This is a genomic window from Allopontixanthobacter sp., from assembly GCF_034376665.1.
Taxonomy (GTDB): Bacteria; Pseudomonadota; Alphaproteobacteria; order Sphingomonadales; family Sphingomonadaceae; genus Allopontixanthobacter.
On record NZ_JAXMJI010000060.1, the window covers coordinates 1 to 49,047 of the forward strand.

At 62.4% G+C, this 49,047-nt stretch carries 45 protein-coding genes; 15 read left to right on the forward strand and 30 right to left on the reverse strand.

Features of this window, described 5'->3' with window-relative positions; all coding sequences use genetic code 11:
• Nucleotides 1–106 precede the first annotated feature (106 nt).
• The gene (locus U0988_RS06160) at nucleotides 107–907 is read left to right on the forward strand and encodes a class I SAM-dependent methyltransferase (protein WP_322291747.1); all 801 of its coding nucleotides are present in this window, start codon (nucleotides 107–109) and stop codon (nucleotides 905–907) included.
• A gap of 16 nt (nucleotides 908–923) precedes the next feature.
• On the opposite strand, the gene U0988_RS06165 is transcribed toward U0988_RS06160, so the two are convergent.
• Nucleotides 924–2,369, reverse strand: coding sequence for an oligosaccharide flippase family protein (locus U0988_RS06165; protein WP_322291748.1), 1,446 nt, complete (start codon nucleotides 2,367–2,369; stop codon nucleotides 924–926).
• Between the two features lie 286 nt (nucleotides 2,370–2,655).
• On the opposite strand from U0988_RS06165, the gene rfbC reads away from it, so the two are divergent.
• From rfbC to U0988_RS06190, 5 genes are all read left to right on the forward strand, one after another.
• Nucleotides 2,656–3,222, forward strand: a complete 567-nt coding sequence (gene rfbC, locus U0988_RS06170; protein ID WP_322291787.1) for a dTDP-4-dehydrorhamnose 3,5-epimerase — start codon at nucleotides 2,656–2,658, stop codon at nucleotides 3,220–3,222.
• Nucleotides 3,219–4,124 (forward strand): dTDP-4-dehydrorhamnose reductase, encoded by a 906-nt coding sequence (gene rfbD / locus U0988_RS06175; protein WP_322291749.1) that lies wholly within the window; start codon nucleotides 3,219–3,221, stop codon nucleotides 4,122–4,124. The genes rfbC and rfbD overlap by 4 nt, the downstream gene beginning before the upstream one ends.
• Before the next feature lie 49 nt (nucleotides 4,125–4,173).
• Nucleotides 4,174–5,247 carry a dTDP-glucose 4,6-dehydratase gene (gene rfbB, locus U0988_RS06180; protein WP_322291750.1) on the forward strand — a complete coding sequence of 358 codons (1,074 nt, stop codon included), beginning with the start codon at nucleotides 4,174–4,176 and terminating at the stop codon, nucleotides 5,245–5,247.
• Nucleotides 5,248–5,302: 55 nt separating this feature from the next.
• Complete coding sequence (gene rfbA / locus U0988_RS06185) at nucleotides 5,303–6,187, forward strand: glucose-1-phosphate thymidylyltransferase RfbA (protein WP_322291751.1); 885 nt, start codon at nucleotides 5,303–5,305, stop codon at nucleotides 6,185–6,187.
• Between the two features lie 67 nt (nucleotides 6,188–6,254).
• Entirely contained in the window at nucleotides 6,255–8,195 is a 1,941-nt protein-coding gene (locus tag U0988_RS06190) for a nucleoside-diphosphate sugar epimerase/dehydratase (protein WP_322291752.1), read from the forward strand.
• Here the strand turns inward: U0988_RS06190 and asnB are convergent.
• Nucleotides 8,164–10,098, reverse strand: coding sequence for an asparagine synthase (glutamine-hydrolyzing) (gene asnB, locus U0988_RS06195; RefSeq protein WP_322291753.1), 1,935 nt, complete (start codon nucleotides 10,096–10,098; stop codon nucleotides 8,164–8,166). The two genes, U0988_RS06190 and asnB, sit on opposite strands and share 32 nt — an antisense overlap.
• Nucleotides 10,099–10,229: 131 nt before the next feature.
• Here asnB and U0988_RS06200 point away from each other — a divergent pair, with 131 nt between their 5' ends.
• Nucleotides 10,230–11,810: a right-handed parallel beta-helix repeat-containing protein gene (locus U0988_RS06200; RefSeq protein WP_322291754.1), complete on the forward strand. Its 1,581-nt coding sequence runs from the start codon at nucleotides 10,230–10,232 to the stop codon at nucleotides 11,808–11,810.
• A 28-nt stretch (nucleotides 11,811–11,838) separates the two neighbouring features.
• On the opposite strand, the gene U0988_RS06205 is transcribed toward U0988_RS06200, so the two are convergent.
• The 4 genes from U0988_RS06205 to U0988_RS06220 all read right to left on the reverse strand — a co-directional run bounded on the left by U0988_RS06205 (nucleotide 11,839) and on the right by U0988_RS06220 (nucleotide 16,414).
• Entirely contained in the window at nucleotides 11,839–12,936 is a 1,098-nt protein-coding gene (locus tag U0988_RS06205; protein WP_322291755.1) for a glycosyltransferase family 4 protein, read from the reverse strand.
• Nucleotides 12,933–14,243: a hypothetical protein gene (locus U0988_RS06210; protein WP_322291756.1), complete on the reverse strand. Its 1,311-nt coding sequence runs from the start codon at nucleotides 14,241–14,243 to the stop codon at nucleotides 12,933–12,935. Before U0988_RS06210 ends, U0988_RS06205 begins: the two co-directional genes overlap by 4 nt.
• The gene (locus U0988_RS06215) at nucleotides 14,240–15,163 is read right to left on the reverse strand and encodes a glycosyltransferase family 2 protein (protein WP_322291757.1); all 924 of its coding nucleotides are present in this window, start codon (nucleotides 15,161–15,163) and stop codon (nucleotides 14,240–14,242) included. The genes U0988_RS06210 and U0988_RS06215 overlap by 4 nt, the downstream gene beginning before the upstream one ends.
• A gap of 138 nt (nucleotides 15,164–15,301) precedes the next feature.
• Nucleotides 15,302–16,414, reverse strand: coding sequence for a glycosyltransferase family 4 protein (locus tag U0988_RS06220; protein ID WP_322291758.1), 1,113 nt, complete (start codon nucleotides 16,412–16,414; stop codon nucleotides 15,302–15,304).
• A gap of 100 nt (nucleotides 16,415–16,514) precedes the next feature.
• Here U0988_RS06220 and U0988_RS06225 point away from each other — a divergent pair, with 100 nt between their 5' ends.
• Nucleotides 16,515–17,693 carry a DegT/DnrJ/EryC1/StrS aminotransferase family protein gene (locus U0988_RS06225; RefSeq protein WP_322291759.1) on the forward strand — a complete coding sequence of 393 codons (1,179 nt, stop codon included), beginning with the start codon at nucleotides 16,515–16,517 and terminating at the stop codon, nucleotides 17,691–17,693.
• 18 nt (nucleotides 17,694–17,711) lie between these two features.
• Here U0988_RS06225 and U0988_RS06230 read toward each other — a convergent pair whose 3' ends face one another.
• The 6 genes from U0988_RS06230 to U0988_RS06255 are packed head-to-tail and all read right to left on the reverse strand — an operon-like array spanning nucleotide 17,712 to nucleotide 24,623.
• Complete coding sequence (locus U0988_RS06230; RefSeq protein ID WP_322291760.1) at nucleotides 17,712–18,362, reverse strand: acetyltransferase; 651 nt, start codon at nucleotides 18,360–18,362, stop codon at nucleotides 17,712–17,714.
• On the reverse strand, nucleotides 18,359–19,009 hold the full coding sequence (locus tag U0988_RS06235) for a sugar transferase (RefSeq protein ID WP_322291761.1): 651 nt from the start codon (nucleotides 19,007–19,009) through the stop codon (nucleotides 18,359–18,361). Before U0988_RS06235 ends, U0988_RS06230 begins: the two co-directional genes overlap by 4 nt.
• Nucleotide 19,010: 1 nt before the next feature.
• Nucleotides 19,011–20,252: a hypothetical protein gene (locus U0988_RS06240; RefSeq protein ID WP_322291762.1), complete on the reverse strand. Its 1,242-nt coding sequence runs from the start codon at nucleotides 20,250–20,252 to the stop codon at nucleotides 19,011–19,013.
• A 6-nt stretch (nucleotides 20,253–20,258) separates the two neighbouring features.
• Nucleotides 20,259–22,457, reverse strand: coding sequence for a GumC family protein (locus tag U0988_RS06245; protein ID WP_322291763.1), 2,199 nt, complete (start codon nucleotides 22,455–22,457; stop codon nucleotides 20,259–20,261).
• Between the two features lie 31 nt (nucleotides 22,458–22,488).
• A complete protein-coding gene (locus U0988_RS06250) occupies nucleotides 22,489–23,190 on the reverse strand; it encodes a polysaccharide biosynthesis/export family protein (protein WP_322291764.1) in 702 nt (233 codons plus the stop codon).
• Nucleotides 23,191–23,243: 53 nt separating this feature from the next.
• Complete coding sequence (locus tag U0988_RS06255; protein WP_322291765.1) at nucleotides 23,244–24,623, reverse strand: O-antigen ligase family protein; 1,380 nt, start codon at nucleotides 24,621–24,623, stop codon at nucleotides 23,244–23,246.
• A gap of 216 nt (nucleotides 24,624–24,839) precedes the next feature.
• Here U0988_RS06255 and U0988_RS06260 point away from each other — a divergent pair, with 216 nt between their 5' ends.
• The gene (locus tag U0988_RS06260) at nucleotides 24,840–26,084 is read left to right on the forward strand and encodes a nucleotide sugar dehydrogenase (RefSeq protein ID WP_322291766.1); all 1,245 of its coding nucleotides are present in this window, start codon (nucleotides 24,840–24,842) and stop codon (nucleotides 26,082–26,084) included.
• Nucleotides 26,085–26,092: 8 nt separating this feature from the next.
• A complete protein-coding gene (locus U0988_RS06265) occupies nucleotides 26,093–27,106 on the forward strand; it encodes an NAD-dependent epimerase/dehydratase family protein (RefSeq protein WP_322291767.1) in 1,014 nt (337 codons plus the stop codon).
• A gap of 21 nt (nucleotides 27,107–27,127) precedes the next feature.
• On the opposite strand, the gene wecC is transcribed toward U0988_RS06265, so the two are convergent.
• Nucleotides 27,128–28,429 carry a UDP-N-acetyl-D-mannosamine dehydrogenase gene (gene wecC / locus U0988_RS06270; protein ID WP_322291768.1) on the reverse strand — a complete coding sequence of 434 codons (1,302 nt, stop codon included), beginning with the start codon at nucleotides 28,427–28,429 and terminating at the stop codon, nucleotides 27,128–27,130.
• A gap of 178 nt (nucleotides 28,430–28,607) precedes the next feature.
• On the opposite strand from wecC, the gene U0988_RS06275 reads away from it, so the two are divergent.
• Nucleotides 28,608–29,918 (forward strand): UDP-glucose/GDP-mannose dehydrogenase family protein, encoded by a 1,311-nt coding sequence (locus tag U0988_RS06275; protein WP_322291769.1) that lies wholly within the window; start codon nucleotides 28,608–28,610, stop codon nucleotides 29,916–29,918.
• Here U0988_RS06275 and wecB read toward each other — a convergent pair.
• The 11 genes from wecB to U0988_RS06330 all read right to left on the reverse strand — a co-directional run bounded on the left by wecB (nucleotide 29,915) and on the right by U0988_RS06330 (nucleotide 39,671).
• Nucleotides 29,915–31,039, reverse strand: a complete 1,125-nt coding sequence (gene wecB / locus U0988_RS06280; RefSeq protein ID WP_322291770.1) for a non-hydrolyzing UDP-N-acetylglucosamine 2-epimerase — start codon at nucleotides 31,037–31,039, stop codon at nucleotides 29,915–29,917. The two genes, U0988_RS06275 and wecB, sit on opposite strands and share 4 nt — an antisense overlap.
• 58 nt (nucleotides 31,040–31,097) lie before the next feature.
• Nucleotides 31,098–31,685 (reverse strand): hypothetical protein, encoded by a 588-nt coding sequence (locus U0988_RS06285; RefSeq protein WP_322291771.1) that lies wholly within the window; start codon nucleotides 31,683–31,685, stop codon nucleotides 31,098–31,100.
• 138 nt (nucleotides 31,686–31,823) lie between these two features.
• On the reverse strand, nucleotides 31,824–32,354 hold the full coding sequence (locus U0988_RS06290; RefSeq protein WP_322291772.1) for a demethoxyubiquinone hydroxylase family protein: 531 nt from the start codon (nucleotides 32,352–32,354) through the stop codon (nucleotides 31,824–31,826).
• On the reverse strand, nucleotides 32,351–32,842 hold the full coding sequence (locus tag U0988_RS06295) for a disulfide bond formation protein B (RefSeq protein WP_322291773.1): 492 nt from the start codon (nucleotides 32,840–32,842) through the stop codon (nucleotides 32,351–32,353). The genes U0988_RS06290 and U0988_RS06295 overlap by 4 nt, the downstream gene beginning before the upstream one ends.
• A gap of 37 nt (nucleotides 32,843–32,879) precedes the next feature.
• Nucleotides 32,880–34,226: a S41 family peptidase gene (locus tag U0988_RS06300; RefSeq protein WP_322291774.1), complete on the reverse strand. Its 1,347-nt coding sequence runs from the start codon at nucleotides 34,224–34,226 to the stop codon at nucleotides 32,880–32,882.
• Nucleotides 34,227–34,328: 102 nt separating this feature from the next.
• Nucleotides 34,329–35,576, reverse strand: coding sequence for a murein hydrolase activator EnvC family protein (locus tag U0988_RS06305; protein ID WP_322291775.1), 1,248 nt, complete (start codon nucleotides 35,574–35,576; stop codon nucleotides 34,329–34,331).
• A 23-nt stretch (nucleotides 35,577–35,599) separates the two neighbouring features.
• Complete coding sequence (locus U0988_RS06310; protein ID WP_322291776.1) at nucleotides 35,600–36,019, reverse strand: 23S rRNA (pseudouridine(1915)-N(3))-methyltransferase RlmH; 420 nt, start codon at nucleotides 36,017–36,019, stop codon at nucleotides 35,600–35,602.
• Between the two features lie 29 nt (nucleotides 36,020–36,048).
• The gene (gene rsfS / locus U0988_RS06315) at nucleotides 36,049–36,450 is read right to left on the reverse strand and encodes a ribosome silencing factor (protein ID WP_322291777.1); all 402 of its coding nucleotides are present in this window, start codon (nucleotides 36,448–36,450) and stop codon (nucleotides 36,049–36,051) included.
• A gap of 133 nt (nucleotides 36,451–36,583) precedes the next feature.
• Nucleotides 36,584–37,249, reverse strand: coding sequence for a nicotinate-nucleotide adenylyltransferase (locus tag U0988_RS06320; protein ID WP_322291788.1), 666 nt, complete (start codon nucleotides 37,247–37,249; stop codon nucleotides 36,584–36,586).
• A 34-nt stretch (nucleotides 37,250–37,283) separates the two neighbouring features.
• Nucleotides 37,284–38,327 carry an aldo/keto reductase gene (locus U0988_RS06325; protein ID WP_322291778.1) on the reverse strand — a complete coding sequence of 348 codons (1,044 nt, stop codon included), beginning with the start codon at nucleotides 38,325–38,327 and terminating at the stop codon, nucleotides 37,284–37,286.
• Nucleotides 38,328–38,366: 39 nt separating this feature from the next.
• Nucleotides 38,367–39,671, reverse strand: coding sequence for a glutamate-5-semialdehyde dehydrogenase (locus U0988_RS06330; protein ID WP_322291779.1), 1,305 nt, complete (start codon nucleotides 39,669–39,671; stop codon nucleotides 38,367–38,369).
• Nucleotides 39,672–39,985: 314 nt separating this feature from the next.
• On the opposite strand from U0988_RS06330, the gene U0988_RS06335 reads away from it, so the two are divergent.
• Together U0988_RS06335 and U0988_RS06340 are read left to right on the forward strand one after the other, a co-directional pair.
• Nucleotides 39,986–41,065: a M23 family metallopeptidase gene (locus U0988_RS06335; protein ID WP_322291789.1), complete on the forward strand. Its 1,080-nt coding sequence runs from the start codon at nucleotides 39,986–39,988 to the stop codon at nucleotides 41,063–41,065.
• Between the two features lie 52 nt (nucleotides 41,066–41,117).
• Nucleotides 41,118–41,528 (forward strand): polymer-forming cytoskeletal protein, encoded by a 411-nt coding sequence (locus tag U0988_RS06340; protein WP_322291780.1) that lies wholly within the window; start codon nucleotides 41,118–41,120, stop codon nucleotides 41,526–41,528.
• A 32-nt stretch (nucleotides 41,529–41,560) separates the two neighbouring features.
• On the opposite strand, the gene U0988_RS06345 is transcribed toward U0988_RS06340, so the two are convergent.
• The 6 genes from U0988_RS06345 to U0988_RS06370 all read right to left on the reverse strand — a co-directional run bounded on the left by U0988_RS06345 (nucleotide 41,561) and on the right by U0988_RS06370 (nucleotide 48,164).
• Nucleotides 41,561–43,240: a long-chain fatty acid--CoA ligase gene (locus U0988_RS06345; protein ID WP_322291781.1), complete on the reverse strand. Its 1,680-nt coding sequence runs from the start codon at nucleotides 43,238–43,240 to the stop codon at nucleotides 41,561–41,563.
• Between the two features lie 47 nt (nucleotides 43,241–43,287).
• A complete protein-coding gene (locus tag U0988_RS06350) occupies nucleotides 43,288–44,028 on the reverse strand; it encodes a DUF1013 domain-containing protein (protein ID WP_322291782.1) in 741 nt (246 codons plus the stop codon).
• Nucleotides 44,029–44,180: 152 nt separating this feature from the next.
• Complete coding sequence (locus U0988_RS06355; protein WP_322291783.1) at nucleotides 44,181–45,260, reverse strand: glycosyltransferase family 1 protein; 1,080 nt, start codon at nucleotides 45,258–45,260, stop codon at nucleotides 44,181–44,183.
• On the reverse strand, nucleotides 45,257–46,156 hold the full coding sequence (locus tag U0988_RS06360) for a UDP-2,3-diacylglucosamine diphosphatase (RefSeq protein WP_322291784.1): 900 nt from the start codon (nucleotides 46,154–46,156) through the stop codon (nucleotides 45,257–45,259). Before U0988_RS06360 ends, U0988_RS06355 begins: the two co-directional genes overlap by 4 nt.
• Nucleotides 46,157–46,258: 102 nt before the next feature.
• Nucleotides 46,259–46,870 (reverse strand): glutathione S-transferase family protein, encoded by a 612-nt coding sequence (locus tag U0988_RS06365; protein WP_416172372.1) that lies wholly within the window; start codon nucleotides 46,868–46,870, stop codon nucleotides 46,259–46,261.
• Between the two features lie 289 nt (nucleotides 46,871–47,159).
• Complete coding sequence (locus tag U0988_RS06370; protein ID WP_322291790.1) at nucleotides 47,160–48,164, reverse strand: NAD(P)H-quinone oxidoreductase; 1,005 nt, start codon at nucleotides 48,162–48,164, stop codon at nucleotides 47,160–47,162.
• A gap of 143 nt (nucleotides 48,165–48,307) precedes the next feature.
• Here U0988_RS06370 and U0988_RS06375 point away from each other — a divergent pair, with 143 nt between their 5' ends.
• Together U0988_RS06375 and U0988_RS06380 are read left to right on the forward strand one after the other, a co-directional pair.
• The gene (locus U0988_RS06375) at nucleotides 48,308–48,508 is read left to right on the forward strand and encodes a DUF1192 domain-containing protein (RefSeq protein WP_322291791.1); all 201 of its coding nucleotides are present in this window, start codon (nucleotides 48,308–48,310) and stop codon (nucleotides 48,506–48,508) included.
• Between the two features lie 166 nt (nucleotides 48,509–48,674).
• The coding region (locus U0988_RS06380) for a Clp protease N-terminal domain-containing protein (protein ID WP_322291786.1) at nucleotides 48,675–49,047 on the forward strand (373 nt) is incomplete at its 3' end.

The following is a 49,047-nucleotide window of genomic DNA, read 5'->3' on the forward strand; positions in this document are numbered from 1 at the left end:
AGCCAAACTCTTCACCCGGCTGCCTTGGCACCACGGAAACAATCGCAAGGTCTGCAATTGCAGGTACGGGCGATTCTTTCTAAGGCGAGGGGATCAAGGAGAATTCATGAATCTATACGATCACCTAGCCCGAGCGCGCAGCTTTCTTCGCTCGAAGCGCGGACTGGAGCCCTCGCCATATTTCTCGATCTCGAAGCACCGGATTGAAGAGGTTGGAGAAGCGCATCGTCGCGCCGAATTAGCCACAAGCGATCTGGCGCGAATGACTTTCGGCCATACGGGGCGAGTTGTCGATAAGTGGACACATTATCTTGATCACTACGACCGCCATTTTTCGCGCTTTCGCGCTACGCCGGTCAAAATGCTCGAAATCGGGGTATTCAAGGGCGGCTCACTCGAAATATGGCGCGAATACTTCGGCCCGGACGCAACCATTTTCGGGGTGGATATCAATCCGGAATGCGCTGATCTGGTAACGGAACCGAACCAGGTTCGCATTGGATCACAGGCCGACCCGGACTTCTTGCGGGAAGTGGTTGAGGAAATGGGCGGGGTGGACATCGTCCTTGATGACGGTTCGCACATTGCGCCACACCAGCGGGCCAGTTTCGAAACGCTTTGGCCCATGCTGGGCGACAAGGGGATTTATGCCGTCGAAGACGTCCACACGGCTTACTGGCCGGGGGGATATGAAGGTGGCTACCGGAGAAGCGGTTCAGCTGTCGAGTTCGGAAAGACCGTAGTCGACGACATGCACGGTTGGTACCACGCCAAAGGCGAGCAACTCGTTCGCAAGGATGACGTGGATGGAGTTCATTTCTACGATTCTATTTTCTTCATCGACAAGAAGAAGAGCGAGCCGCCTATGAGCGTCCGTTTGCCACTTGGCTCGCCGATCACGACGTAAATTACACAGAAGTGCGCTATGCTCCGCGACCGCGAAGTTGTTGCAGTAGCCTGACACCCTCATGCATTATAGGATGCTTGAAAAATACCAGTAAGCATGACCACAAAAGCACTCCGGCTCCGACTGACGTAAACAATGTAGGCAAATTTGCCCCGGCATCCCAACTGTTCGTAATCATAAAGACGAGTGGGGGAGATACGGCGGCCGCCGCAAGGGCGCCGCTTCTGGAATATATTTTCAAAAGGTCTGAAAGCCCAAAATTGGCGAATTTCTGGATCCATTTGCGATAGAGGAGCCATCCCAATATCGCTTCGACTACCCGGCCAGATGCCGCACCGGCGATCCCGAACAGTGCCGAGCCGGCGAGCAATGCCGCAATATTGGCACTCCCCCTAATGAGTTCGATCCGCGCCATTTTACCCATCTCGTCATGGATGACGAACAGTTCCCAATGCATCGCAAAAGCCGCATAAATCGCCAGAACGATCATCAGCAAGGCAAGCGGTTCGGCAGCGCCCAGATACGCGGGTCCGTATAGTAGATTGATGATCGGACCGGATAAAACGGCGAGACCTGCAGCCAGCGGCCAAAAAAGCGCCGTGATGATTTCGAGCGACTGGAGATAGGTCGCCGTCAGAGGTTGCCCTTCCCGGTGTTCTTGCGCCAATTGCGCAAAAAGCACACGTGTCCCGGCGCCGTAGACATTGAAAAACAGGAAATCCAGAAGCTGGCTGGCACGGGTAAAAATCCCGACCGCCGCAAGTCCCAGAAGCTTGCCAATCAGCACCTCCGATATCCGGTAGATGAAAAGCGCTAGACCGCTGACCGATAGTATCTTCCCGGCGTAGGTCGCTAGCGGCGCGACGAATTCAAGACCGAGCCTGAAGTGCATGTGTTCGCGGCCAAGAAAGTTGATCAGTATTGCGTTCGTTATTGACCCGGCCAGCACCCCATACGCCAGACTGAGATAGCTCGCTCCTGCAAAAGCGGTAGCCAGCATCACCGAGACGTTTATTGTCGTCGAAATCACGAGCGCGGTAGAAAGCTGCGAAAAGCGCATCTCCCGTTGCAGCATGGCTCCGGGGAAAAACTCGAAAATCATCAGCAGTGGCCGCAGTGCCAGAAGCCGCATAACTGCACCGACACCATCATTCTCCAAAAACCGGGATGTCGGGCCGCTGAGTCCGAGAAGAAGGACCATCAGACCCAGGTTCAGCATCAGGTTGACGGTGAAAGTGGTAGTGATTTTCGCGGGTGTGAGGTTGGCTTCACGGACCACGTAGGAATTGATCCCCACCGACGCGAATATGTTGAAAACACCCGCAATCGCAAAGCCGATTGCATACACTCCCATTTCCGCGGGAGTAAGGAGCCGGGCGACGATGATGGTGCCCGTGAAAAACAAGAGAGCGGCGAAAAGCTGCCCCGACAGCGACCATATCAAGGAACGTCGAACTGACATATCTGCAGAAGATTTCCTGATCGGGCGTTCCGGTTTGTCAGCCAGTTTTGCGAGCCGCTATCATCTGGCTGGCTGTTGCACCAGTGGTTTATACGTGGTTCCCCTGCGTCAAGCCGCCGGTTGCACGCTTTCCATTCCCTACTTATAGGCGCGGCAGGCCGGGACGGGAGCCGCAGGAAACCGAGAATTTAACTAGGAGTATTGCCTCCTTCCTGAGATCTCCTTCGTCACAAAAACCCTATTGCCGGGGACGGCGCACAGCAAACCTATGGTGGAACAGACTATGGTGCCAAAATTGATCAGGCCCCGCCGGTTCGGCGACGACCGCGGCTGGTTCACCGAAAGTTGGAACCGGAAGCGAGAAGCGGCGGCGGGTATTCCATCGAATTTCTGCCAGGACAATCAGTCCTGCTCGACCGCGAAATTCACCCTCCGCGGCCTGCATTTCCAGACGCCGCCGCATGCGCAGGCAAAGCTGGTCCGATGCCTGCGGGGCCGGATCTGGGACATCGCCGTCGATATCCGAAGCGGCTCGCCCACTTTCGGCAAATGGGTCGCCGCAGTGCTCAGCGCACAAGGCGGTGAGCAATTGTTCGTCCCCAAGGGCTTCGCCCACGGGTTCCTGACACTGGAGGATGATTGCGAAGTCGCCTACAAGGTCGATGACTATTACGCCCCCGAATGCGATGCCGGCATCCTCTGGAACGACCCGCAACTCGCGATCGCCTGGCCGCTGGAGGGTCATTCGCCGGTTCTTTCGCAAAAGGATACCGGACTGCGCTCGCTGGCGCAGGCGGAAGGCATCTTCGAATATGACGGCGAACCGCTCGCAGGTTTGGAAGCCGGGGCATGAGCCTGCCGCAATTGCTGGTCACCGGCGGAGGAGGCCAGATCGGCGGCGCAGTCGCGCGCCTTGCCAGCGAATTCGGTTTCGATGCGGTCGCGCCGTGCCGTGCAGACCTCGATCTGACCGATGCGGGCGCGCTGCGGCGTATGGTTGACAGCGCGCCCTGGGCCGCGGTGGTCAATTGCGCCGCTTTCACTGCGGTCGATCTGGCGGAAACCGAACAGGATCTGGCCGAAGCGGTGAACGCGCGCGCACCCGCGGTGCTGGCGAAGGCAACGGCGAACAGGGCAATTCCGCTGGTCCAGCTGTCGACCGACTATGTATTCGACGGTACAAAAGGCAGTCCGAACCTCGAAACCGATCCGGTGCAGCCACTGGGCGTCTACGGCCAGACCAAGGCGCGCGGCGAGCAGGCGGTGCGCGAAGGCAACGCCCGTCACGTTATTTTGCGGACCGCTTGGGTGCTGAGCGCCGGCGACAGGAATTTCCTCGCCACCATGCTCCGCCTCGCCGCCGAGCGCGATCTCGTACGAGTGGTGGACGACCAGCGCGGCAACCCCACCAGTGCGGAGGATGTTGCGCGCGCAATTCTCACAATTCTCGGGCGCCCGGCGATCCCCTCCGGCACGTGGCATTGCGTTAACGCAGGCGAGGCGACGTGGTATGATCTGGCCGAGCACATTTTCGGCAATCTGGAGAGACGCGGCCTTCGCCGCCCCATCCTTGAGTCGATCCCGACCAGTGAGTACCCGACCCCGGCGCCGCGGCCGGTGGACTCGCGGCTCGCGACCGAACGTCTCGCTTCGAAACTGGGCATCGTAATGCGCCCATGGCAGGATATGGTCGACGAATTGCTCGACAAGGCCATCAGCCCGCCAGGGGTAGTCAATCCGGCTTCGGCGGGCTAAGACCCCCGCTCATTTCAACGAACCTTTTCACCTTGAATAAAATGAAAAAATGACGAACCGACACAGAAGAATAGCGGTCACCGGGGGAGCTGGCTTTATCGGATCGGCCGTCGTCAGGCAATTGATCGACGACGCCGGGGCCGATGTGCTGAACATCGACGCACTCACCTATGCCGGAAACCTGGCATCGCTGAAGGATGTCGAAAGCAATCCGCGCTACCGGTTTTCACGCACCGATATCTGCGACGGGCCGGGCATCGCCGCCCTGCTCGCGGATTTTCGGCCGGACGCGATCATCCATCTAGCCGCGGAATCGCATGTCGACCGGTCGATCGAAGGGCCCGCGGAATTCGTTAGGACCAACGTACTTGGCACTGCGACCATGCTGCAGACCGCGACCGAATACTGGCGCGGGCTGACCGGAGACGAAAAGGCAGATTTCCGGTTCCACCACGTCTCAACCGACGAGGTCTTCGGCGCGCTAGGTGACACGGGCTTTTTCAGCGAGACGACGCCTTACGATCCGCGGTCACCTTATTCGTCCTCCAAAGCCGGGTCCGATCATCTTGTCAGCGCGTGGAATCATACTTACGGTTTGCCGACCGTGCTGACGAATTGTTCGAACAATTACGGGCATTTCCAGTTTCCCGAAAAGCTCATTCCGCTGGTCGCGATCAAGGCCCTGCAGGGCGCGCCGCTGCCGGTCTACGGAACCGGATCGAACGTGCGCGACTGGCTGTTCGTGGATGACCATGCCGAGGCGATCCGGCTCGTCTTGGACCAAGGCCGGATTGGAGAAGCCTATCTAGTTGGCGGACATTCGGAACGCACCAATCTGGAAGTGGTCGAAACCATTTGCGAACTCCTGGATTCCTTGAAACCAAAGCCGGACGGCGAAAGCTATCGTTCGCAAATCAGCTTTGTCAGCGACCGGCCGGGTCATGATTTCCGCTACGCCATCGATTGTTCGAAGATCGAACGCGAACTTGGGTGGAAACCGCGAGAGAGCTTCGACACCGGAATGAAGCGGACCATCGCCTGGTATCTGGACAATCCGGATTGGTGGCAGCCGATCCTCGACGGAAATTATCAGGGCGAACGGCTGGGAACGGTCTCGGCATGATGGCGAACCCAATCGGTAACCCTTCCAAACGGGCCATGCAGCCGGAGGTGCAATCATGCGCGGCATAATTCTGGCCGGCGGGACCGGCAGCCGTCTACATCCGGCGACTTTGGCGATCAACAAGCAGCTTTTGCCGATCTACGACAAGCCGATGATCTATTATCCGATGGCGGTCCTGATGATGGCCGGGATCACCGAAATCCTGATCATCTCCTCGCCCGAATACATCGACAATTACCGGCGGTTGTTCGAAGACGGCAGCGAGATCGGGATTGAGATTAGCTACGCCGTGCAGCCGGCGCCGGAAGGCCTCGCGCAAGCATTTCTCATCGGCGCCGATTTCCTTGGCGACCAACCAGCCGCGCTGATCTTGGGAGACAATATCTTCCACGGTTCGGGCTTCATTGAACTTCTTGCTTCGGCCCGGCGGCGAAAATCCGGCGCGACCGTGTTCGCATATCAGGTGCGCGACCCGTCGGCCTACGGCGTAGTGGAACTCGACGCCGCCGGCATGGCCGTCTCGATCGAGGAAAAGCCGCGCGAACCCAAATCCGATCTCGCGGTGACCGGCCTGTATTTCTACGACAACCGGGTGGTTGAACTCGCACGCCGCGTCACCCCCTCCGCGCGCGGCGAACTCGAGATTACCGACCTCAACCGGATGTATATGGAACTAGGGGAACTTCACGTAGAGCAGATGGGCCGCGGCTATGCCTGGCTCGACACGGGCACTCACGAGAGCCTGATCGAGGCCGGAGAATTCGTTCGCGTGGTCCAGAACCGGACCGGAATGCAAATCGCCTCGCTTGAGGAAATCGCCTTCCAGCAGGGATTCATCAATGTTGCGCAGCTGCGCAAACGCGGAGAATTGTTCGCTAAAACCGAATACGGCAGATCTTTGCTCGCCTTGGCCGACAAGCATTCAGGTCTGAAACGATAATGCCGCACATTGCTCCGAACAACGGCAATTGCCGGACCCGCTAATGTCACAACTTGCCGACAGGATCTTGCAACTCCCTCGGGTAAGCAAGCGTGTTATCGCTCTGGCGGTCGATACCACGCTGTGTTTGGCTGCGGTGGCTATCACCTATTACCTGCGCCTGGGCGAATTCATCATGCCCACGGGGCGGCAGTGGCTGTCCTATCTGCTGGCCGTCGTTTTTTCGCTGCCGCTATTCATCAGCTTCGGCCTTTACCGGGCCATTTTCCGGCACGCCGGATGGGGCGCGTTTCGGGTCATCCTGCAGGCCTGCGTAATTTACGGCATCGCCTATGCCGCGGTGTTCACGCTGGTCGGCATCGACACCATCCCCCGGACCACCGGCATAATCCAGCCGATCCTGCTCTTGCTATTGATCGCCGGAGCCCGCGCGATTGCGCGTTTCATCCTTGGCGGGCGGTACCGCCAGATTCTGCGGCGCGAAACACGGCGGGCGATAGTGTATGGCGCGGGCTCAGCGGGCCGACAGCTTGCGGCCGCGCTGATCAGTGCGCATGAGATGCAGGTTGTCGGCTTTGTCGACGACGACAACCTGCTGCAAGGGTCCACGTTGGACGGACGCCCGATCTATCCGCTGTCCAAGCTGCCAGGCATAGTCACCAAGCTGCGCGTGTCCGACGTTCTGCTGGCGATACCCTCCGCCAGTCGCAGCCGGCGCAACGAGATTATCCAGCAAATCCAGGAGTTGCCGGTAGTGATCCGCACGTTGCCCGCGGTGCTCGATCTTGCCCATGGCCGAGTGACGATCAACGATTTGCGCGAGCTCGATATCGAGGATCTGCTCGGTCGCGAACCAGTCCGGCCGTCGGAAGAACTTCTGCAGCGCAAGATTCATGGCAAGGTGGTGATGGTAACGGGGGCGGGCGGATCGATCGGTTCCGAATTGAGCCGGCAGATCTTGCAGCTTCGCCCGCGCGCGCTGCTACTGGTCGATATGAGCGAGTATAATCTCTACAGCATCCACCACGAGCTGGCATCGGCGACGCTTGAAAACGAAGTCCATCTGGTGCCGCTGCTGGTCTCTGTCTGCGATGAAGCACGGATGCGAGCGGTGTTTGCGGCCTACGCTCCGGAAACCATCTATCACGCCGCAGCTTACAAGCATGTGCCGATGGTCGAGAGCAATCAGCTCGAAGGGATCCGCAACAATGTGTTCGGAACCTGCTGCACGGTCCGGCTGGCGATGCAGCACGGCGCAAGGGACTTCGTCCTGATCAGCACGGACAAGGCCGTTCGGCCGACTAGCATGATGGGCACGACAAAGCGCGTGGCGGAGCAGGCATTGCAGGCCATGGCTGCCGAGGGGAGCGAAACGGTGCTGTCCATGGTGCGATTCGGTAATGTGCTAGGGTCCAGCGGCTCGGTGGTTCCGCTGTTCCGGCAGCAAATCAAGAAAGGCGGTCCGGTCACTGTCACCGATGCGCGCATCACCCGCTACTTCATGACCATTCCCGAAGCCGCGCAGCTGGTGCTGCAGGCGGGCGCGATGGCCACCGGCGGCGAAGTGTTCGTGCTCGACATGGGCGAACCGATCAAGATTTACGACCTCGCGCGACGGATGATCGAATTGAGCGGCCTGATCGTCCGTGACGCGCAAAACCCCGATGGCGATATTGCGATCGAGTACGTCGGCTTGCGCAATGGCGAGAAGCTGTTCGAGGAACTACTGATCGGGGACAATCCAATCCCCACATTCCACCCTCGCATTCTGAAAGCCCATGATGCGTTTCGCCCGTGGACCGAACTTTCGATTGACCTGGCGCAGCTGGAGCACTCGGTCGCCAATGGTGACACCGCAGAAGCGCGGGCAATTCTTCTCGCGCTGGTTCCAGAATACGAAGGGACGGGGGCCGGTTCGGACTTGATCGAGATGGCCAATGGTTCGATTGCAGCCCCGATGGCCCGCGCAGGCCTTCTCAGCTCCGGGCTTTCCATCCCGCGAGCATAAGTACCGGCCATAGCTGATGCTGGCGGTTGCTGTCGCCGCTCAGGTGTTCGCCCCATAGTTTGCGCGCGCGCCGCATGTCCACGACCTCGCTCAGATCGCTTTCCGCGCTGTCCAGCAGGCTTTCGGCCCAATCGCGAAGTGGTCCCCTGAGCCAGCTGTCGATAGGTACTCCAAAACCCATCTTGGGGCCGCTCGTCAGGTTCTCGGGGACAAGCCGAGCGAGCACCTGCCGCAGCGGCCACTTGCCGGCACCGTCCCTGATCAGCGTATCGGCCGGCATCCGCATGGTCAGTCGCACCACGTCTGGATCCAGCATCGGGACGCGCGTCTCCAGCGAATTGGCCATGCCCGCGCGGTCGACCTTGGTCAGGATATCGTCCGGCAGATACCCAAGCATGTCGCGCAGCTGCATCGCACGAATCGGGCCCCAACCGGCAGGAAGAGCCTGTCCCGCAGGCAGCTGCGATAGAATTGAGCGCAGGTCGATCCCGTCGGTGTTGCCGGAGGCCAGCAAACGTGCGTACACATCCTCGATCGTCTCGCTGTCGAGGACGCTGCCAATCTTGTGCAGTTTGTCGCCCAACAGCCGGACCTTGCCCGGGACGAACGCCGTGCCCGCCCGGTTGATTGCTGGCGCGGGAAGCGCCGTCAGCGACCGCGCCAGAACTTTTCGCAACGCCAGCGGCAATTTTTCCAGTTTCGACCAGGCGCGGCTGGTGAGCGTGTAACGGTTGTACCCCGCCAGCAGTTCGTCTCCGCCATCGCCCGACAGCGAAACAGTGACGTGTTCCCGTGCGTAACGGCTGATCAGATAGGTTGGTATTTGGGATGAATCCGCAAAGGGCTCGCTATAGATATGCGGAAGGTCCGGCACCACGGCGAGCGCATCGGAAGATCCGATGATAAATTCATGATGGTCCGTGCCCAGATGCCGCGCGATCCCACGCGCGGCGGCCGATTCGTCGTACGCCTTCTCCGCATAGCCGATGGTGAACGTCTTGACCGGACGATCCGATTGCGCCTGCATTAACGCCACGATCGTTGAGGAATCTACACCGCCGGAAAGGAACGCGCCGAGCGGTACGTCCGCCACCATCTGGCGTTTGACAGCCCTTGCCAGCACGGCCTCGAGTTCGCTGACGGCCTCGTCCCCGGTTAGAGGCTCGCAGGATTGGCTGGCGATCAATTCCCCAGCGAGGCTCCAGTACGAGGCTGCTAGCCCCCCCCTGTCCCCGCCATGCGTGAAGGTGACAAAAGACCCGGGCAGGAGCTTACGGACCGACCGGTAGATCGACAGCGGTGCCGGAATATAACCGAATGTAGTCAGCGCCTCGACCGCGGCAGGATTGATCGACCTGTCGAGCGAAGGGTGGGCTTCCAGCGCGGCGAGATCAGACCCGAAAAGCATAACCGCGGCGAGGCCAGCGCCTTGCCAGCCGTAATACAGCGGCTTCTCACCCATCCGGTCGCGCGCCAAGGTGAGTTCGCGGTCCTTGCGGTCCCACAGCGCGAAACCGAACATTCCGGTGGCGCGTTCGAGCGTGTGCGCGACGCCCCAGTGGCTGATTGCCTCGATCAGGACCTCAGTATCCGAATGACCGCGCCAATGGATGTGTCCGTGCTCGGCGTCGAGCGCTTCGCGCAACTCCCCGAAATTGTAGATCTCACCATTATAGGTGATCACGTATCGTCCGGATTGCGCCGTCATCGGCTGATGGCCCGCATTGCTGGTATCGATGATCGACAGCCGCCGGTGCCCCAGCGCGATGCCTTCGTCAGCATTGATCCACGCGCCTTCACCATCCGGCCCGCGCAAGCGGATGGCGTCGGTCATCGCGGCGAGTTGCCGGGGCCATTCCGCAGAGGCTGCCCCCAGGGACATGATGCCGGCGATGCCACACATAACTGCTCGTATCCTGATGATTTGGCGGGCATCAAACGCCCGCGGGGAGACCGCCGCCAAAGCATGCCTCCGGCCAATTCGCAACCACGAGGTTCACCGCACCGCAAGGCGCAGGGCAATAAAGTTCGGTAATGACGGAAACCGCGGGCGCGCCACAGAACAGCTCAACGGGTGCGGGAAGGGATTTCCTCACCCGCCGGAAATTCGCGGTCGCAGCGCTTAGCGGCGTGCTCGCCTCCCGATTGCTGCCATCTGCTGCCGTCGGCGCCGCGGCTTTGCCTACCCGCCGGACGCTCCCGGATTATCGGCGCACCGGCGACCGGAGTGACAGCGAGGCGTTGCTGCGCATGATCGGCAGCGGCATTGCCCATATCCATCTCCCTGGCGGCGGGGGATCGGCCCGGGACGGCACTTACCGGATCGGGATGGACGCAGTACGACAGGGCAGCGGCTTGCCATCGGGTACGCGTATCACCGGAGACGGAGCCGACACAATCGTACGCCCTGCGGCCGCGTCGCAAGGCTGCGTTTTCGACGTGTTGGCGTCGAACGCCCGCGAACCGGTCCGCGATATCGCGTTCGAGGATTTTGCCGTGATCGGCTGGGTGGCGGAGGACCTCTTCAATGAACCGACCCACCTGTTCCGAATCAATGGCCTACGGGGTGCCGTCTTCCGCAATCTGTCGGTATCCGGATTCCAGGGAGACGGGATCTATCTCGGCTCCGGACTGCGGCTCGGTGATGAACGGCACAACAGCCTGGTCGAAATTGCCAATTGCCGGTTCGACGGGCTGAACGGCAACAACCGCAACGCGATCTCGGTAATCGACTGCGACAGTTTCACCCTGACAGATTGTTCGGCCAGGAGAGTGACGCGCAGCGGTGACGGTACAGGCCGGATCCCGCAGACGCCGGCAGAACGGCGCAACCCCCGCTTCGGCCTCGGCATGCCAGGCGCCCTGACGTTCGAGCCCGACCGGGTGGGACGGTTCCCGGTGATCCGGGACGTGCGGGTGCAGGGCTGGTCGGTCGAGGATTGCGGCGGCGCGGCGGTCGCGCTCAATCTCCGCGAGAACGATTCCCTCGACCGACCCCACTCCGCCATCGCGCTCACCAACATCGCTGCGACCCGCTGCCGTATCGGCATCGCGGGTCATGGCTATTCGGGAGACAAGGCGTTGACGCAAGCTGTCCCCTACGGCATTGCGGTCGAGGGATTCGCGGCCAGGGACTGCGCAATACCCTTCCAGTTCGATGGTCTTGTAGACGCATCGCTCGCGGGGACGGCGAACAATTGCGGCACCGCCATGCTGGGGTTTGCTGGCGGCGCCAACCGCGCCATCACGATCCGATGCGACTTCCGTGACTGCGGGAAATCCGACGCGCTTAATCCCGGGGTCGCACTGCGCATCGCCCGCTCGACGCGGAATCTTTCCCTCGATTCGAGCAGCTTTTCCGGTTGCGGATCGAGCCGCGCGGACCAGCCCACCACCCTGATATATTTTACCGGAGGATCCCACACCGGCATGTCAGCAAAAAACCTGAGCGCGCGGGCCACCGTCTCGTCTCCCTCGCAGAGGCCGCGGCTGATCGGCGTCGCCGGCGGTGGGGTCGACCTGTCCGCCCGAAGCGCGGATGTTTCGGTCCAGTCGGCAGACTGGTCATTGGGTGCCGACGACTTCGCAAATATGGTGGCTCGGCGCGGGGGCTGAACCAACCAGCGATCAACGGTTGTCCGGATCAGTTCGGCCGGTCCAGAATTTCGCGAAAGTGGCCCGCGAGCCGGACCGACACAGCCTCGACGGAATAGTTCGTCTCGCACCGCCGCCGCGCGGCTTGCCCCATCTCTGCCCATATCCGCGGGTTTGCGTGGCAATCCTCTATCGCGTGCAACCACTCCTCGGCGCTGTCGGCCAGCCGTCCCGTCTCGGACGTAAGGACATCGCAATTTGCGCCGACAGGTGACGCAACGCTTGGCCGCCCTGCCGCGCCATACTGGACCAGCTTGAAAGCGCATTTGCCTTTCTCGAACAGTGAATCGTGCAGCGGCATCACCCCGGCATGGCAGGAGGCCAGCAAGAGACTTTCTTCGGCAAGCGACCATCTATGCTGTTCTAGCGGCACACCCGGCAGCGCGATATTGCCGGCGCCAATCGCAACCACGCGCAGGGGCAACCGTCTGGCTGCTTCCTGCAGGACGGGCAACAGTCCGATGAGCAAGGGCGAAGTGGTGACGCCGCCGATCCAACCGAGCCGCAATTCTGGCCCGCCGGGATAGGCAGTTTTTGGATAATTCGATATTTGGACGCAGGACGGAACGGCAACGACGCGCTGCGCGCCATGCCGGGTTGCGTATTCTTCAAGATACCGGCTGCCTGCCGTTACCAGAGCGGATCCTTTCAGGAGCCAATCGAGCTTCCTGGAAAAAAGCCTGCGGACAAGGCCTGAACGGTGGGCATCGTAATTGTGAAAGATCGCGTCGTCGTAATCGACAACATAGGGAACCGCGCGGGGCCTGAGCACGGCCTCGACCAGTCCGGGCGCGAACGGGAGAAGTTCCTTTTCGATCCACACGAGATCGTAGTGGTGCGCAGCGAAAGCCGCGCCAATCCTGCGGACATAGGCCGCCGCGATTTTCGCCCAATCCGACAGACCGCGGTGTCGGCCAATGGTAGCGACGATATCTTCGCCAAGCAGCGGTGAAAACTCGAGCTGCCAACCGAGCGCTTCAAGTTCCGGGGCAAATTGATAGAAACGCACCCGGCTGCTTGCACCGTTTTGATCGTAGCGCGACAGAACCAGGATTTTTCGCAACCTGCCACGGTCTGCCAGGGTCATCCGGCAGCCCCGGACGGCGTGTCAGACCCCCGCACCGCGCGCGTGTCCGTCGCCCTTGCGTAAGGAAACAGCACAACCGGGCCCATCAGCAGCCCGAGATAGATGAAGGATTCGGGATACGGGTTGGTGAACGAGGCCAGTGCGATGGCAAGCCATCCTGAAAACAAGAATACGTCGAGCGGCCGAAGCTGGCGGCGGGCCGCCGTGCGCACGAACGCCCCGAGATACACCGCAAAGGGGATGAAGGTCAGGAGGAAACCGAAAACGCCCAGCCGGTATATCGATGCCAAAGCAAAAATCTCGTACCGCCACGGGTATTCGAAGTCTCTCACATAGGCGACGCCGATCCCGTGGCCCGCGCCGAAACCATTGGTCGCAGCAATCCCGTCGAGCAGGGAGAAATACTGGGTCGTCCGCTCCACACCGCCTCCGGAAAGTACTTTCTCCGCAAGTGCCTCGACGACCACCCCGATATCAACCATCTCGAGGAAGGACGCCAGCAAGGCCATCAGGACCAGCCCACCGGTGCCGAACAGCAGCGCCCGAAGAAATAGGCCCGGTTTCTTCACTGCGCCTGCAACCCGGTCTGAAATTATGAACGGACGCAAAACCAGTCCGGAAACGGCACCGATGGCGCAGGCCACAAGGAGCGCGGATCGCCCGGAGGTAAGCGCCACGACGATCAGCACCAGCGGCATGAACAGCTGCCAGATCCCTTTCCGGTAGATATCCGGCACGGACAGCATCGCCGAACTGATAAATACCAGCGTGGCGTAGACGTGCATCGTTGCCGAGACGGTACCTTCCCGCACCAGAACATTGGGTTCACTGCTGAAGATCTTGGCCGCATCTGCGCCGAAGGTCAGGAATATGTAGAAGAACAGCGCAACCGAAAGGGCGGACATCAAGGCAATTGCTTCGAACAGCCGGAAGATCGCTACTTCGCTGAACTGCCGACGCACCGCGAGGAATATCAACAGCCAGAAAATCGGCGCGGCTACGAACACCGCCACCGATTGCAACGCCGCCTCCAGCGGGGCGCCGCGGTTCTGTCCGATCGCAATGTAAATCCCGTTGACGATTACCGAGATGCCGAACCACGGGATCAGTAGTGACAGGGTCTGCCTGTCGCCCTCCCGGATCATCACGATCACCGCGAAAAATGCCAAGGCCAAAAACAGCAAGGCGCTGAAAGCCTGAACCGCATGCGGGAACGAAAACAGCACGCACAACAGGATGAACGCGATCCGGCTCGACAGTGCATCGCCGTGAAACGGAATGGAGAAGGGGCTGATGCGACCGGTCACGGCGCGTCTCTAGCGAAATAGCGCTGCAAGAAAACCCGGTATCCCTCGGCTACTTCGCCTATCGCACCCGCGCGCCCCGAAGCGAGAGCCTGACCGATGCGGGCCAAGGGTTCGGCCGTCAGCATAGCGAGCAACACCAGGAGATGAGCGCCTCGGCCGAAATGCAGGGCGCTAAACCTTGCGCGTCCTTCCATCGCATAGCCCAGCCTCCGCCCGAGAATCTGCCGGCTGGTCCCGCCCCCTGCGTGGAACGCCGAAGGCGCGGCCAGATATCTGATCTTCATGTTACCGGCCCTCAGTCTGGCGGATAGATCGAGGTCCTCCATATACATGAAGAATTTCGGGTTAAACCCGCCCACATGATCAAAGGCTGCGCGGCGAACGCAATAGAATGCGCCGATGACATGATCGACGTCGCGATCGGACAGGTGATCAAAATCTGTCATAATTACCGGCGGAAAGGGCCGGGGAGCAATTCGCGATACGCCGGTCGATTCCGCCAGGAACATCGCGGGGCGCGGCTGACGGGCGCAGTGCCGCTGGGTCTGCCCGGCCGCGTCCGTCAGCCGAATGCCGCACGCGACATACGCCCGCTCGGTGTCGGAAAGGAGAAATTCCGCAGCGCCGCGAATGGAATTGGGTCGGACGCAGCAGTCAGGATTGACCAGCAGGATCAGCGGAGCGGTGCCGTAACTCGCCCCCATATTGCACGCCTTGCCGAAACCGAGATTTTCGCTGGACTTGATGATCGTTAGGCGTTCGTCCGCAAAATCGAGGTCTGCTGATCCGTCCTGCGATGCATTGTCTACCACCATGATGGCCGCGATGTCGCCAGCATCATGCGCCAGCAAGCTCGCCACGCAATCTGCCAGCTGCTCGCCGGAATTCCAGTTTACGATGACCACATCAACGCTGGGCATAGGAATTTTTCGACCTGCAGCCTGTGATTGACACGAAGCGATTTCGACTTGCAACGCCACCGCTAGTCCGGGTCTGGCGGCAACATGACGTCCCGACGCCATAGGCAATGTTAAGCCCGTCGGCAAACACCATGCGGCTCACAGACCCAGATGCTCGACGAGCATTTTGCTGACCGTGATATCCGAATAGCGCTCCTCGGCAATTCGGCGGCTGGCCAAACCCATGGCATTTCTCGTCGCGGCATCGCCCGCCAGACTGCGCATGGCCTCCGCCAAGGCCGCGCTGTCTCCCACGGGAACCAGCAGCCCATTCTCTCCCTCGATCACCGTTTCGCGGCATCCCGGAGCGTCGGTCGTGATGATCGGGCGGCCCATGGCCATCGCCTCCAGCACCGAGCGTGGAGTGCCTTCGCGGTATGACGGCAGGACATAGATCGACGACGAAGCAAGTGCCGGCCGGACATCCTGCAGCTCGCCCAGCACCTCCAGCCCAGCTTCCTGCCACCTTGCGATTTCCTCCGCCGGGACGACATCGGGGCCACTGCCGCCATAGCCCACCAGCAGGCAGCGGGCCGACGGCAGGTTGCCCAAAACGGCAATCGAAGCCTCGGCATATTCGCGCAGCCCCTTGGTCCACAAGAAGCGCGAGATCATCAGAAATACGGGCCCGGACGCCAGCGGCGTCGGTGCGAAGCTGGCGATATCCACCCCCGAACCGTCGACCAGACGCGCCTTCATCGGATTCCCCAGCGAGCCGGCGGCAGTAAAATCCCGCCAGTCGTCCGGATTCTGGAAAATCACCACAGAGTTAAGCATCGTGGCGATTCGGTAAAGCCCGCGTGCGATGCGCTGCATGACTTTACGGCGAAATCCGCTCCCCGGAATGAACGCATAGCCCAGCCCCGTTACCATGGACGCCGACCGGGCACCCGTTCCCGCCGCCGCGATAGCGCCCCAGATATTTGGCTTGATCGTGTAATTGAGGACGAAGTCTGCGCGGATCTGCCGGCACAGCCTGCGCAGCGCCGCGCAATAGCGCAGATCCCCCAGTAGGCCCACGCCGTCGCGGGACAGATCGATCGAATGCACCGTTGCGCCCCAGTTTTGCAGTGTTTGCGCCGTCTCGCCCTCAAGCCCGGGCGCGCTTACGTGCACCCTGTGGCCGCGTGCCAGTAGCAAGCGGATAAGCGGGCCACGGAAGTTGACCAGCGACGACGCCAGCGAGCCGTTGAGAAGGATCGTCTTGCTCATTGTTCGCGGGCTTTAAAGTGACCCCTGGGCAATGCAAGCTGCTAGCTTCGCCGCAGTGATTTTCCTTGCAATTCAGGCGCGGACGCGGCTTGAAACGCGAATGCTCAACACCACCCTGTCGCCATGGCCCTGCTTCACCCGGGAAGAGACCGAGGCCGTTGCCCGAACGCTCGGTTCTAACCGGGTGAATTACTGGACCGGCCAGGAAACGCGTGAGTTCGAACGGGAATTCGCGGCGTGGACCGGTACGGAGCATGCGGTTGCATTGGCCAACGGGACGCTCGCCCTCGATGTCGCGCTGCGCGGCCTCGATATCGGGCCGGGCGACGATGTCATCGTCACACCGCGCACCTTCATCGCGTCCGTATCCTGCGTCCTGAATGCGGGCGCCAGACCGGTCTTTGCCGATGTCGATCCCGACTGCGGCAACATTACCGCCGATACGATTCGGGCCGTCGCGACACCGGCCACCAAGGCAATTCTCCCGGTGCATCTCGCAGGATGGCCTGCCCCGATGCCCGCGATCAACGCCTTGGCGGACGAATTGGGGGCGGTAGTCATCGAGGACTGCGCACAGGCGCATGGGGCGGCAATCGGCAACAGGCGGGTAGGATCATGGGGCCATGTCGCGGCATGGTCGTTCTGTCAGGACAAGATCATGACCACTGGCGGTGAAGGCGGGATGGTCACCACCAGCGGCGAGGCCCTGTGGCGGCGGATGTGGGCGTTCAAGGATCATGGCAAGAGTTGGGAAGCGGTGTACGAACGCGAACATCCCCCCGGCTACCGATGGCTGCACGAATCGATCGGTACTAACTGGCGGATGCTGGAGATGCAGGCAGTAATCGGCCGGATCCAGCTTACCCGCATGGACCACTGGACGGCCGCGCGCGCTCGCAATGCGGCGCGTATTCGCGAAACTCTCGCGCAATTCCCCGATGCGCTGCGGGTTCCTGTACCCCCGGCGGACGTGGTGCATGCCTATTACCGGCTCTATGCCTATGTCCGGGCAGACGGCTTGAAATCTGGCTGGTCGCGGGACCGCATCGTTAGCGAAGTGCAGGAGCGTAGAATTCCACTGGGCCAGGGAAGTTGTTCCGAGGTCTATCTCGAAAAGGCGTTCGACGGACTGGACGTCAGGCCGAACAAAAGACTGCCCATTGCCCGCGACTTAGGCGAAACAAGCCTTGCATTCCTGACCCATCCAACACTGACCGACGACGATCTGGACCAGATGTGTGCAGTAATGGGCGATGTGATGGCCCTGGCCGCCAGGTAACGCCTTGCAACGGACTGATCAGCTAGACCGCGGTGTGATCGGCCGCGCGGGGTTTCCCACATAGGTCGCACCGTCGGGAACATCGCCGAGCACCACTGCGCCCATGCCGATGACCGCGCCCTTGCCGATTTGCAGTTTCCTGCCGGGCGTTCCCTGACGGATCAGCGCTCCGGCCCCGATATAGGCCCCGTCGCCGACCTCCACATTGCCGTTGCAACATACCGAAGGGGCAAACGTCACGAAATCCCCGATGGCGCAATCATGTTCGACGTAAGAATAGATGTTGGCGTGGAAATGCGCGCCGATCCGGATGTTGCTCGTGAAAGTTACGAAAGGTGAAATGATCGCTCCTTCGCCGACCACGACATCGTCCATTTCGACAATGGGCGCACCGCGGACGGTCAGAAAGCGTATACCGGCTTCGGCACATTTAAAAGCCAGCGCCTTGCGCAGCGCACCATCGGCGACGGCGAGTGCGATGCCTTTGTCGCCCGCATCCCGTTCCCGGAATTCGCCAAGGGTCATCACCGCGTGCCCGTTACAATGGTCGGCGGAAAAACCGTCATCCACAAAGACGCATTCGGCAGCCGGATACATGGCCCGCAAGAGCGGCATTATGCCCCGACCCGCGCCGCCGGCACCGTAAATCGCATAGAGAGGCTGCGTCATGCGCCGTTATCCCTGCCGACGGCGGTCCGGTCCGAACCATTGGAACCTTCGAACCGGCTCATCGTCGCCCGGCCTTGCGCCGAAATGCCGTCGCGTCGGAGGACCTTGAGTACGGTCATCCCGAGGATTTTCAGGTCGAGCGCGAGTGATCGGTTGCGCACGTACCAGATGTCATGGGCGAATTTCTCTTCCCAGTTCAACGCGTTGCGCCCGTTGACCTGTGCCCATCCGGTGATCCCCGGCCGGACGTCATGGCGCGCGGCCTGTTCCTGGCTGTAGAGCGGCAGATATTCCACCAGCAGAGGACGCGGTCCAACCAGGCTCATGTCGCCGCGCAGGACGTTGAACAAACTCGGCAATTCGTCGATCGAAGTCGATCGGAGGAACTTACCCAGCGACGTCAGCCGCTGCTCATCCGGCAGCACCTCTCCAGCGCGAGTGGTGGTTCCGGTCATGCTGCGGAATTTGAATAATGCAAAACATTCACCATTCCTGCCGGGTCGCTGCTGCACGAACACGACCGGCCTGCCCATGCATAGCGCGATCAAGGCCGCTGCGACGAGCATGACCGGAAAAACCAGAACCAGTGCCACCGCCGCGCAGCCGAAATCTGCCGTACGCTTCACCAGTTCAGGCAAAATGCCCATTTCAGGATCCTCCGGTCAATTCTATCGCCGCGATCGTGGCTTCCAGATCATCAATACCCGAACTGCCGGTTGCGGACACTGCGATCCGCTGCGCGCGGCAACCCCTTGGCACGGAAAAAGTCATTGCGAGCGTGTCGGGGTTATTGCGCGGCGTTACCTGAACCGAAGTGCGTTCTGCCCAGTTGCCTCCGGACTGGCACGCCACCGTCCAGCCAATCGAACTACCTTCCGGAATCCGGCGGCTGGACGCTTGGACGATGAGCCGGTAATTGCCCGGTGACAGAAACAGCAACTTGGTGGCGACGACATCGCTTTCTGCCGATGTCGCGAATATTTCCATCGCAGTTCCGGAACCTTGAGCGCTGACCAGCGCTGCCCCGATCGACGCGCCGCCGAACATGCGCCAGGCGTAAGCCCCATTGCCCTCATCAACCAGCGACGGCGTGAGCGACGGCGAAACGCTGACCTTCGGGTCGACCGATGCGGTCCGCCTGAGCAATGCCCGCGCCAATTCCATATCGTCTGTAGCAACGAGGCGTTCGGTCAATTGAAGCTTGAGCGCCCGGTAAATATCGTTGTTCGGATAGTTTTCGGCAGTGGATATCAACAATCCGGCGTTACGCGGGCTGGGTGTCTCCGAAATCAGATAATGAAGAAAACCCGGCAACCATTCGGGCTCGTTCTCGAAGAAATAAGCGAAGGACCGGCGCATCTCCGTATTCGCTAAGGCATTGCCCAGGACGGGGTACAGCAGTTGGCGTGATGCCCGGCTGGTACGCATCGCGGTATCGAAATGTTTTAGCGCCTGCCGCTCCTCGCCGCGCTCCGCAACTTTGAGCGCCTTGAACAGCTGCGCGAGCTCATCGCGGCGAGAATAGCGAATCGCGAGGTCCACGAACTGCTCCGCCTCGGGCGAATCGGCTGGCTCGGTATAGGCCAGCAACCGCAAGGCGGCGGGATTCACGGGACTTTTCCGTAACGACGCCCGCGCCACGGCGGCGGCATTTTCTCGGACCGCATCATCCTGCGGATTTTCCAGCAATTTGACCTGCGCGAGAGTTACCGAGGCAACTGGGTCCTGTGGGTCGCGGATCAGGATGGTGGCAGGGCTGCGCGCGCGAAGCACCGATTGCATCGCATGATCGGCGGCGAAAAAGGCCGGGACCAGCGCGACCGCCATGAAGATTGCCAGCCGCTTGTATGGGAGCGGCTGGCTCTTTGGCCGGTCCTTGGTTCGGGCCATGTTCGGTTAGCCCTTGGCCGAAGCTGTGCCGGCCGTATCGCCATACCCGTAGCCATAGCCGTAGCCATAGCCATAGCCCGCCTGGCGATGGGGCAATTTGGTCAGGACAAGACCGAAGAACTTTGCATGGACGCCGCGCAGTCGGTCGAGCGCGGAACGGATCCCGCGCACCGCGACCCCGCCGGCCTCGGCCACGAAAATGCTGCCATCGACCGCCGACGCGAGAAGCGGCGCATCGGCCAACCCGAGAATTGGCGGCGAATCGACGATCACCATGTCGTATTTTTCCAGCGCCTCGCGGACGATGTTCGCCATCGCCGTGCTGCTGAGCAGCTCCGACGCGCTCGGCGGCATCGGACCCGCCGGAACATGATCGAGCCCTTCGGTACCTGTACCGCGCAAGGTGCTCGCCAGATCCGCATTCCCGGAAAGGATGTTCGACAGGCCCTTGGCGTTCGAGCTTCCGAAGAAACCGTTTATCGAGGGCGAGCGCATATCGGCATCGATCAGCAACACGCGCTGCCCGGTGCGGGCAATGATGGTCGCCAGCGCGACGCTGGTGATGCTCTTGCCTTCGGCCGGACGCGTGCTGGTGACCATGACCGATCGCGGCAAGCCCTGCGGCGTGGCGAAAGCCAGGTTCGAACGAATGGACAGGTAGGCTTCCGACAGTTCCGATTTGACGTCCGCCAGGCTGGCGATCGGGTCCAGTTCGTCCAGATCGGGAACGCTGCCAAGGAAGGGTATGTTGAGTTCGCGGCGAACCTGCGCCGGATCCCTAAGCCCTTCGTCGGCCTGTTCCATCAGGAACACCGCGATACCCGCCACCGCCCCGCCGATCAGCAAGGCGAGCGCCATGTTCAGGATCAGGTTGGGCGAGGACGGGCTTTCGGGCACTTCGGCCGAATCGACGATCGAGATATTGTTGGCTTCGACGCCGGCGACCCCGATTTCCTTATAGCGCTGCAGCAAGGCATCGTAGAGCTGGCGGTTGGTATCGGCTTCGCGCAGGAAGATATTGTACTGGATGGAATCGCGCTGTTGCCCATCGAAGTCGCGCTTGAGCTGGTTGACGCGCCGGAGAAGTTCCTGTTCGCGCTGGATTGCTTCGCGGGCCTGCGATGTCCGCGTGTTGCCGATCCGGGCAACTTCACGCGCGATGGAGGCATCGAGAGCATCGATTTCCTGCCTCAGCGCACGCGCGGCAGGATATTCGGGTTCGAACTTGACCAGCAGATTCGCATATTGACCGGCCAGTTCTTCGCGCCGCTGGCGCAGCCCGGAAATTGCGGGGCTGCTGGTCGCTTCGGCCGTGGAGGCCGCGCCACCCATCCGGCTTTCGGCCGCAATCCGGTCCGCAGTGGCCCGGCTCAGTTCGGCGTTGAGGGCGGACAGGTTGAATTGCGTGATCGTCTGTTCGCTTTGGGTCCGTCCTTCGGCATCGACCTGACTTGAAAGCGAGATGATGTCGTTGCGCGAGGCATAATCGACCAGCTCCCGATCCGATACTTCGACCTTGGTCCGCAGATCGTCCAGCTGCCGTTCGAGAAACTCGCGCGCCTCATTGGTCGAGGCGAAACGGCGGGCGATGCTCAATTCGACGAATTGCTGTGCCCAGTCGTTGCTGATGGTGGCCGACAATTGCGGATCGGCCGAACTGTAGTGGATATCCACCAGGGCAGACCCGCGCAGGGGTTCGATGGATACATGGCCGAGAAGGATATCGACCGCCCGTTCGAAGCGCCGTTTGCGAGTTTCGGTGGTCACGCGCTCGGTCAACTGGGCTTCGTCGGCCGGGATTTCCACCCCGTGGGCGGAAAAGAATTCCGGATTGTCGGCCAGCCTGAGATGACGGGCAACGCGCTCCCCGAGCGAACGCGCTTCAAGCAATGCGTATTGCGTCTGGTAGAATTCAAGGTCACCACGGGCATCGCCGGATTCAACACCTTCCACATTCGTGACATTCTGGCGCTGGCGCGAAATCTCGATTCGTGTGTCGGCGGTAAAGATCGGCGTCATCAGCAATGTAGCGATCAGGCCAAAGGCAAGCGCCGCCACGAGTATGGCAATGACCACCCATTTGCGGCGCAGGACGACATCCCACCATTGCAGCAGGATCGGCGGGTTGTCGTCAGAGCGGATCAACTGATCGCTCTGATCGGCTTCGCGGGCTGAAGTGTTGTCGATGGTGTTCGAAGAGAGCATCTAAAATCCGTAGGTTTGCGGCATCCCGCGCTTAGTTTTGAAGCCAGACCACCAGCGGGGTAGTGAGAGCGGGAAGGATTGCGAGGCCATCGCGGAACATCTTGCGCGCGGTCGAATCGCCGACAACCACGATATCGTCGGCATAGATCGGCGGGTCGTCGTATCGTCCGCGGCTGATTGCCGCGAGATTGTAGAGGGCCGCATATTTCCGGCCCTCGGCTTCGCGGAACACGACTACATCGCCGAGGTCGGCGAATTCCGTTCCGCCGCGGGCCCGGGCAACCGCCTGAAGCAAGGTGGTGCCGTTGGCGGCCGGGAAACGCCCCGCTTCCTGAACTTCGCCGGTGACGGTGAAGAATTTGCTCAAGGTTTCCTTAAGATTGACTGAAACCTGCGGATCCCGGATATAGGACGCCTGCAGACGCAAGCGGATCATCGCTTCGACTTCTTCCGGCGAATGGCCGCCGGCATCGATGACACCCGCAATCGGGAAGGAGATTCGGCCGGCGGAGTCGACCTGCAACTCGCGTTCCTCCATTCCTTCGATGCCGAATACGTCGACCGTCAGCCGATCGAGCGGACCGATCACATATCCGCGGTTCGCCAGCTGTGCCGCGTCATCGGGCACGGGCAAGCCACCTTCCATGACTGTAAGATTAGGGGCGCCGCCAATTTCCTTGTTGCCTGCACAGGCACTCAGCAGAATGGCTGAAAACAACACGAGGTATTTCAAGGTTCTTCCTTCGTCGGCCAGTACGGACAAGACATCAACTAAGCGCGGTAGCGCTAGCGGGTTTTTGGTTCGGCTCCAAGCCTTTCCGGAACCATCCAGATTATTCCGACCACCAGTAAACAAGCCAGCGACGGAACCCGGAGGGGGTAATCCGCGATACTGCCCAGAACCAGCGTCAGCACGATGATCGATCCCGCTCTAGCGAGTTGAACCCGGGAATTATCCGCTTCGCCGCCGAACCAGGATTGCCATGCCCATTTGCCGGCGATGGCAAGCCCGGCGAGCGCAAGGACAATTGCTGGCAAGCCGCCTGTCATGAAAAGCTCGAGAAAATCATTATGCGCATGGTTGACGTAGCTCGGGCCGATAAGACTGTCGGGTTCGTCGATCTTGAACGCCTCTACAAAGGTGCCGAGACCGCTGCCGAACGGGAAGAATTCCAGCGCCGCGTCGATGGTCGGCCCCCAAATCGAAAACCTCAGGTCTTCCGACACGCCTTCTGAAAACAGCCGGTTGATTGCCGTCGCGCGCGACAACAGAAAGCTCGCCCCACCGACCGCGAGAAATGCCGCTAGCAGCAACAGTGGGCGGCGACCTGCCTTGTGCGCCTCCCGCCGCCGGTGCAATCCCTCCTGACGGCGATAGAAGAGAGCGCTTCCCGCAATCGCCAGAACGGACAGCAACAGGCCCGCCCGCGAACCGGTGGCGAGGATCATCGGCACGAGGGTAATCGCCACCGTGATCGCCAGCCAGCTGCGTAACTTCATCGAATTTTCCGTGTTTCCCGAACTGGCAAATAGCGTCAACAGCGGGAACATCACCGCAAGCAGCATGGCGGCATGATTGCGGTTGGCGAACAGACCGACTGCCATTCCATCGGTATGGATGCGGTAGAAATACAACCGGCTGTCGGGCGGGCCGATAATCTGCAGGAGCCCGAGCACGGCTGAAAATGTTCCGATTCCCAGCAGAACCGGCACCAGCCGCTGCAAATGGCGGGACCCGAGACGCGCGATCAGAAGCAGCGCAGCGAGCGGCGTGAACATCGTGAAAAACGCGTTCCACGTAGAATCCGGCGCGAGGCTGAGCGGCCGCCAGACGTCCCCCGTCCCGCTGAGTCTGTCGGTCTCGGCCAGCAATTCCCTGCCGGACAGGGATTGCCACAGACCCGGCGGCAGGGGCAGAAGATGGAGCAGGATCAGCGCCATGCTTCCCAGTAATATGCCGAAGACCATACGATAACGTAGAGTATCGGTCAGCGCCAGGCCGACCAGCGCGGCACCGCAAACCAGCACCGAAATCGGTCGAAGCACGATCAGCGACTGAATATCTCCGCGTGACCCGCCACCGATCAGAAAAACCAGGCCCAGAAACACCACCAGAGCCGCAAAGTGCCGCTCGGCAGGGTCATGAAGAAGTCTGTTGCTTTTCACGGTGTGGGCTTCGCTCGATATCGCTGGAAGGGGGCCTGATAGGGATATGCGGTGCCAACAGCAAGCGGCTGTGAACGTTGAAACTTCAGCGGTGCGCTCAAGTAGCCGTTGCCCGAGGGGTCGCGCCGCCCTAAGGCCCTGTCGCGATCATGCCGCCTGCCCTTGGAAAGCTGTTTCGGAACGATGGACACTACCCCGCTTCAAATAAAAATATGCGTGATCGGACTTGGCTATGTCGGATTGCCGTTGGCAATCGCGCTGGCGAAACGATTCGGCACAACGGGACTCGATGTCGACGCGGTCCGCATCGCCGAACTGGAACGGGGCCTGGACCGGACCCGGGAAATCACGCCCGAGCGGCTGGCGGCATCGAGCCTGAAGCTCACCGGCGATCCGAAGAATTGCCCTCCGGCCGATTTCTATATCGTCACCGTCCCGACGCCGATCGACAACAACAACCGGCCCGATCTCTCGATCGTGGAGGCCGCCTCGCGCACCGTTGGCAGCATGATCGAAAGGGCATCCGCCGCTGGCCGCACCCCGATCGTGATCTACGAAAGCACCGTTTATCCCGGAGTTACCGAGGATATCTGCGCGCCAATCCTGGAACAGGTTTCGGGCCTCGAATGCGGGACCGACTTTTTCCTTGCCTACAGTCCAGAACGCATCAATCCCGGCGACCGTGAACATACGATCGACAAGATCACCAAGGTCGTGTCCGGGCAGACCCCTGAAGTCCTCGAGGAAGTTGCCCAGCTTTACGGCGCGATCACCAGCGGCGGGGTGTTCCGCGCCGCATCGATCAAGGCTGCCGAAGCGGCCAAAGTCATCGAGAACGCACAGCGCGATATCAATATCGCCTTCATGAACGAGATTGCCCAGATTTTCGGGCGGATGGACCTTTCGGTCTGGGATGTGCTGGAAGCGGCACGGACCAAGTGGAATTTCCTGCCGTTCGGGCCGGGATTGGTGGGCGGGCACTGCATCGGCGTCGACCCCTATTACTTGTCCCACCGGGCGGAGGAGCTGGGCCATGACCCGAAGGTCATTCTTGCCGGGCGCGGGGTAAATGACAGCATGGCAGACTGGGTTGGCGAACGACTGCATGCAGCGCGCGGCGCAGCCAAGGGTACTGCCCTCGTCCTTGGGCTGACATTCAAGGAGGATGTCCCGGATCTGCGGAACAGCAAGGTGGCCGATCTGGTCGCAAGGCTGACCGGGCTCGGCCATGATGTCACCGTCCACGATCCGCATGCCGATGCGGCGGAAGCGCTGCAGGAATATGGCCTGACGCTGGACGAAACTGCGCTGGACCGCCAGTATGATCTGGTCTTGCTTGCAGTTCCCCACCGCGAGTATGTGGCGATGGGCGCGGCGCGGTTCCGCGGCCTCACCAATTCCGGCGGCACTCTGGCCGATCTCAAGGGCGCGCTGGGCGGCGCGGCCGACTGGACGCTTTAGGGAAACGCATGCGTAAGGTTTTCATCACCGGCACGGCCGGCTTCATCGGATTTCATCTGGCCCAGCTGCTGCTGGACGAAGGCTTTACCGTAGTCGGCTATGACGGCATGACCGATTATTACGATGTCCGGATCAAGGAGCGGCGGCACCAGATGCTGCTCCAGAACGAACGGTTTACCGCGCATGTCGGAATGCTGGAAGATTTCGGGCAGCTGCGCGAATTGATGCTGGCCGAACAGCCCGACGTAATCGTCCACCTCGCCGCCCAGGCCGGTGTGCGCTACAGCCTCGAAAACCCGCGCGCCTATATCGAGGCCAACATCATCGGCACCTTCAACGTGATGGAATGCGCCCGTGAACTGGCAGTCGATCATCTACTTATGGCGTCGACCAGTTCGGTCTATGGTGCCAATACCCTGATGCCGTTCCACGAATGCGAGAAATGCGACACCCAACTGACGCTGTATGCCGCAACCAAGAAAGCCAACGAATCGATGGGCCACAGCTATGCCCATCTGTGGAACCTGCCGACCACGATGTTCCGGTTCTTCACCGTCTATGGCCCATGGGGGCGGCCCGACATGGCGTTGTTCAAATTCACCAAGGGGATCCTCGAAGGTACACCGATCGACATCTACAACCACGGCGAGATGTTCCGCGATTTCACCTATGTCAAAGATCTCGTTCGCGGGATCGCATTTTTGATCGATGCGGTGCCGGTCAGGCTGGACTCCCCCGAGGACATCCCCGCATACGATAGCCTTTCCCCCGTGGCTCCGTTCCGGGTGGTGAACATCGGCAACAGCGACAAGGTGAAGCTGACTGACTTCATCGACGCGATCGAGGCCGAGTGCGGGCGCAAGGCCGTTCGCAATTACATGGACATGCAGCAGGGCGACGTGCGCGCGACATGGGCCGACGCGACACTGCTCAAGGAATTGACCGGATATGTCCCGCAAACCGGTGTCGCGGAAGGTATCCGCCACTTCGTGAATTGGTACCGCGATTATTACCAGGTCTGAGGCAGAGCGCGGCGGCGCCGTTCAGCTGGCGAGGCGCAACCGGTTCTCTCCGGGCGCTGCGGCGGAATCAGGCCAGATGCCGCGCGTGTCGTAGACGATCGCGCCGCGGCGTTCCTCGGGAGGAATAACCCGGAAGACGTCGTGATCGACCAGCGTTATCAGGATGCCGCAACCTTCCAGTGCCGTGTCGATATCGATCAGGGCCGCGCCGGTGCCGGTGAATTCGGGCGGAAGCTGCGCGGCGTAGGGCTCGACGATCCGGATCCGGTCGCCGAATTCGCGCGCGAGCGAGGCGGCGACGAAACGTGCGGGGCTTTCGCGAAAGTCGTCGATGTTGGCCTTGAACGCCAGCCCCAGACAAGCCACCGCAACGCCCGGGCTGGACGCGATCAGCTCCCTTGCCTGCGCGATGACATGGCGCATCTTCGCATCGTTCACTTCGCGGGCGGTGCGAATCAGCGGTGAATGATCTGGCGCGCCGTGCATGATGAAATAGGGATCGACCGCGATGCAATGTCCGCCCACGCCCGGCCCCGGCTGGAGGATATTGACCCGCGGATGCCGGTTGGCGAGCTTGATCACTTCCCACACATCCAGCCCCATGTGGTCGGCAATCATCGACAATTCGTTGGCAAAGGCGATGTTCACGTCGCGGTAAGCGTTTTCGACCAGCTTGGTCATTTCCGCCGAACGCGCGTCCGTGGTCAGGCACGCGCCGCGGACGAACCGCTTGTAGAACGCCAGCGCCTTGCGCGCGCAGCGCGGCGTGATCCCGCCGATCGACCGGTCGTTATGGGTCAGTTCCTCGAGAATTTTGCCCGGCAGAACGCGTTCGGGGCAATAGGCAATTGCAACATCAGGTGTCTCCGCGGTCCGCCCCGGCATCTTGAGGTCGGGGCGGAGCCCTGCGATCAGGTCGCGCATCGCCTCGGTCGTGCCGACCGGCGAAGTCGATTCAAGGATGATCGCGTCGCCCTTCTTGAGCACCCCGGCGACTTCGGTGGCTGCGGCCATAACGTGGGAGGTGTCCGGAGTATGCCGGCCGTCCTTTGCGAACGGCGTGGGAACGGCGATCACGAAGACGTCGGCTGGGACAATCCGGGTCGATGCGCGCAACATGCCCCGCTGGACCACGCCCTGCACCAATCCGTCGAGATCCACTTCCTCGATATGGATTTCGCCGCGGTTGATGGTGTCGACGACATGGTCCGACACATCGACCCCGGTGACCTGGCAATTCGCGCGCGCGATGATCGCAGCGGTCGGCAGACCGATATATCCGAGTCCGATAACACAGACTTCCGGCTTCTGGTCGCCGAGCATGGGGTAGCCTCCGCTGTATAAAGCCTGCTGCCTTACTAGGCGCCTGAGAGTTAACATTTAGGTAAGCGTAATCCGTAAAGCCGGTTGATCGGACGTTCGCAGCGCTTTATGCGCCTGAAATCCTGCCGCTTTGCCTCATGCAGGCTCGTTCCTGCCCTCAACGACAAGGAGTTATGACATGAAGATCGCGATGGTAGGTTCAGGCTATGTCGGCCTGGTATCGGGTGCCTGTTTTGCCGATTTCGGTCATGACGTGGTGTGTATCGACAAGGACCAGTCCAAGATCGACCGCCTGCATGACGGGGTGATGCCGATTTTCGAGCCGGGCCTTGCCGATCTGGTCGCCGCCAATGTGAAGGCGGGTCGGCTGTCCTTCACGACCAGCCTGACTGAGGGAATTGCCGGAGCGGCGGCGATTTTCATTGCGGTGGGTACTCCTTCGCGGCGCGGTGACGGCCATGCCGACCTGTCCTTCGTCTATGCTGTGGCCCAGGAGATTGGCGAAAGCCTGTCCAATGATGCGGTGGTGGTGACCAAGTCCACTGTGCCCGTTGGCACCGGCGACGAAGTCGAGCGGATCCTGCGCGGCAGCGGCACGAAGCACCGGTTTGCCGTGGTCTCCAACCCGGAATTCCTGCGCGAAGGGGCCGCGATTGGCGATTTCAAGCACCCCGACCGGATTGTGATCGGGACCGAGGAAGATTTCGGCCGCGAAATCATGCACGAGGTTTACCGGCCGCTGTTCCTCAACCAGTCCCCGATCCTGTTCACCAGCCGCCGCAGCGCCGAACTTATCAAATACGCCGGCAACGCGTTCCTCGCGACCAAGATCATGTTCATCAACGAAATGGCCGATCTGTGCGAGAAAGTCGGCGCGAATGTGCAGGATGTCAGCCGCGGAATTGGCAGCGACAAGCGCATCGGCCCCAAATTCCTCAACGCCGGACCAGGGTATGGCGGATCGTGCTTTCCCAAGGACACGCTGGCGCTGCTCAAGACGGCCGAGGATTACGAAAGCCCTGTCCGGATCGTCGAAGCCGTGGTGAAGGCCAACGATCACCGCAAACGCGCCATGGGCCGCAAAGTCATCGAGGCGATTGGCGGCCTTGATGCGGCGCGCGGGAAACGGGTCGCGTTACTGGGGTTGACCTTCAAGCCCAACACCGACGACATGCGCGACAGCCCGGCGATCGCGATCGCCCAGGCGTTGCAGGACGTCGGCGTCGAAGTGACCGCCTACGATCCGGAGGGTATGGATCTGGCAGCGCCCCTGATGCCCGGAGTGGTGATGAAATCGGACGCCTACGCCGCGATCGAAGGGGCCGATGCGATTGCCATCGTCACCGAATGGGACGCGTTCCGCGCGCTCGATTTCGCCCGCGTCAAATTGCTGGCGAAGGCGCCGGTGCTGGTCGATCTGCGCAACATCTACCAGCCTGCCGATTTGCGCAGTGCCGGTTTCGAATATGTGAGTGTCGGCCGGGCCTAGGCGCTTGCCAGCAGTTCCGTAATGCGCGCGGCAGCCTTCCCGTCGCCAAACGGATTATGCGCCTGCGCCATGGCTGCATAGGCCTTGGGGTCGTCGAGCAGCCGCACCGTTTCCGCAACAATCGTATCGGGATCAGTGCCGACCAGCCGCGCCGTACCCGCTTCGATCCCCTCCGGGCGTTCGGTGGTTTCGCGCATCACCAGCACGGGCTTGCCCAGCGAGGGCGCTTCCTCCTGCACTCCGCCGCTGTCGGTCAGCATCAAGGTGCAGATATCCAGCAACCGGGCAAAATGGGGGTAATCGAGCGGCTCGATCAGTGCGACGTTCTCGAGGCCCGCGAGTCTTTCGTTCATGATTTCGCGGACATTGGGGTTGAGGTGGACGGGGAAGATCATCGCGACATCATCCCGCATAGCCAGGCGCAGGATGGCTTCGGCGATCCCTTCCATCCCGCCGCCGAAATTCTCCCGCCGGTGGCTAGTCACACCGATGATCCGCTTGCCCGCAAAGCGCGCTTCGAGCGGGGCGAGGTCGCGGGCGAGTTGCGGCTCCGTAGCGATACGGCCGGTGATCCATTGCAGGGCGTCGATCACCGTGTTGCCGGTGACATGGACGCTTGCGGGATCGGCATTTTCCCGCCTCAGGGCCGCAGCGGCGGTTTGGGTCGGCGCGAAATGCAGCGCGGCGATGGTGCCGATAATCTTGCGGTTGACCTCCTCCGGCCAGGGATGGTGGATGTTCCCGCTGCGCAGTCCCGCTTCCAGGTGGGCGACGGGGATCTTGCGGTAATAGGCCGCCAGCGCGCCCGCCATGGCGGTAGCGGTATCGCCCTGCACCACCACCCGGTCGGGGCGTTCCTGGTCGAGCACCCGTCCGATTCCGGTCAGCAAATTGGCCGTGAGCGCATCCAGCGTCTGGTCGGGTTGCATCAGGTCGAGATCGTGGTGCGTCACGATGCCCGTGATCTCCAGCACCTGGTCGAGCATTCCGCGGTGCTGGCCGGAAACGCAGATCCGCGCGGCGAACCGGTCATCGCGGTCGAGCGCGTGGATCAGCGGAAACATCTTGATCGCTTCCGGCCTGGTGCCGAAAATTGTCAGGATCTTTTGCACGGAGTTCATGCCGCAGCCCCTAGCGGCGATTGGTTAAATTTGCCTGCTGGCACCTGCTGACGGGCGCTTACTCGCCGGGAGGGTCCTGTGTCGGCTCTACAGCGGGCAGGCTCTCTTCCTCGCCCGGTACGGCTCCTTCACTCTCCCGCGCAAGCTTGTCCATATAGGCTTTCTCGAGCACTTCGACGCGGGCCTGCGTTTCCGCCGCTTCCTCGTCGATCGTGGACAGGCGTTCCGCACGTGCGGCAGCGATCAGCTGGGCAAAGCGGATGCCCGAAGCTTCGTCTTTTTCACCGTAAGCCGCCTTGATCATTTGCTGGGTGCAGCCGGTAAAGCCGCCCGCGCCGGTGGGCGAGCAGGAGAACGCGCCGAACGCGCCGACCATTTCGAAACTTTCGGCGCGCTCGGCCCAGGCGGTGTTGGCCGGATCGTCGCTGGTCCGCAGGTTCTCGGGAATGCGGAAACGCTCGTTTTCATTCTTGCGCGCGCAGACCGTGATGACTTCCTCGGTGGATACGGGACATGCGTCATCGCCATAGACGATTACCATGTTGACCTGGTCGCCCGCTGCGTCCTGCGCAGCGGCGGGGGACGCGGCGAAACCCGCGATCAGGGCGGGGGCAGCAAGCAATGCGGCGGCGAAAATGCGTTTCATGGTCTTGGCTTTCTATTGTTCAAGCTGGTTCTCTGGCCAGTTTCCAATGTATCAGGTGTCAGACTAGCGCCAAAGGCGCTGAACATTAACTGAAGCGCGCAGGGGACCGAAAATGTTCCCCGGACGCCGCGGGCCACGTCAGATCCGTTCCGCCAGTTTGATCGCCACCCGGCAGCCGGCCCGGATCACACCCGACAGCAGCAGGTAGGCGGGTGCTTTTTCTGCGCCCGACGCCAGCGCCATGTCGCGGTGTTCGCGTTCGTCGGCGCGGAATTCCTCGATCATGCCGGCCAGTTCCGGATCGCAGCCTTCCGCTTCCAGCTGATCGAGCTGGTTGGAATAATGCCGGTCGATCTCCGTCTCCACCGCCGCCGTGCAGGCCATGGCCGCTTCAGGCCCGATCAGCGCGGTGGCCGCACCGAGTGCGTAGCCAGCGGTAGACCAGAACGGCTGCAGCATTGTCGGGCGGACCCCGCGCCGCGCCATCAGCGCGTCGAACATTTCGCGGTGGCGGGCTTCCTCCCGGGCCATCGCGGTGATTTCCGCCGAATGCGGCCCGCGGTCGCCCATTACCGCCAATTGCCCGGCGTAGATGCGCGTCGCGCCGTATTCGCCGGCCTGATCGACCCGGATCATCCGGTCGGTGTCGATCGCACGGGGGTCCTTCATGCAGCGTTCCTTCGCGACAGCAGCGCCAGTATAGCACATCCCGCTGCGCCCGAGATGATGAAATTCCAGCCGGCGAGGGAAATTCCAAACAGGCTCCACGGGGCCACGTCGCAGCGAACCAGCGGCGCATTCATGATGTTATCCAGCGCATTGCCGCCGCTCGCAACATGGCTCGCGCAGCCGGTGATGCCTTCCCACCAGCCGTATTCGACCCCGGCGTGGAAGCCGCCGATCGCGCCCGACGCCAGGATTGCGAGGGCCGCCAGTGCGATGGCCCCGCGCCGCAGACCCGCCAGCCGGACCGGAGCAAAGGCCGCCACCAGCGCCAGCACCAGGGCGGCGAAATGGGGATAGCGCTGCCACCAGCACATTTCGCACGGGAAAAGTCCGAAGGCGTATTGCGAGATATAGGCGCCGCCCAGCAGCAGCGCGGGTACGGCAATGGCGAGCCGCTGTGCGAGCAGCGTCGCGGGATCGACTGGTTTCATCGCGCGCGTGAAATCCGGCTTGCTGATCGCGCTCAATTCACTTCAGCGCCACGGACGCGGTTGTGCTCCGGCGCAGGGTCTGGATCGCATAATACATCTGGAAATCCTCCACGCCCTGTTCTTTCAATTCCGCCGCAGTGCGCTGGAACCGGGGATCATCGCGCCGGTCAGTTTCGAGTGCATCGTCCTCCAGCGCCAGTTCGTTTACCAGATGGCCGCGCAGATCGGATTCGCGGAGCTGGATCCGGGCGCGCTTTTCCAGATCGGGATCGGACAGCTGCGGCACTGCGATATCGGGCTTGATGCCGCCTTCCTGCACCGAATGACCCGCCGGGGTGTAATAGCGCGCGGTAGTCAGCTTGAGTGCGCTGGTGTTCGACACCGGGAGCAGCGTCTGCACACTGCCCTTGCCGAAACTGCGCTGGCCCATGATCAGCGCGCGGCGGTGATCCTGCAGCGCACCGGCCACAATCTCGGACGCGGAGGCAGAGCCTGCGTCGATCAGCACGATCATCGGGACGTTCTCGGCGATCTGGCCGCGGAACATGCTTTCGGAATCGTAGAGGATCGTTTCGCCCCGTGCCCGGCCGCGCTGCGACACGATCCGGCCGCGGTCGAGAAACAGGTCGCTCAGCGCCACCGCTTCATCGAGCGAGCCGCCCGGGTTGGACCGCAGATCGAGGATCAGCCCGCCGAGCCGTCCAGCCGATTGCTTGCGCAAGGCTTCGTAAGCGGCGAACACATCCGCGCCGACGTCGCGGGAGAATTCATTGACCGTGATCACGCCGAGATTGCCGGCTTCCAGCTTGTAGGTGACCGGTTCCAGTTCGATCACACCGCGGGTTACCGACACGTCGAACGGCTCTTCGCGCCCGGTGCGGAAAATGGTCAGGTCGATGCTGGTGCCCGAAGGTCCGCGCATCTGGTTGACCGCGTCGTTCAGATCGCCGCCATAAATCAGTTTCCCGTTCAGGTGTGTGATGTAATCGCCCGCCTTGATCCCCGCCTTTTCGGCCGGGCTGCCGCGGAACGGCGAGATGACCTTGACCGCCCCTTCTTCCATGATGACCGACAGGCCGAGCCCCGAATAATTGCCGTCGATCATCGTCTCGAGCCGCTCGAGGTCGGCCCCGTCGAGGTAAGCCGAATGCGGATCGAGCGACGCCAGCATCCCGTCGATCGCGCCGCGAATGAGCTTTTCGTCATCGACCGGTTCGACATAGCTCGCCTGGATCCGCTGGTAGACGGCGAAAAGCTTGCCGAACTCGGGACCGGCGCGGCCATCGACCTGCGCGAGGCCCGCGGTGGTGGCCGGGATCAGGGCAACCGCCGTAACCAGCGCGGCGGAGCGAAGTATCGAGCGGGACCTGGCGGCGAGTTTCATAAAGGATTCGGCCTTTCGTAGAGCCGCATACTATCGCGCGTTGCGGCTTAACGCCAGATGAGGATTGCCTCGCCGGGGAACAAGGGCCTGTGCGGCCCGATGTCAGCGCAGATATTCGAGCGGGTTGACCGGCGTGCCTTGCCGCCGCAATTCGAGCGAGACCACCGGCCTTGCGCCGCCCGCCACACCCAGCGGACTGCCGCCGACCAGCACATCGCCAACCTCCACATCGGTTCGCGCAAGGCCCGTCACCAGGCTGGTCCAGCCGCCGCCATGGTCGATGATCACGATGCGGTCATAGCCGCGGTAGGGACCGGCGAACACGGCCCGCCCGGCGGCAGGGGCGACCACCTGCGCACCCGTGCGGGCGGCCAGGGCGATGCCGTTGCTGGAAACGCCCGCTTCCGACCGGGCCCCGAACCCGGTCACCGTCCGGCCGTTTACGGGCAGCTGATATCGGCCCGGAGTGGCAGAAGTTGCGATCGCGGCGGGGACCCGGCTTGACGGGCTTACGCGGGCATCGCCCGGCTTGCCGGGCCGCATAACCGGGCCGGGCAGCGCGGCAAGTTCCTGGCGCAAAGTGGCTTCTGCATCAAGTTGGCCAACCAGCGCGTCCAGATCGCGGGCTTCCTCCGCCAGGGCCAGCGCGCGTTCGCTCTCGCGGGCGGCATCCCCGCGGGCGCTTTGCGAGGCGAGCCGCTGGCGCGCTTCCAGTGCCGCCAGATTCCTCCGCCGCTGCACCAGTTCCGCTTCGCTGCTGCGCAGCCCGGCAGCGGCCTGACGGGCGGCAGTCTCCAGCTGGCGGCTGCGGTCTATCTCCGCGCGCAGACCGGCCGTACGGCTTTGCACCTGCGGTATGGTCGTTTCAAACATGGCGCGCAGATACACCGTTTCGCGCAGGGATCCGGGCCGCAAGGCGGACAGGGCCACCGGACGACGTGCCATCTTCTGCAAGGCCGCCGTCAGGCGGACCAGCGGTTCACGCCGCTGCGCCAGGCGCCGGTCGAGCCGGGCGCGCTGGCCGGCGATCAGGGCGATGCGCGCGTCGGCTACGGCAATGCCTGCTTCCGCCTGCTGGATGCGGGCCGCCAGTGCGGCGGCTTCCCGCGCGGTTCTTTCAGCCTGCTCGGTGGCGGAGGCGGCCTCCGCTTCGAGCCGCTGGCCGCGCGCTTCGGCTTGCGCTGCCTGGGTCAGCGCGCGTTGCAAGGCGGTTTGTGTTTCTTCCACGCTGGTGAAGGTCTGGCTGGTCTGGGCGAGGCCGGAAAACCCGGCCACAAAGGCCAATCCCGGCACGATCAAGGCGGCGGCCATAGCCAGCGGCCTCAGCGCGGGGGATCTGCTGCGTGACATCGTGACGTCAGTGTGCCCCATAATCAGGAGCGATGATAGGGATGGCCGGATAAAATCGTGGTCGCCCGGTACAGCTGTTCCAGCAGCATCGCGCGGGCCAGCAGATGCGGCCAGGTTGCCTTGCCGAAGGCCAGCAGAAGATCGGCCTCATCCCGTTCCCGGTCGGAGTGGCCATCGGCTGCGCCGAGCACGAAGCGCGCTTCGCGAACGCCGCTGTCGCGCCATTCGCCAAGGATTGCGGCAAATTCCTCGGAGGTCAGGTTGCGTCCGCGTTCATCCAGCAGGACGGTCCGGCAGGGCGTCTGGGGATCGGGGACCTTGCCGCCCGTTTCGGGCAATTCGGTCAGCGCAAACGGCCAGCCGAGCCGCTTTTCATAGCGAGCAACCAGATCCGCCTCGGGCGACCGGGCGATCTTGCCGCGCGCAATAACCCTTAGCAACACGGCGGATTATCGGCGGAATGTGCGCGTGATCACGCGGTCCCGGACGTCAGCCCCGAAACCGGAGGCGCATCGCCAAAGGCCCACATCCGTTCCAGGTTGTAAAAGCTGCGGACTTCGGGCCGGAACAAATGCACCACGACGTCACCGGCGTCGATCAGCACCCAATCGGCGGCAGGCAGGCCTTCCAGGCGCACGGGTCCGTGGCCGGCCTTCTTGACCGTTTCGCCCAGTTTCTGGGCCATCGAGGCGACTTGCCGCGTGGAGCGGCCCGACGCGATCACCATGAAATCGGCCATCGACGATTTTCCGGCCAGCGGAATCGAGACAACGTCCTGCGCCTGGTCTTCGTCCAGCTGGTCCATGATCAGGGCGTGGAGTGAACCGGGAACCGGGGGTGCAGCGTCTTCGCCCAGTCCATCGGACACGGACATGGAGCTCGCAGATGGCGAACCTGCGGAGTGGGAACCTGCGGAATGGCCATTATCGGCCGAGGGTGTGTGCGCCTGGGTCATAGGCGTAATCATTTCTCCTGTGCGTGTTTGCAGGCCTGCGTCCGGGCACCGTTCACGGCGCTTCGGCCTTGTCCTGCAACACTATGGGGCCCGTTTCTATGGGGTGGTGGGTAATCTGGTCGCGCGGTGGAATCGGCGACAGGCGCGATGCCCATTCAGGTTCGGAGCGGCGGATTGCCGTCGCCGAGCGAGAATCGGGATCGAAACGCAATGTCACCAGTGCCGGTGCGCTCCATTCGCCCCTTTGTCTGAATCTGGCGGCGGACATACGAAAACGTCCGAGCCAGGCCATCGCGGGGCTTGCGACAGCACTCCCTTCATAGCCCGGCCGCGCGATTACCGCAATCGGCATCATTTTCGCTATACCGCGCCAATCCTTCCACCGGTGGAACTGCGCCAGATTGTCCGAGCCCATCAGCCAGACGAATTCCGCCTTCGGATACCGGCGGCGCAGCGCCCGAAGGGTATCCACCGTGTAACGCGTATTCAATTCCCGCTCGATTGCGGTCACCTTGATCGGTGCGCGGCGCGCCTGCGCGATCGCGGATTTCACCCGGGCCGCGAGCGGTGCCATGCCCTGTGTCGGCTTTAGCGGATTGCCTGGCGAGACGAGCCACCAGACCTCGTCCAGACCGAGCGCCGTCAGGGCCGACAGACTGATCCGGCGGTGTCCGCCATGCGCGGGATTGAAGCTGCCCCCCAGCAAGCCGATGCGAATCGTCAAGGCGGGCAATTCATCTGGCTGCGCTGCGTCATCGGGACGGCTCTTTCCCGGCCATGGCCTTGCGGCGGTATTCGCCCTGCCGGTCCAGCATCCAGCCGGGATATTCCGGCGTGGGCGCACAATGTTCGTCCAGCATCCGCATCTCTTCGGCGGTCAGATCGATGTCCACCGAACCGAGATTGTCCGCAAGCTGGTCCGGTCGCCGTGCCCCGATGATCACGCTCGTGACCGCCGGTTTTGCCAGCAGCCAGGCCAGCGCTACCTGCGGCACGCTTGCGCCCTTTGCCTCCGCAATCCGGCGCATCGCCTCGACCGCATCATAGGCCCGGTCCTTGTCAACCGGCGGGAAATCGAAGTCGGCGCGGCGGCCTTCCCCTTCCGAATCGCGAGTGAACTTCCCGCTCAGGAAGCCACCGGCGAGCGGGCTCCAGACCATCAGACCCAGCCCTTCGCTGTTCAGCATCGGAATGATTTCCCGCTCCAGATCGCGCCCGGCCAGCGAATAATAGGCTTGCAGCGAGGCGAATTTCTCCAGTCCGCGATGTTCCGAAATCCCGAGCGCTTTGGCGATCTGCCACGCCGCCCAATTGGACACGCCGATGTACCGCGCGCGCCCGGACCTGACGATATCGTCGAGCGCACGAAGCGTTTCTTCCATCGGCGTAGCGGGATCCCAGCCATGGATCTGGTACAGGTCGACATGGTCCAACTGCAGCCGCTCCAGGCTGGCGTCGATCTCGTTCATCAGGTGATACCGGGATGTTCCGCTGTCGTTGACCCCCTTGCCCATCGCCCCCATCGCCTTGGTCGCGATGATCACATCCTTGCGCGCGATGCCCAGATCCCTGAGCGCCTGTCCGGTGATCCGCTCGGACAAGCCGCCGGAATAGACATTGGCGGTATCGATGAAGTTGATTCCGGCGTCCACCGCGGCCTTGATCAGTTCGTTCGACCCCGCCGGATCGAGGCCGCCGATCGTCTTCCACATCCCCTCGCCTTCGCCGAAGGTCATTGCGCCGAGACACAGTTCCGATACGAACAGGCCGGTATTTCCAAGACGATTGTAGCGCATGATGCTGGATTTCCCTGAATTTACATTGCCAAGGGCGCGTTACGGGCGGACCTGCCCGCTGCCGCGCACGAGCCACTTATAGGTAGTCAGGCCTTCCAGCGCGACCGGCCCGCGTGCGTGGAGTCGGCCCGTGGCGATGCCGATTTCCGCCCCCAGCCCGAATTCCCAGCCATCGGCAAACTGCGAGGACGCATTGACCATGACGATCGCCGAATCGACCAGAGCAAGGAATTCTTCGGCCACCGTAGCATCTTCCGTCACGATGACATCGGTATGGCCCGAACTGTGGGCGGCGATATGATTCACTGCGTCGCCGAGTCCGTCGACCACGGCAACCGAGAGAACGGCTTCGAGATATTCGGTGTCCCAATCCTCCGCAGAGGCCGCCTTGATCCGGGCATCCATCGAACGCGCCCGCGCATCGCCCCGCACCTCGCAGCCGCCGTCCAGAAGATCGCCCAGCAAAGCCGCCGATTCGGGAAATTGCGTGTCAAGCAGCAGGGTTTCCATCGCCCCGCAAATGCCGGTGCGCCGCAGTTTCGCATTATAGGCGATCTGGCGCGCCATCGCCGGATCGGCCGCATGATGGACATAGGTGTGGCAGATGCCGTCGAGATGGGCGAGGACCGGAACCCGTGCATCGGCCTGCACCCGCGCCACCAGTCCCTTGCCGCCGCGAGGAATGATCATGTCGATCAGTCCTGCCGCTGCCAGCATCGCGCCCACCGCGGCGCGGTCCTGCGTCGGGATCAGTTGTACTGCCTCGGCGGGAACCCCGCCTTCCACAAGGCCGCGGACCAGCGCGGCATGGATCGCGCGGTTAGAACGCACCGCCTCGCTGCCCCCGCGCAGCAGGACCGCGTTGCCCGCCCGGACGCACAGCGCAGCCGCGTCGGCGGTCACATTGGGACGGCTCTCGTAAATGATCCCGAGCAATCCGATCGGCACCCGGACACGTTCGAGCACCAAGCCATTGGGCCGCTCCGTCCGGTCGATTGTCTGTCCTACCGGGTCGGGCAGCGCCGCCACGGCTTCGACCGCGCTGGCAATGCCTTCGATCCGCGCGGCATCGAGGGTCAGCCGGTCGAGCAGGGCGCCGCTCAATCCGGCCTTCTGCGCGGCGTCCACATCCTGCGCGTTCGCGCCGAGTATCTCCGCCTCGGCATTGCGCAGGCTGGAGGCGGCGAGTTGAAGTGCGTGCGCCTTTTCAGGGCCGGACAGACGGGCCAGGCGGCTCTGCGCCGCGCGCCCAGCGCGGGCGAGGTCGCCGATGAGTTCAGTCGGTTCGCTGTGAGCGGTCCGGACTTCAGGGCGCGGGGCGGTGGTGGCTTCAGTACTGGTCATGACCGCAGGGTAGCAAATGCACCCGCAATTGTCAGGAGGTTCTCGAGAATCGGCCCGCCTAACGATCTCGCGGCCTGATTGTTCCGCCGATTCTTGCGATTCGCGCAATGATTCTTCAATTCGTCCCGCGATTACTTCGATTCGCCCCTTCCGGGGTTGGCCGGATTCGACCCCGCCCGATTCGCGTGTTAGCCCGCCGCTCACAAAAGAACACAGATATAAAATATGGACGTGGGGTCGCCTTGAACATCATTATATCCGCAGGTGGATGGCTTAGCCGCATTCGTACCTGGTTTCCCGACCGTGAATTCTTCATGCGGTCGCAGGGGCAGGTGCGTTTCATCAAGATTTCCTCGAAATTGCAGATGATCGCCGCAGGAACCGCGCTCGCGGCCCTGCTCGCGTGGACTGTGTCGATGGCCCTGATGGGCTGGGCGCAGTACCGGGCGCAGGCCGATATCTCTTCGTTGCTGCAACGCGAAGCCAAGGTGGCCAGATCGGAAGAACGCGTCACGGCTTACCGCAGCGATCTGGGCGCGGTTACCGACGACCTGACGAAACGCCAGGCCTTCATCGAAGCCATGGTTTCCAGCCTGCCCGCCGATACCAAGACCGCAAGGCCGGAAGGCGACACGGTGTCCGATTCTACCAGCGAGGCGGCGCAAACCGTTTCCAAGGTCAGCGCGCTGATCCCTGAAGCGGCCGCCCTCGCCCGGATCGAGGCACGGCAGCTTGCTTTCGTGGAGCGGCTGACGCGCTATGCCGATCTTCGTTCCGACCGGGCGGTCGCGGCAATCCGCAAGCTGGGCCTCGATCCCGGCGTGATGCTGCGGTCTGCCGAGCGGTCCGCAATGGGTGGTCCGCTCGAACTTCTGTCGACCGGGGCGGACGGTGATATCGACCCCCGTTTCGAACGGCTCGGACTGAGTCTCGCGCGGATGACGGCGCTGGAACGCGGGCTGGACGGTCTGCCGCAAGTGATGCCGGCGCGAGTCGAGAATATCACGTCCGGCTTCGGCTTCCGCCGCGATCCCTTCACCGGCCGGGGCGCCATGCATGCCGGCCTGGATTTCCGCGGCCAGACGGGTGCGCCGATTCATGCCGCCGCCAACGGCCGCGTCAGCTTTGTCGGGCAGAAATCCGGCTACGGCAAGGTCGTGGAAGTTCGCCACGGCAACGGCCTGTTGACCCGCTATGCCCATATGTCGAGGTATGCCGCAAAGGTGGGGCAGCAGGTTTCCGCAGGCGATGTGATTGGCGCCATTGGCAGCACTGGCCGATCCACCGGCCCGCACCTTCATTTCGAGGTGCGTATCAACAATCGCGCCGTAAACCCGCGCCCTTTTCTGGAGTATGCTCCCGATGTTCTCAAGGAAGTCCGATCCGGCACCTAATCCGGCACCCCGCACCATCTTCACACCCCCCGCGAACATGGGAACCAAATCAATGGCAAGTTCAAATTCCACCTTCTCCGTAATCGGCTCGGACGTGACCATTACCGGCAACGTCGCCGCATCGACCGAACTCCACGTCGACGGCAATGTCGAAGGCGACATCACCTGCGCCTCGCTCGTCCAGGGCGAAGGCAGCGTCGTGAAAGGCGTTATTCAGGCCGAGAGCGCGCGTCTTTCCGGCACCGTTACCGGTTCCATTTCCGCACGCGAGCTGGTGATCCTCAAATCCGCCCGGATCGACGGCGACGTGCATTACGATGCTCTGACCATCGAACAGGGCGCTTCGGTCGAGGGCCGCTTCGCTCCCCGCACGGCAAAGACCGCTCCGGCTGCCAAATCCGATCAGCGGAACACCGATCCGAAGAATGGCGGCGACGAACCCAAGCTGACCCTCGCCGGCTGATTGCCAGCGGCCGGTTCAGTCCGGCGTTCGGCTTAACCGAGCACTTGCGCGCGCAGGGCCTTGCGGTCCAGCTTGCCGATCATGGTCTTGGGCAATTCGTCCCGGATGACGATTTCCTTGACCCGTTCATGCTTGCCCACCCGGCTGTTGAGCCAGGCGGTCAGCAATGCCGGATCGGTGATGCCTTGGCCGTCCAGGTCTGCGGGATCGTTGAGAGTGATATAGGCTGCCGGTAGCTCTCCGTGGTACGCGTCGGGCACCCCGATCACGAGAGCTTCCTTCACCGCCGGATTTTCCAGCAGGACCGCTTCGACACGGCTGGGGAAGACCTTGAACCCGCCGACTGCGATCATGTCCTTGCTGCGATCGACGATGGCGATGAACCCTTCTTCGTCGATCACCGCGATGTCCCCGGTGCGCAGCCACGGCTCGCCGTCGATCTGCACGAAGGCGGTCGCCGCGGCGTCTGGTCGGTTCCAGTAGCCCTGCATGATCTGCGGGCCGCGGACCACCAGCTCGCCGGGTTCACCGTCCGCAGCGGGCAGGTTTACGTCTTCCTTGTCGCGCAGGCGGACCCGCGTCTGCGGCAGGACCTGCCCGATGGTTCCGGGTTTGCGCGTGCCGACATAGGGATTGGTGGAGACCACCCCGGCGCTTTCCGTCAGGCCGTAGCCTTCGGCCAGGCGCGCGCCCGAGACCGCCTCGAACCTGTCGCGCAGCGGCGCGGGCAGCGGTGCTCCGCCCGAAATGCAGATCTTGAGCGACGAGAAATCGGTCTTCGTGAAGTTCGGATGGTCGAGCAGCGCCTGATACATCGTCGGCACACCGGGAAAGGCGGTGGGCTTCACCCGGTTGATGGCTTTCAGCGCCTGCCCGGCGTCGAACCGCGGCAACAGGGCGATGCAGCCGCCCTTCGCGACCGTGCGGTTGAGGACGCAGGTGTTGGCGAAGACGTGAAACATCGGCAGCACGCCGAGGATCATGTCCCGGCCTTCGAACGGATCGATAGCGTCCACCTGCAATGCGTTCGCCGCCAGATTGGCATGGGTCAGCATTGCCCCCTTGGGCGTGCCGGTGGTGCCGCCGGTATATTGCAGCAGCGCCAGGTCGCGGTCCGGATCGATCGCTACCGGGACCGGATCATCGCCGCCGAGCATGGCAGTCCACGTGCTGACGTCGGGTCGGTCAGGAATGGCAACGATCTGCTTGCGGCCAAGCAGTTTCAGCGCAATCCGCTTGGCCAGCGGCAGCATATCCCCGAGACGGCCCACCACCACGCGTTGCAGCGACGAGGCTTCGAGCACCTTGATGGCGTTCGGCAGCAGCGAGGCGACATCGATCGTGACCAGGATTCGTGTACCCGAATCCTCGACCTGCTGCGCCAGTTCGTCGGGGCTGTAGAGCGGCGAGAAATTGACCACAATCGCGCCCGTCATCATCGCCCCGTAATAGGCGGAAATGTAGATCGGCACATTGGGCAGGAACAGGCCGACCCGGTCCCCCTTGGCAATGCCCGCGGCCTGCAGCCCTGCGGCAAAGCGGCGCGCCTCGGCAAACAAGTCGGCGTAACTGTAGGTGCGCCCGAGAAAGTCGGCGAGCGGGGCGGAAGGCGCGGCCTGCGTGCTGCGCGCAAACAGATCGGGCAGCGGAACGCTTTCGATCTCCATGTCCCACGCGCACGGGTGCTGGTAGTTTTCGATACTTACATCCATGTCAATTCAATGGCGTAAGGTGCCGCTCGGGGCAAGCAGTTTGGCGCTCAGGCGGCAGGCGGGGTGCCGTCCTCCGCCGGAGTTTCACCGGCTTCGGCTGCGCGCTTGGCTTCGAGCCATGCGGCCGCTTCGGCTTCCTGCGCCGCTTCGGAAGCGGCCTTGACGTTGGCGGTGCGTTCGGCGCGCAGTTCCTCGATCAGCTTCTCGCGGTCGCTGCTGCCCACGGCGGCGGGGGCTTCCGGTACCTCGCCCTCGGCCGGGACGATCTTCTTGGCGGATTTCGCTACCGCAGCGTCGAGTTCGCGCTGCGAGCACAGGCCGAGCGTGACGGGGTCTTTCGCTTGGATGTTCTGGATATTCCAGTGCGACCGGTCGCGAATCGCGTTGATCGTGTTGCGGGTGGTGCCGATCAGCTTGGAAATCTGCGCGTCGGAAAATTCGGGATGGTTGCGCAGGATCCACGCGATGCCGTCGGGCTTGTCCTGGCGCTTGGAAACCGGTGTGTAGCGCGCACCCTTGGTACGGCCGACGGCGACGGGTGCCTTCTGCATCTTGAGGCTGTAGGTCGGATCGGCCTGCCCGCGATCGATCTCCGCCAGCGTCAGTTCGCCGGCATGGACCGGATCGCGGCCGGTGTATTTCGTGCTGGCCAGATCATCCGCCATCGCCTGCACTTCCAGAATGTGGATGCCGCAAAACTCGGCAATCTGGTCAAACCCGAGCGCGGTATTGTCCACCAGCCAGGTGGCGGTCGCGTGCGGCATGAGGGGTTTGACTTGATCGGCCATGGTTTTCTCCGCCCGTTGCCGGGACCAAAATGAAGTAGAAAATATAAGGGCCGCCCCTTGCGGAGCGGCCGTACGCGGATTGATTTAGGGCATCGCCGGAGTTTCGGCAAGAGAATTGGCGCGGGCTCCTCCGCTTCGGCTCCGGCTTCGGTCTAGGCGGCGACCTGCAATTCCTCCGCCAGTGGCACCAGACCGGCAGCAAATTGCCGTGTGGCTTCCTCCCAGGTGAATTCCCGGCCCCGCGCGGTGCAATCGCTGCGGCGGCTGAACAGCGCGGCGGCGATGGCGCGGTCGAGGTCCTCCGACAGGGCACCGACCCGCTCGTCCACGATATCGACCGGCCCGGGGACGGGGAATGCGGCCACCGGCGTGCCGCAGGCCAGCGCCTCGATCATCACCAGCCCGAAAGTGTCGGTCCGGCTGGGAAAGACGAACACGTCCGCGCCGGCGTAGCACCCGGCGAGTTCCCGGCCGCTGCGCTTGCCGAGAAACAGTGCCTCGGGGAATTTCCGCTCCAGCGCAGCGCGGGCCGGGCCATCGCCGACAACTACCCTGGTGCCGGGATATTTTCCGCAGAGGAACGCCTCGAGGTTCTTTTCGACCGAGACCCGCCCGACATAGAGCTGGATCGGGCGGCGCAAATCGGCGAATTCCGGCGGCACCGGGGCATCGGGGGTAAAGCAATCCAGATCGACCCCGCGGCCCCAATGATGCAGCCGGTTTAGCCCCTGCCCGCGTAATTCGCCGCGGATGCTTTCGGTGGCCACCATGATTCGTTCGGCGGGGCCGTGAAACCAGCGGATGTAGCGCCAGAACCAGCTGGGCGGCAGATGGGTGCGCCGTGCAACATAGTCGGGGAACTGGGTGTGGTAGGCGGTGGTGAAGGGAACCCGCGCCGCCAGGCAGTAACGCCGCGCCGCGAGACCCAGCGGCCCCTCCGTGGCGATATGCACCGCATCCGGCGCAAGGCTCGCCAGCCGAAGCGAAACCGCGCCGGGCAGCGCGATCGCGAGGCGGATTTCCGGATAGGTCGGACAGGGGATCGAGCGGAACTGTTCGGGCGAAATGATCGTGACGTCGTGACCCCATCTGCGCAGGATAGCGACGGTGGCGGTAAGCGTGCGGACCACTCCGTTCATCTGCGGAAGCCAGGCGTCGGTGACGATGGCGAGGCGGGTGGGGAACGGATCGGCGATGGCTTCTTCCGCAGGGACTCCCGACATCCGGCTCATGCGGCGACTTTCGCGGGCGCGGTGTTCCTTTTTGCGTCACGCCGGGCGATTTCGTCCGGCCAGTGCAGCAGCTCCATCCGCCCGTCGAAATGTTCCACCAATGCGGTGCAGCCCTCCACCCAGTCTCCGTCGTTGTAATATTCGACCGATGTGCCGTCCTGCACGAAATTGCGGATTTCGGCGGTGTGGATATGGCCGCAGACGACCCCGTCCACTCCGCGTTCGGCCGCGGCGCGGGCAACGACTTCTTCGTAGCGGGAGATGAATTCCACTGCATTCTTGACCTTGTGCTTGGCCATCTTGGACAGCGACCAATAGGGCAGATCGAAGGCGCGCCGGACCCGGTTCACCCAGATATTGAGCCCCATCATCAGGTGGTACATCGCGTCCCCGACGAAGGCGAGCCAGCGGTGCGCCAGCATGATCGTGTCGAACTCGTCGCCATGCAGCACGAGCAGCCGCCGCCCGTCAGCGGTGTCGTGAAACGCGGCCCGCAGAATTTCCACCCCGCCGAAATTCATTCCCGCAAACGGCCGCACCATCTCGTCGTGATTGCCGGGAATATACACGATCCGGGTTCCGCGCCGGGCCCGTTTCAGGATCCGCCAGACGATGTCGTTATGCTCTGGCGGCCAGTAGACCTTTTTCCGCAGCCGCCAGCCGTCGATAATGTCTCCGACCAGATACATCGTGTCGCTGTCGGTATGGTCGAGGAAATCGATCAGCAGGGCGGCGTTGCAGCCCTTGGTGCCGAGATGGACATCGCTGATCCAGATCGTGCGATACCGCTGCCGGTGCCCTTCCGACGGCTCGGGAATGGCGGGCTTGATGTCCGGAAAGCTTGCCACATTGCCGAGAATGTCGGCGGGAAACGGTAATGCGCGGTCTGCGGCCATGGTAACTCTCCGGGCGTTGGTATCGCCCGGCACCAATGGCAGGTATTTGTTACGTGCGAATCTCCGTTCGGTGACCGTTCGGCGTCGTTCAGCCGGTGTTCGTCAGCCCATTGTCACAAATTTCGGAACACAAGCGACCCGGTCCAGCCAGGCACAGACATGGCGGTAGTCGTGCAGCGGGAAGCCGCCCGCCTCCGCAACGTGCGTGTAGGCATAGAGCACGATATCGGCCAGCGTCGGGCCGCTGCCAACGAACCATTCGCGCCCGTCCAGATGTTCGTCCATCCGCGCCAGCGCATCGGTTCCGGCGATCCGCTTGGGCAGGATCTGCGAGACCTGCTGCGGGGTGAGGCTGGCCTCGCCCACGAACTGGAGCCAGAACCGCAGCGTGGCGATGTTGGGTTCGTGGCTGTATTGTTCGAAGAACATCCAGCGCAGCGTTTCCGCCTGGGCAAACCGGTCTTGCGGAACCAGCAGACTGCCGGCCGCAAGATACCAGCAGGCGGCGTTGCTTTCCGGCAGGAACCAGTCCCCGACCTGCAGCACCGGTATCCGGCCATGGCTGTTGACCGACCCGAGAAATTCCGGCGTGCGCGTTTCGCCCTGCATAATATCGTATTGGCGGGTTTCCAGCGGAAGGCCGAGCAGAGCGGCGGTCAGCTTGATCTTGTAGCAATTACCGCTGCGCAGGTCCTCGTGCAGGATCGGGACAATTTCGGCTTGGCCAACTCCGGACGGGAACACCAGAGTTTCGGGCTGTCCGGTCCCGAGGCCGCTGACGCCCGATACCTTGTAAGGCTGTGACAACGTAGAATCCGGATCGCTCGGCCACAGGCAGTGGCGCGCAGCCAGTTTCTCCCCTTCGCCGGCCTTCCATTCCGTCCCCGCCGCCGCCGGTCCGGAGAAGACCGGCTCCATGTCCTGCCACCGTGCCGCGCCGTGCCCTTTGCGCACATCGACACGGGCGTAATCACGGGCAACACGCAAAAGGGGGTAGCTCATGTCACATCTCCAGCACGATTTTCCCGATATGCTCGCCCGCTTCCATCCGGGCGTGGGCGGCTGCGGCGGCGGCGAGGGGGAATGTCCGGTCCATTTCCGGCCGCAATTTCCCGTTTTCCACGAAGGGCCAGACGGTGCGGGCAATCTCGTCGCAAACGGCGGCCTTGAAGGCGTCGGTCCGGGCGCGCAGGGTCGACCCGGTCAGGGTCAGGCGCCGCGCCATGATCTGCGCCATGTTGAGCTCCGCCTTCATCCCGCCAAGCACCGCAATCGTCACATGGCGGCCGTCTTCGGCAAGGCAGGCAAGGTTGCGCGGCACATAATCGCCCGACACCATATCGAGGACGAGGTTCACCCCGGCGCCGCCGGTAATTGCTTTCACTCGCTCGACGAAATCTTCCGTCCGGTAATTGATCGCATGATCCGCCCCGATCACCCGCGCGGCATCGCATTTCCCCTCGCTGCCGCAGGTGACGATGGCCGTCAGGTCGAACAGTCTGGCCAGCTTGATCGCCATGGTACCAATCCCGCTGGTCCCGCCGTGCACCAGCAGAGTCTCGCCTTCGCACGCCCAACCGCGCTCGAACACATTGTGCCATACGGTAAACAGCGTTTCGGGCAGCGCCGCCGCTTCGGCGAGCGACAGATCGCCGGGAACCGGCAGGCAGTGCGCGTATTTCGCGAGGCAATATTCGGCATAGCCCCCGCCGGTCACCAATGCGCAGACCCGCTGACCCAGTGGGCGCTGTTCGATGCCATCGCCCGTCGCGACCACTTCGCCGGCCACTTCCAGCCCCGGTATCGGCGAAGCACCCGGCGGCGCGGGATAGAAGCCCTGACGCTGGATCACGTCGGGTCGGTTTACGCCTGCATAGGCCACCCGGATCAGCACTTCGCCCGCGCCCGGACGCGGCACCGGCAATTCCTCGATCCGCAGGACATCGGGGCCGCCCGGCGCGTCGAAGCCTGCGGCGTGCATGGTATCTGGAACTGTGATCCCGGCCATTTCGGTCAATTTTCGCCCCTGATTGCGCGCGGTCCGGCGCTCGGCCATCTGTAACCTATACGCTACATCCCGCCCTGTTTGCAGCAGGATTAAACACCGCGGCCATTGACAGCAAGCACCAAGCCTTGCGATCTTCCGCCTTGATGGAAGACATCGATCTGCCGCGCCCGCGGGGCGATGCTGCCGGCAAGCTCGCCGCGGAGGACCTTGCACCGTATTCGCGCCACGAACTGGACGAGCGGATTGCCATGCTGAGGGCCGAAATAGAACGGGTGGAAAGGCACCGCGACAAAGCGGTCGCCCAGAGAAGCGCGGCCGACGCCTTGTTCGGAAAAGCGCCGTGACCGCTTTTGCCGGAGACCGCCACAAGGGGGGTCGAAATGTTTCGGCAAGGCACCATATTGGGTTCAATGATGCAGGGCCGCCCGCCAACGCCGATGGCGGGAACGCCTGCCCCACCAAGCATACGGCCGCACAATCGGCGGCCGGCCTCCCGCGGAAAGACAGCTGATGCCCAGTTTTGCCCAGAACCTCGAAAAGACCCTCCACAACGCGCTGACCAATGCGTCCGACCGGCGGCATGAATACGCCACGCTGGAACATCTGCTGCTGGCGCTGGTGGAAGACAGCGACGCTCAGGCGGTAATGAACGCCTGCGGGGTCGATCTGGCGGAACTCGGATCGGTGGTGAAGCAATATCTCGACCAGGAATACCAGTCGCTGAAAACCGAGGACGACGCCGATCCGCAGCCCACGGCCGGATTCCAGCGCGTGATCCAGCGCGCGATCCTGCATGTGCAGTCATCCGGCAAGAAGGAAGTGACCGGCGCCAACGTGCTCGTGGCCATCTTTGGCGAAAAAGACTCGCACGCCGTGTACTACC

Coding starts and splice junctions, on each gene's coding strand:
- U0988_RS06160 (WP_322291747.1), top strand. CDS start 107: ATGAATCTATACGATCACCTAGCCCGAGCGCGCAGCTTTCTTCGCTCG.
- U0988_RS06165 (WP_322291748.1), bottom strand. CDS start 2,369: ATGTCAGTTCGACGTTCCTTGATATGGTCGCTGTCGGGGCAGCTTTTC.
- rfbD (WP_322291749.1), top strand. CDS start 3,219: ATGAGCCTGCCGCAATTGCTGGTCACCGGCGGAGGAGGCCAGATCGGC.
- rfbB (WP_322291750.1), top strand. CDS start 4,174: ATGACGAACCGACACAGAAGAATAGCGGTCACCGGGGGAGCTGGCTTT.
- rfbA (WP_322291751.1), top strand. CDS start 5,303: ATGCGCGGCATAATTCTGGCCGGCGGGACCGGCAGCCGTCTACATCCG.
- asnB (WP_322291753.1), bottom strand. CDS start 10,098: ATGTGTGGCATCGCCGGCATCATGTCCCTGGGGGCAGCCTCTGCGGAA.
- U0988_RS06200 (WP_322291754.1), top strand. CDS start 10,230: ATGACGGAAACCGCGGGCGCGCCACAGAACAGCTCAACGGGTGCGGGA.
- U0988_RS06205 (WP_322291755.1), bottom strand. CDS start 12,936: ATGACCCTGGCAGACCGTGGCAGGTTGCGAAAAATCCTGGTTCTGTCG.
- U0988_RS06215 (WP_322291757.1), bottom strand. CDS start 15,163: ATGCCCAGCGTTGATGTGGTCATCGTAAACTGGAATTCCGGCGAGCAG.
- U0988_RS06220 (WP_322291758.1), bottom strand. CDS start 16,414: ATGAGCAAGACGATCCTTCTCAACGGCTCGCTGGCGTCGTCGCTGGTC.
- U0988_RS06225 (WP_322291759.1), top strand. CDS start 16,515: ATGCTCAACACCACCCTGTCGCCATGGCCCTGCTTCACCCGGGAAGAG.
- U0988_RS06230 (WP_322291760.1), bottom strand. CDS start 18,362: ATGACGCAGCCTCTCTATGCGATTTACGGTGCCGGCGGCGCGGGTCGG.
- U0988_RS06235 (WP_322291761.1), bottom strand. CDS start 19,009: ATGGGCATTTTGCCTGAACTGGTGAAGCGTACGGCAGATTTCGGCTGC.
- U0988_RS06240 (WP_322291762.1), bottom strand. CDS start 20,252: ATGGCCCGAACCAAGGACCGGCCAAAGAGCCAGCCGCTCCCATACAAG.
- U0988_RS06245 (WP_322291763.1), bottom strand. CDS start 22,457: ATGCTCTCTTCGAACACCATCGACAACACTTCAGCCCGCGAAGCCGAT.
- U0988_RS06265 (WP_322291767.1), top strand. CDS start 26,093: ATGCGTAAGGTTTTCATCACCGGCACGGCCGGCTTCATCGGATTTCAT.
- wecC (WP_322291768.1), bottom strand. CDS start 28,429: ATGCTCGGCGACCAGAAGCCGGAAGTCTGTGTTATCGGACTCGGATAT.
- U0988_RS06275 (WP_322291769.1), top strand. CDS start 28,608: ATGAAGATCGCGATGGTAGGTTCAGGCTATGTCGGCCTGGTATCGGGT.
- wecB (WP_322291770.1), bottom strand. CDS start 31,039: ATGAACTCCGTGCAAAAGATCCTGACAATTTTCGGCACCAGGCCGGAA.
- U0988_RS06285 (WP_322291771.1), bottom strand. CDS start 31,685: ATGAAACGCATTTTCGCCGCCGCATTGCTTGCTGCCCCCGCCCTGATC.
- U0988_RS06290 (WP_322291772.1), bottom strand. CDS start 32,354: ATGAAGGACCCCCGTGCGATCGACACCGACCGGATGATCCGGGTCGAT.
- U0988_RS06295 (WP_322291773.1), bottom strand. CDS start 32,842: ATGAAACCAGTCGATCCCGCGACGCTGCTCGCACAGCGGCTCGCCATT.
- U0988_RS06300 (WP_322291774.1), bottom strand. CDS start 34,226: ATGAAACTCGCCGCCAGGTCCCGCTCGATACTTCGCTCCGCCGCGCTG.
- U0988_RS06305 (WP_322291775.1), bottom strand. CDS start 35,576: ATGTCACGCAGCAGATCCCCCGCGCTGAGGCCGCTGGCTATGGCCGCC.
- rsfS (WP_322291777.1), bottom strand. CDS start 36,450: ATGTCCGTGTCCGATGGACTGGGCGAAGACGCTGCACCCCCGGTTCCC.
- U0988_RS06325 (WP_322291778.1), bottom strand. CDS start 38,327: ATGCGCTACAATCGTCTTGGAAATACCGGCCTGTTCGTATCGGAACTG.
- U0988_RS06330 (WP_322291779.1), bottom strand. CDS start 39,671: ATGACCAGTACTGAAGCCACCACCGCCCCGCGCCCTGAAGTCCGGACC.
- U0988_RS06335 (WP_322291789.1), top strand. CDS start 39,986: ATGCGGTCGCAGGGGCAGGTGCGTTTCATCAAGATTTCCTCGAAATTG.
- U0988_RS06340 (WP_322291780.1), top strand. CDS start 41,118: ATGGCAAGTTCAAATTCCACCTTCTCCGTAATCGGCTCGGACGTGACC.
- U0988_RS06345 (WP_322291781.1), bottom strand. CDS start 43,240: ATGGATGTAAGTATCGAAAACTACCAGCACCCGTGCGCGTGGGACATG.
- U0988_RS06350 (WP_322291782.1), bottom strand. CDS start 44,028: ATGGCCGATCAAGTCAAACCCCTCATGCCGCACGCGACCGCCACCTGG.
- U0988_RS06355 (WP_322291783.1), bottom strand. CDS start 45,260: ATGAGCCGGATGTCGGGAGTCCCTGCGGAAGAAGCCATCGCCGATCCG.
- U0988_RS06360 (WP_322291784.1), bottom strand. CDS start 46,156: ATGGCCGCAGACCGCGCATTACCGTTTCCCGCCGACATTCTCGGCAAT.
- U0988_RS06370 (WP_322291790.1), bottom strand. CDS start 48,164: ATGGCCGGGATCACAGTTCCAGATACCATGCACGCCGCAGGCTTCGAC.
- U0988_RS06375 (WP_322291791.1), top strand. CDS start 48,308: ATGGAAGACATCGATCTGCCGCGCCCGCGGGGCGATGCTGCCGGCAAG.